A 56,893-nucleotide genomic window follows, 5' to 3' on the forward strand; every position below is an offset into this window, starting at 1 on the left:
GACCAGACGGTCCTCTGGCCCGGTGCCCGGCAGGCGTACTGTCCCAGCTCACCGGTCTTCCGGCAGCACTCGCTGGCGCTGGTGGAGGCGGTCGCCACCCGCTACACCGACCATCCGGCGGTGGTGATGTGGCACGTCGGCAACGAGTTGGGTTGTCACAACGCGCACTGCTACTGCGACGTCAGCGCCGAGGCGTTCCGGGGCTGGCTGCGGGCCCGCTACGGCGACCTGGACTCGCTCAACGACGCCTGGGGCACCGCCTTCTGGAGCCAGCGGTACCACGACTGGGCCGAGATCAACCCGCCGCGTACCGCCCCGACCTTCGTCAACCCCACCCAGCAGCTGGACTTCGCCCGGTTCAGCTCCGACGAGCACCGGGCCCAGCTGCGCGCCGAACGCTCCGTGCTGGACCGCCTGGTCCGCCAGCCGGTCACCACCAACTTCATGATCGGTACCGGCAGCAAGTACCTCGACTACCACTCCTGGGCCGACGACGTGGACCTGGTCGCCAACGACCACTACCTGACCGCCGCCGACCCGGAGTCACACGTCGGGCTGGCGCTCGCCGCCGACCAGACCCGCGGCGTCGCCCGGGGCGCGCCGTGGCTGCTGATGGAACACTCCACGAGCGCGGTCAACTGGCAGCCGCGCAACCTGGCCAAGGCCCCCGGCCAGCTCCGCCGCAACAGCCTGGCGCACCTCGCCCGGGGCGCCGACGGGATCCTGTTCTTCCAGTGGCGGGCCTCGCTGGCCGGTGCGGAGAAGTTCCACTCGGCGATGCTGCCGCACGCCGGACCGGAGACCAAGGTCTTCCGCGAGGTCTGCCGGCTCGGTGCCGACCTGCGCGCGCTGGCCGAGGTACGCGGCAGCCGGGTCGACGCCGAGGTGGCGATCCTGTTCGACTGGGAGGCCTGGTGGGGTGCCGAACTCGACGCCCACCCGAGCGTCGACGTCGACTACGGCGACCGGCTGCGGGCCTGCTACGACGCGCTGTGGCGGGCCGGGGTCACCGCCGACGTGGTGCACCCGTCGACCGATCTCACCGGCTACCGGCTTGTCCTGGTACCCACCCTCTACCTGGTCCGCGACGCCGACGCCGAAGCCCTGCACCGGTACGTCGAGCGGGGCGGCACCACGCTGGTGACGTACTTCAGTGGGATCGTCGACGAGCACGACCACGTCCGACCCGGCGGCTACCCGGGGGCCTTCCGGGACCTGCTCGGGGTCCGCACCGAGGAGTTCTTCCCGCTGGCCGCCGGCGAACGGGTGAACCTCGACGACGGCGGCACGGCCGACGTCTGGACCGAACTGCTGCACCCGCTCGGCGCGGAGGTGCTCGCCGGCTACGCCGACGGACCGCTGCCCGGCGTACCGGCGATCACCCGCCACCAGCTAGGCGACGGTGCCGCCTGGTACGTCGGCACCCGCCTGGACCGCGCCGCCACCACCCGGCTGCTGACCCGCCTGCTCACCGACGCCGGGGTCCGCCCCGCCGCCGACGCCCCGCCCGGCGTGGAGGTGGTCCGCCGTCGCCGCGACGAACAGAGCTGGCTCTTCGTCGTCAACCACACCGACGAGGCAGCCACCCTCGCCGGCACCGGCACCGAACTGCTCACCGGGCACCCCTGCACCGGCGAGCTGACCGTCGCCCCGGGTGAAGTGGCGGTCCTGCGCGAACACCCCTGATGCGGCTCAGGCTCATGCCGTCGACGTTGATCGACTCGGTTGGGCTGATATGGCTGGGTCGAACGGCCGTGGACCCCGCCATATCAGCCCAACCGAGTCGATCACGCCTCGCCCCATCGATGGGGTCAGGTGGGGCGAGGGTCGGCGGCGCACGGGTCGAGGTGGTCTACCCGCAGCAGGCAGCGCTGCCGACCGGAGAGCGGCCGGTCGCAGTACACCCAGTGCTGCACGCTCTGGTCGTCCTCGGCGGAGACCGTGGCACCGGCCGCGTCTACACCCGGTGCTGCGGGCTCTGGTCGTCCTCGGCGGAGACCGTGGCACCGGCCGCGTCTACACCCGGTGCTGCGGGCTCTGGTCGTCCTCGGCGGAGACCGTGGCACGGCCGCGTCGACGCCCGGCACGGACCCCAACGACCGGGTCACCGTGTACGCCAGGCCGAGCGCCTCGGTCAGGTCCGCCACCGCCACCGGCAGGTGGATGACGTGGCGCACCGGCTGCGGGCGTGTGCTGGCGTTGATCGACTCGGTTGGGTTGTTATGGCTGGGTCGAATGGCATTGGACCCCACCATTTCAGCCCAACCGAGTCGATCAAGCCCCGCCCGGCCCGGTCCTGCGGCTGCCCCCCGGCCACCGCTAGCTGGTACCCGGGTGGGGTTCGGGATGTCGAGGTGCGGGTCGTCGGTCAAGGCGGTGATGGCGGCCCGGCCGGCGTCGCTGACGCCACCTGACCTCCCGCCCGGGGAGGTGCTCGCGTTGATCGACTCGGTTGGGCTGAAATGGCGGGGTCCGGGGCCCTCCGACACAGCCATTTCAGCCCAACCGAGTCGATCATGCCCCGGGCCGGGCCGGGCCGGGCCGTGCCGGGCCGCGCCCACCGCCCCCGCACCGCCGCGCCGGCCGGGTCGACGCGGGTCAGGTCGGTCAGCGGTACCAGGGTTGGGGTTGGGTGGGGTCGGCGGGGACGACGTCCAGGTGCGGGTCGTCGGTCAGGGCGGTGATGGCGGCCCGGTCGGCGCCGATGCCGGCCCAGTGCGGGTCGACGTCGCTGACGAAACACCAGCGGCGGTCGGTGGGCCAGACCAGGGCCGGTGGGGCGATCGTCCCGCCGTCGCCGAGGTCGTCCGCCCAGGTGTCGATCGCGGACAGCGGGCCGCGCAGCAACGCGTACCGGCGGTGGGGCAGCTCCACGAGCGGGCCGCGCCGTACCGTCGGTGGTAGCGCAATGTCGGAGTAGCCGTCCCAGACGCAGAAGTAGCACTCCTGCGGCGTGGCGGTGAACCGGGCGAGCAGGTGCAGCGCCCGGCGGGCCTGGTCGAGGTCGAAGGGGTGGTTGTCGGGCAGGTCGGCGTCGGCCTCGTCCTGCCCGGGTGCGGTGGGGTCGGGGATGAACCGGAGCCGCCCGTACGCCTCGAAGCCCGCCGGGCCGAAGGTGATCAACCGCATCGGGGACGCCGCGGAGCGGAGCAGCCAGTCAGCCGCCGTCAGGTCGGTGCAGTAGGTCGACCTCATCGGCACCTCCGTCGCTCGTCGGGCCGACGCTACCTGACGGGTGGGAGGCGACACATCGCTGTCCGTGAACCGGAGGCGGCGGCGTTCGTAATACCGCCACGGTAGGCCGCGGACCGGCTGCGGCCTCGCCCGACGGGAGACGTGATGACCCACTCGAAGAGCGGCAGCCAGCAGACCTACGACGGACCGAGCCACAACTACGGCAACTACGTTCAGCAGGAGGGCGAGGCCGCACCCCTCGGAGGCGACCCGTCCCAGACCCAACTGCCCTCGTATACGGCCAGCCAGCAGGACCTGCAGATGAGCACGCTCTACCAGCAGGCCTTCACCCGGCCGGCTCCGCAGACCCGGACCTCCGAGACCCGGGTACCGAACTACGACCACGTCGAGTTCGAGAAGAAGGAGCTGGAGCGCCGCACCACCGGAAACCTGCACTGGACGGACCCCCGCCGGCAGATCACCGTCGACGTGCCGAGCCGCACCCTGACGGACAGCCCGGCGCCGATGAGCGCGAGCAGTGATCAGAACCCGTACGCCAGCTACGCCGGCATGCGGGTGCCCACCGGCAGCGGCACCCCCACCACCGGTTCGTACGCCTCCGCCCGCAGCAGCGCCAACAGTTTCCACACGGCGTACTCCCACTACTCGGAGGCCTCCCTGCCGTCCCAGTCCTCCCGGGCCGCGCAGCCTCCGCAGAACCCGCAGGGCGGCAACCAGCAACGGCCGGCCGGCCGTCGGTAGCCGTCCGCCCCGCGCCGGAATCCGAGGCACACACTCGTTTCCGGCGCGCCGGGCGTGCTCACAGGCACTTCACAGGGGTTCCGGTTAGGGTGCTGCGGGTCAGCGACCAGCTCCACGATGGAGCCTGGCGTCCGTTCCACAGGAGTTTCGATGGTCTTCAAGAAGATGCTCAGCGCGTTCGGGGTGGGCGGTCCGAGTGTGGACACCGTCCTGACCAACCCGAACACCCGACCCGGGCTCAGCCTCGACGGCCACGTCAACCTGATCGGCGGGGACGCCGCCGCCGACATCGAGCACATCTCCCTCGGCCTGGTCACCCGGGTCGAGGTGGAGAGCGGCGACAGCGAGTACGCCGGCACCATGGAGTTCCACCGGATGCAGGTGAGCGGGCCGCTGCAGCTCGCCCCGAAGCAGCAGCTCAGCATCCCGTTCCGGATGCCGGTGCCGTGGGAGACCCCGATCACCGACGTGTACGGCCAGCGCCTGCACGGCATGACCATGGGGCTGCGTACCGAGCTGGCGATCGCCCGGGCCGTGGACAAGGGCGACCTCGACCAGGTCGCGGTGCATCCGATGCCGGTGCACGAGGGGATCCTCGGTGCCTTCCAGCAGCTCGGCTTCCGGTTCAAGAACGCCGACCTGGAGCGCGGTCACATCCGTGGGGTGAACCAGACGCTGCCGTTCTACCAGGAGATCGAGTTCTTTGCCGCACCGCAGTACGCGCAGAGCATCACCGAGGTCGAGCTGACCTTCGTGACCAACCCGCACGGCGTCGACGTGATCCTGGAGTGCGACAAGCGGGGCGGTTTCCTCAGCTCCGGGCACGACGTTTTCGGCCGGTACTCCGTCGGCCACGCCGACGCCGAGCGGACCAACTGGGTACAGCTGGTCGACGGCTGGCTGCGCGAGACCACCTCGCAGTACGGCAACCTGCGCGCCCAGGGCTTCGGCGCGCCCGGCGGTTACGGCGCACCCGGCTACGGCGCCCCGCAGGGGTACGGCGCCCCCCAGGGGTACGGTGCCCCGCAGGGGTACGGTGCCCCGCAGGGTTACGGCGCGCCGGGCTACGGTGCCCCGTCGCACGGGTACCCGATGCAGCCGTCGCGGGGCCGGGGCGGCGTCGGGATGGGTGGCGTGGTGGCCGGCGCGGCGCTCGGCGCGGTAGGTGGCATGGTCGCCGGCGAGATGATCAGCGACGCCTTCGAGGGCGACGACGACGGCGGCGACGAGGACTTCGGCGGCGACGAGGAGTAGCAACCAGTCGACGGTGACCGCCTCGACGGCGGTCCCGACGGCCCTCGGCACGACGGCGACCCCCCGGGCACGGTCCCCGGCGGTCGCGTGAACGACGGCGGTGGCCCCCGGGGAAGACTCCCCGGGGGCCACCGCTGCTCGGTGCCGACCTGGTGTGGTCAGTGCCGGGCCTTGCGCTCCCGACCGCTGCGGAAGTTGCTGCCGGCCTTGGCCAGACCCCGGCTACCCAGGTAACCGATGGTCAGCAGCGTGATGAAGAACCAGGCCTGCGGGGCGCGGAAGATGTCCACGCCGGCCGCGTTCTGGCCGACCAGCTGCGAGGCGACCAGTACGCCGACCACCGCCGCGACGTAGACCCAGAACTCCGTGGTCGCGAAGGCCTGCTTGGTCTCCGTACCCGGAGAGACCATCGGCTGGCGGTGACCATCGTGCATCGCCGGCATCTGATGGGTCTGGGTCTCCTGCATGGCACGGTTCTGCTGCCCCGTGTCCATCCGGTTCGGCGCGGTCTGCATGGACCGGTTCGACGGCCTCGTGGATGCAGCCTGTGTGCTCATCTTGTCCTCCTCAGGATGCGATGAGTCCTGCGATCCCTCGCCCCGCTGCCGCGTCCCTGCCACGGCACGGTTGACCTGCTCTGGCCAGGGCACCCGGCGTCTACCCGGTGCCCTGGCCGAGGTAACCCCGTAGCCGGGGCGAAAATCTGGCCGCGCCTCCGCTGACCTTCGTGCCGCCCGCTCATTGGACATTCGAAACGAAGGGGTCGTTACGGACGGTACGGTCCCGACGTCACTGGAACTGGGTGAAGAAGTTCCACGCCAGGGCGGGGACCCAGGTCCGGGGCCCGCTGTCGCCGGGGGCGCCGTCCTGCGGAGCCGCGATGTGGCCCCCGTCGAAGGCGGCCCACGCCACCGGGAAGCCGGAGCGGCAGCCCGAGTAGGTGGTGACGACGTGGGTCAGGCTGCCGGCTGCTGGCTCGCGCGGGCTCTGCGCGGTGCAGCCGTTGTTCCGGACGAACCGGTCGCGCATCGCGCGTCCGTTGGCGATCCCGTCGCTGATGCCGTGCACCCCCAGGTACGCCACGGCCTGGGTGCCGCCGCTGCATCCGCTGAGTTCACGCGGGGCGGACTGGACGACGACCGCCCGGAAGACGTCCGGCCGGGCGCAGGCGAGGGCGTAGCTCATCGCGCCGCCGTAGCTGAACCCGATGGAGAAGCGCTGGCGCGGGTTGACACAGAGGGCGGACTGGACCCGGTTGAGTACGTCGTCGATGAAGGTGACGTCCTCACCCCCGGTGTTGGCCCAACCGTTGCCGAGGCCCTGGGGCGCGACGAAGATCGTCGTGTTGTTGGCCAACCGCTGGAGCCCGTAGTAGGACCAGGTGTTGCGGTCCACGGTCTGCCCGGTGTCCACGTCCACCGCGGTGCCACCCAACCAGTGCAGACCGAAGACCAGCCGGTACGGGTTGTTCTGCTGGTAGTTGGCGGGGATCCGCAGGATGAAGTTCCGGCTCTTGCCGTTGCTGGTGATGGTGTGCGTACCACTGGCGATGCCGGGGGCCTTGCCGCACCCCGAGGTGCCGCTGCCCGGCGGCGGCGTGGTCGGCGGGGTTCCGCCGTCGACGCGGACGAGTTGCCACTGTTGGTTGGTGCCGCCCCAGTCGTCGTACTGGACGATGTTGCCGCCGTCGGCGGTGGAGGCGTTCTGTACCTCGATGGCCTTGTTGCTGTTGCGGTTGATCAGGCGGACGTGGCCGCCGTCGGAGTCGGCGAGGCGGAACTGCTGGTTGGTGCCGTTGCCGTCGGTCCACTGGACGATGCTGGCGCCGTTGGCGGTGGAGAAGTTGTAGACGTCGAGGACCTTGTTGGACAGTCGGGACTTGAGTCGGTAGTAGCCGCCGCCGGAGTCGACGAACTGCCACTGTTGTTGGTTGCCGTTGTTGCGGGTCCACTGGGTGATCCGCGCGCCGTCGTTGGTGGCGGAGTTGTAGACGTCCAGGGCCTTGCCGCTGTTGCGGTTGACCAGGACGTACCAGGCGTTGGTGTCGACCGTCGCGGCCGCGGCGGGCGAGGCCTGCACGACGGCGAGCCCGGTGGCCGCCAGCACCGCCGCGACCACCGCGGCCAGCGCCGGCCACCGGCGTCGTCGTGCCACGGAGGCGGGACGGGCCTCCTGCTTGGCTGTCATGGATCCACTCCTTCTGGTGGTACGGGGTGGTGGAGGTGCCGGCTCAGGCCTCAGGCCCGGGACCACTGCATGCTGGTCGCGGAGCCGCAGGTCCGCTGCTCCAGGGCAGCGCCCGCGGCGGTCGAGCCGCCGACCACGTTCAGGCACTTGTTGCTGTTGACGTTGACCAGGTTGTAGTAGTCACCGCCGGCCGACCGCCAGGTGAACACCTGGTTGAGACCGTTGTGGCAGGTGTACTGCACGACCTGCGCCCCGTCGGCGGTGGAACTGTTGAGGATGTCGACGCACTTGCTGCTGTTGACGCTCTGCAGCCGGACGTTGCCGTTGCCGGCGTCGAGGAAGCGCCACTGCTGCCAGGTCGCGCCGTTGCTGCTCCACTGCCCGATCACGGCCAGGTCCTGCAGGTTGGGCTGCTGGACGTCGATGACCTGGCCGCTGTTGCGGTTGGTGATCCGGTACGCCGTCGGGGTGGTGCCGCCGCCGGTGAACTGCCACCAGTCGACGTTGAACAGGAAACCCGATCCGCCGGTGAAGCGCAGGTACAGGTCCCGGGTTCCGGTTGCCCCGCTGACCGCGCAGGTGGTGTTGGTCCAGCTCTGCCAGCCGCCCGTACCGGCCACCCGGCAGGTGCCGACCAGCGGTCCGGTCGCGCTGTCCAGGCGCAGCTCCAGGTTGCCGCCGGAGGCGGCCGAGGCGACCCGGGCGGTGAAGGAACTCGCGCCGGTACCGAACGCGACCCCCCTGACCTTGATCCAGTCCCCGTTCTCCAGTGCCGAGACATTGACGCCGCCGCCGGTGGTGGCCTCGGTCTCGATGCCCGAGCCCCAGGCGATGGTCTCGGCCTCCTGCCGGACGTACGGGTTCAGGGTGCCGACCTGCGGCACACCGGCGGTGGTCATGTTCATCGAGGGGATCGTGCCGTCGCTGCGGTAGGTGAACTTCTCCACCGCCACCGAGCGGGTGAAGCCGCCGCCGCCGGGCAGCGCCCCGTTGTGGTAGAAGAAGTACGACCCGCCGTTGAAGTCGACGATGCCTGGGTGGTTGGTGAAGCTTGAGCCCTGCCGGGGCATGACCGTGCCGCGGTAGGTCCACGGGCCGGTGGGGCCGGGGGCGGTGGAGTAGGCGATGAACTCCCCGCAGCACTCGGCGGCGAAGATCATGTAGTAGGTGCCGTTACGTTTGTAGACCCACGGCCCCTCCTCGTACAGGGTGGGGCGGCTGGGGTTGCCGGTGCGGGTGCCGAAACCGGCGGTGGTCAGCGGGATCTGCGTCGCGGCACCGGAGAAGGAGATCATGTCCGCGTTCAGGCGCACGTACCAGAGGTTGGGGTTGCCCCAGTACAGGTAGGCCTGTCCGGTGTCGTCGATGAAGGCGTGCGGGTCGATCTCGCCGTTCTCCAGCAGCGGGCGCCCGATGGCGTCCCGGAACGGGCCGGTGGGGCTGCTCGACACGCCGACGCCGATGGCCATCCGGCCGGTGGCCCGGTTCTTCACCGGCACGTACCAGTAGAACTGGTTGTTGCGGGCCACGACGTGACCGGCCCAGGCGTCCGCGCTGGCCCAGCTGAAGGTGGCCACGTTCATCGGTACGCCGTGGTCGGTCCAGTTCACCATGTCCGCCGAGGAGAAGACCCGCCACTCCTTCATGGTGAAGTAGGTCGAGCCGTCCTCGTCCCGCCCGGTGTAGAGGTACACCCGACCGTTGTGCACAAGCGGGGCCGGGTCAGCGGTGTAGATGTGTTGCACGACCGGGTTGTCGGCCTTGGCGACGGTGGCCGGCACCACCGCCACGATCGCGCAGATGCCCATCAGCAGGGTGAGCAGCCCGCCGCCGATTCGGCGGCCACTCAGGGTTCGGTTCATGGATGTCGTTTCTCCCTCGTCCGTACCAGGGGGTGGGTGTCCGGGTGGTGCCGGCGGGGTGACCGAACCCCGCCGGCGACGACGGCTACGAGGTGAGACGGAAGGTCGCGTCCTGCCGGTCGTTGGCGCTGGACGACGAGCTGAGCGGGTCGATGCGCAGGACCTGGCCGGCGTGCCGCAGATACCGGTCCGGGAAGTTGTACGACCGCAGCGAGGTCCACGCGGAGTCGGCCAGCCCGGCGGTACGGTAGAACGTCGCGTCGGCGCGGAAGGTCGCGCTCCCGTCGTTCACACCGAGCTGCGCGACGTAACCGCTGTGCCGGATGAAGTAGCCGGGGCGGTTGACCGACTCGAAGGACACCGCCGCCGAGTCGGCGAGACCCGGCACCATCCGCCACAGCTGGTCCTGGTGCGGATCGAACGGGTAGGGGTCGATGCGCACCGCGTTGTTGGAGTGCCGCACGTAGTAGTCGGGCAGGTTGGACGACTTCAGCCGGACCCAGTTCGGCAGACCCCACCGGTTGACCGCGGCGTTGTACTCGGCTTCGGTGATGCCGACCACCGAACCGTGCTTGGAGTTGATCGGCGGGGTGTAGTCGCGCTGGTTCAGCACCGACCACGAGTTGGCACCCACATTGTTGGTGGTCCACATGTACATGTCGTTGTTGATCGGGCCGAACGAGTCGCCCCAGAGCCACCACCCGCCACCGTCGTTGCGCGGGACCAGGTGCGACCCCTCGATCGCGGTGCCCTGCCGCAGCCCGCTGGTGTAGGTGGTGAAGCTGTTCGGGGCGCCGGTGTTGGAGCGGGCACCGTAGATGTTGCCGTTCGCCAGGTTCTTGTAGTACATGTACGTCACCCCGCCACTGACCCGGATGTCGGCGTCGAGGATGGGAAAGCCGGGGCTGAAGTAGGTCTGCGGTGGACCCACGGTGCGGAAGTCGGACGTGTAGTTCACCAGGAACAGGTCCGTGGTGGTGTTGGCGGAGTAGACGATCCCGTACTGACCGCGGCTGGCGTCCCAGAAGACCGTCGGCGCCCAGGTGTGCACGCTGCTGCCGTACGTGTGCATCTGGATCCGCCGGTAACCGGTGAAGCTGGACAGGTCCACCGAGTCCCACACGTGCAGGTACTGGCTGGTCAGCCCGAAGTTGAGACCCTTGAGGTCGGTGGCGACGACCACGAAGGTGCCGTCCTGCTTGCGGTAGATGTACGGATCGCGCAGCCCCAACTGGCCGGCGGTCGGGGTGACGACCGGGTTGTTCTGGTTGAGCGGGCTCCAGTTCAGACCGTCCCGACTCACCGCGAGATGCAGACCGTAGTTGGCCGCCGACTGGTTCGGTGATTCGGTGAAGTAGGTCATCAGGTACGCCGTGTTCGTCGCGGCCAGGGCCGGGCCCTGGCTGAGCCCGAGGCCGGTCATGGTGAACGCGGTGGTGGCGAGCGTACTCAGGGTGAACTGCCGACGGGTCAGTCCCATGGTCGTGACCTTTCTGGCCGCAGGGCTGCGGCCGAGTTCGGGGACGGGTTGGGCGGGAGACTCTTTTCGGATCGGGGTCGGTAGAGTTTCATGCCGGTAAATGTGAACGCTAACATAGTCCACGGTCTACAGCCTCGGCAAGAGGTAAAAGCCGGCCAAGAACGAACCCCGCTGGCGGCGGTTGGCCGGTTCCTCGCCAGCGCGGCGACTCGGCCGGACGTATGGGCGCTCCGGACCGCCGCTCCGTGTGCTCGGGGCGCCCGCTCCGCATGCGCCAGACCGCCGTCCTCGTGCCCCAGGCCGCCGTCGTCGTGGTCCGCGTCGTGCTTTGGACCGCCGTCCGCGTTGCCCAGGTCGCCGTCCGCGTGCGCAGGCTGCCGTCCGCGTGCCGAGGCCGTCGTCCGCGTGCCGAGGCCGTCGTCCGCGTGCCGAGGCCGTCGTCCGCGTGCGCAGGCTGCCGTCCGCGTGCCGAGGCCGTCGTCCGCGTGCGCAGGCTGCCGTCCGCGTGCCGAGGCCGTCGTCCGCGTGCCCAGGCCGTCGTTCGGTGCCTCAGGCCGCCGTCCGGGTGCCCGGATCGCCGGCCGGGCAGACCGCGAACGTGCATGCTTGATCGCCGACGGTCCCGCCTGGGGCGAGGGATACTCGTTTCGCAGTCAGCGCGCCTGACCCTGGGTTACGGTGACGATCACCCGACCGACACGTCAGCGAGGTGATCGCGATGCGCGAGAACGACGCGGACCAGCCCCGGACCCGCCAGGCCGCGGAACGGCTGATCGGGGACGAGTACGGCGACGGGGCGCTCGACGAGGTCACCGAGCCGCCGACCGACGTACAGCGGGTGATTCAGGACGACGACCCCGACGACCCCGCCGACGTACCGGTCGACCCGCAGGTGTTGCGCGACGGCGGCCCGACCCGGGGCCAGGGCGCGGTCACCACCACCGGCGGCACCGCCGGCCCGGCCAGCGCCCGGCGGGTGGCCCGCCAGCCGGAACGGCATCCCGGCAAGGTCGCGCCGACCACCACCGGTGACGCCACCACCGGCGGCATGAGTACGCCCGCCGGCGGCTCGACCAGCGACCAGTCCTCGTCGGCCAGCCAGATCGGCGGCTTCACCGACGACTGATCCACCGGTCCCCGCGCTCGTCGCGTCCCGGCGTGCCTCGCCGCCTCCTACGCGCGCCGCCGTCGTCTCCTGCGTGCGGCCGTCGCCCCTGTGCGCCGTCGTCGTCCCTGCGCGCGTCGCCGTGCCCTGCGTCGCCGCCGTCGTCTCCTGTGCGCCGCCGTCGTCCCTGCGCGCCTTGCCGTCCCTGCGCGCGCCATCACCCCGTGCGTGCCGCGCCTCCCGTGCGGTGGTGTGAGAGGGGTACCCCGCTATACCGAATGCGTTAACAGGGGGCCCTTCCTTACACCTGGAGGGTGGTGAGGCGTTGGGTGGCTCGGGTGAGGGCGACGTAGAGGTCGCTGCGTCCCCGGGGTGACTCGGCGACGATGCCGTCGGGATCGACCACCAGCACCGAGTCGAACTCCAGCCCCTTGGCCTGGGCGACGGTCAGCACCACGACCCGGCTCTCCAGCTCCGGGCGGTCGCCGACGGCGGCCTCGGGCAGCTCCGCGACGAGCGCGGCACCCAGTTCGGTGAGCCGGCCGGCGGGCAGGATGATGCCGAGTCGTCCCTCGTCGAGGTCGGCCGCCGCCCGGGTGGCCGTGGCGACCAGTTCCGCGGCCAACCGGTCGGCGGAGACCCGACGGTCGACCGGTGGGTGGCCGCTCTGCCGAACCGAGCGGGGCGGGCTCAGGTCGGGGTCGATGTCGGCCAGCACCTCGGCCGCCTTCGCCATGATCTCGGCCGGGGTGCGGTAGCTGACGGTCAGCTCCTCCAGCCGCCACCGTTGCGCCACGTACGGCTCCAGCGCGTCGCCCCAGCTCGGCGTACCGGCCAGTGCCCCGGTCTGGGCCACGTCCCCGACGATGGTCATCGACCTGCTCGGGCAGCGGCGCATGAGTAGCCGCCAGGCCATCGGGGACAGTTCCTGGGCCTCGTCGACGATGACGTGCCCGAAGGCCCACTTCCGGTCGGCGGCGGCGCGTTGGGCGGTGGTGAGCCGGTCCTCCTCGGCCTGCCGGTCCAGCAGCCGGTCCGCGTCGATCAGGTCGGTGACGCCGAGGATCTCACCGCCGTCGTCCTCGTCCTCGACGTCGATCGAGCGGGAGCCCTGCCAGATCTCCAGCACCCCTTCGGCGTACTCGCGTTGCAGCACGCGCAGCCGTTCCACCCGGGCGGCGGCGGCCCGTTCGTCCTCGCCGAGCAGTTCGGCCGCCTCGTCGAGCAGCGGTACGTCGGCCGGGGTCCACCCACCGGGCTGCCGGTGCAGCAGGGCGCGTTCGTCCGCGGTGAGCTGGGGCGCGGCGGCGGCGATCCGGTCGGTGTCGGCGTACAGGTCGGCCAGCAGCCGCTGCGGGGTGAGCACCGGCCAGAGCCGATCCAGCGCCGCCTGTACCTCGGGCTCCTCCCGCAGCTCCCGACGGATCTCGGCGACGTCGGCCTCGGCGAGCAGGTTCTCCCCGCCCAGCGGGTCCGCGCCGATCCGTTCGGCCACCTGGGCGGCGAGCGCGTGGACGATCTCCAGGTCGAACAGCGGCCGGGCCAGGTTGTGCGGCCGGCCGGAGCGCCGCGCCCGGTCCCGGGCCTGCCGGCAGGTCTCCGGGTCGAGCCGGATCACCTCCCGCTCCACCTCGATCTCCAGCGGCTCGTCGGGCACCCACTGCCGGTCACGGACGGCGGCGGCGAGCACCTCGGTCATCACCGAGCGGCCCTTGACCGCCGCGGCCCGCGCGGACTCCGCCCGCCGCGCGCTGACTCCGGGAAAAAGGTCCCCCGGGGTACGCAGCAGCACGCCGGTCTCGGCCAGCGCCGGCAGGACCTGCGAGATGTAGCGCAGGAAGGTGGCGTTCGGGCCGACCAGCAACACGCCCCGGGTGGCCAGCTCCCGGCGGTGGGTGTAGAGCAGGTACGCCGCCCGGTGCAGTGCCACGGCGGTCTTGCCGGTGCCCGGACCGCCCTGCACCACCAGCACTCCGGGCAGGTCGGCGCGGATGACCCGGTCCTGTTCGGCCTGGATGGTCTCCACGATGTCGCGCATCCGGCCGGTCCGTCCGGCGTTCAACGCGGCCAGCAGGGAGGCCTCGCCGGTCAGCTCCTCGTGCCCGCCCGGCGTGGCGGTGGCGAGGTCGAGCACCTCGTCGTCGATCCCGGTGACCTTGCGCTGCCGGGTGCGCAGGTGCCGTCGACGCCGTACGCCCTGCGGGTTGGCGGCGGTGGCCAGGTAGAACGGGCGGGCGGCGGGGGCCCGCCAGTCCATCAGCAGCGGGTCGTAGTCGTCGCTGGTATCGAAGATCCCGATCCGGCCGATGTAGTGGCGGGCCGCGTCGTCGGTGTCCAACCGGCCGAACGCGAGGCCGTTCTCCACCGCGGAGAAGCGTTCGACCTGGTCGGCGTACATCCGGACCGAGCTGTCCCGCTGGGAGCGGTCCTGCTGGGTGCCGCCGGTGCTGCGCAGCGCCTCGGTGAGCCGCTCGGCGGCCTGCTCCCGCATCCGGTCCAGCCGGTCGTAGAGCATCGAGACGTACTCCTGCTCGGGGCCGATCTCGTCGGGCAGTTGCGGTTCACCGGGACCACCGGAGTGCCTTGACAAGCTGTCTCCTCGAAAGATAGAATCCCAGCAGGAGCGGCCACTGGTGCCGTTCCTTTTCGCGTTTCAGAGCTGATGCGTGTCTCTGAACTGAGAAACATACCGCGCCCCGCCGCACCGGACCAAGCTTTCCCACCCACCGCACCGACGGGCCAACTTTCCCGCTCGCCGCGCCCAGTCTCGTGGCCCCGGACACTCCGCAGGGCCGCTTCCACCGCGTCCCCGGACGCACCGCGCCCCGGTCTCCGGACGCACCGCCCCCGTCCCCGGACACACCGCGGCCCCGGACACGACGCAGCCCCGGACACGACGCAGCCCCGGACACACCGCGGCCCCGGACACGACGCAGCCCCGGACACACCGCGGGGCCGGACCAGCTCACGCCGGCCCGGCCCCCTGCTGCGATCTGGCTGCGATCGGCCCGCCACGACCTCGTACGAGGTCGGTCAGCCCTTGGCGACCTCGCACGACGAGGTCGGTCAGCCCTTGGCGACCTCGTCGTGCGAGGTCGGTCTAGCCCTTTGCCGCTTGGAAGAGGCGTTCCGGGGTCACCGCGCCGGCCAACATCCGGCCGTCGTCGGTGAACAGCACGTTTACCAGGTTCGTGCTGAACAGGCGGCCCTTGCCCCAGTCCCCGCTGACCTCGGGCAGCACACCGTCCAGGTTCGGCCCGGCCGTCGTACCCGGCTTCGCCTCGGCGTCACCGGCGGCCTTGTCCTTCTCGGTGCCGGTCTGGGTGATCACGACGGTGGTCCAGCCCTCGCCGACCGTACGCGTCTTGTCGTGCTCGGGCCGTTCGCCCGGAGCGACCGCGGCCTTCTCGGCATCCAGGTTCTCGGTGACCGTACCCGGCGGGGGGTTGAAGGTGAACTGGTCGGCGTCGGGCCGCTGGTAGTCGATCTGCGTGAAGGCCATCTCGAAGGCCGGGCGGTCGGCGGCGTCGGCGAACACCTCGAACCGTAGCGGCACGTACTCCTTGGCGTCGATGGCCACCCGTACCTGGTCGATCAGGGACGCCTCGTCCCGCGGACGCAGCACCAGCTCGTACGCGTCGCGCCCGGCGACGGTGGCCGAACGGCCGACGCTCACCTCGGTGCTCGGCTCGACGGCCTGCAACGCCAGCTTCGCCGCCTCCTGCGGGGTCGCCGGCAGGTCGGGCGCGCCCGCCGGCCTGCCCTCCGCCGAACCGCCGGCCGGCAGGGTGCGGTGGGTGGCGGTGTTGGTCCGGCTGTCCCAGGCCCACACGTCCCGACCGTTGCGGATCAGGTTCCGTTCGCCGAGGGTGTCGACCAGGGCGATCCGCTGCTTGTCCGGTCCGGAGTGCCAGACCCGCAGGGTGTGCGTACCGGTGAGCAGGGCGGTCAGGTCGTCGCCCCCGCCGAGCAGGCCGGCAGCCGGCGGCAGCCCCAGGTCGGAGCGCTGGACGACGGTGCCGGACAGCCCGTCCAGCCGGGCGGTCTGCAGATCGACCAGGAGCTGGGCGGCGCTGCGCGGCGGCAGGCTCGGCTCGGCGTCGGCGGCGAACGTGCCGACGGCGGCACCACCGCCGACCACGGTCACTGCGGCGGCCACCGGGACCAGCCAGCGAAGGACGGGACGGCTCTTCAACACGGACATGCGTGACACCTCCTGCGCCCATGGTGCGCCACGGTGGCTGTGAGCAGGCTGAGGATGACCATCTGTCCGCCCCGGCAGGTGGCACCCTTGAGGCTGTGCGGTTGCTGGTGGTGGAGGACGAGGCGCGGTTGGCCGCCGCCCTGCAGCGGGGCCTGCAGGCCGAGGGGTTCGCCGTCGACGTGGCGGCCACCGGGCCGGCCGGCCTCGACGCGGCCCGCCACGGTGGCTACGACGCGATGGTGCTGGACGTGATGCTGCCCGGCCTCTCCGGGTACGAGCTGGTCCGCCGGCTGCGCGCCGAGCAGGTCTGGCTGCCGGTGCTGATGCTCTCGGCCAAGGACGGCGAGTACGACCAGGCCGACGGGCTGGACTGCGGGGCCGACGACTACCTCACCAAACCCTTCTCGTACGTGGTGCTGCTGGCCAGGCTGCGAGCCCTGCTGCGCCGCGGCGCACCCGAACGCCCGACCGTGCTCAGCCTGGGTGACCTGCGCCTGGACCCGGCCCGCCGCCGGGTCACCAGGGCCGACGCCGAGGTGGCGCTGACCGCCCGCGAGTACGCCCTGCTGGACTATTTGATCCGCCGCCCCGGTCAGGTCGTCTCCAAGACCGAGCTGCTCGACCACGTCTGGGACGCCAGCCTGGAGACCGCCCCGAACGCGGTGGAGGTGTACGTCGGCTACCTGCGCCGCAAGATCGGCCGGGAACGCCTGGAGACCGTCCGCGGCGCCGGCTACCGCCTAACCACCCCATGACCCTGCAAGGAAGGGCCCCCTTTTATCGCTTCCGGTATAGGAAGGGTCCCTTCCTAACGCTCGGGCTGCGCGCCCGGCTGATGATCATCGGTGTGCTCGGGCTCACCGCGGGGTTGGCCGCCGGCGGGCTGATCCTCTTCGGCGCGCTCGGGTACACCCTGCAACGCTCCATCGACACGGAGGCGCTGCGTACCGCGGACACCATCGTTCGCCTCGCCGAGCAGGACGCCCTGCCCGACCCGCTGCCGGTCGCCGGGGGCCAGTCCCGGGTCCAGGTGATCGACGACCAGGGCCGGGTGCTCGCCGCCTCGATCGACGCCGACCGCCTCGTCCCGATGCTTCCGCGCGACCAGCTCAACCAGCGCGACCGGGGCGATGACCGGGGCGATGATCAGGGCGATGACCAGGGCGACCAGCGCGACCGGGGCGGGCAGCAGCGCACCTTCGTACCGGGGCAGCGGCTCGGCCTCGACGGACCGGTCCGGGTGGTGGCCGTACCGGCCGGCACGCCTACCGAGCCGCTCACCGTGCTGGTAGGCAAGTCGATGGCGGACGTGAGTCACAGCATGCGGGTGGTCCAGACCATGCTGCTGATCGCCTTTCCGCTGCTGGTCGCCGGGATCGCCGTGGTGGCCTGGCGGGTGCTCGGGGCCACCCTGCGTCCGGTGGAACAGCTGCGGCGCGGCGCGGCCGAGATCACCGGGGGCGCCAGCAGCGGCCGGCTGCCGGTACCGGCGTCGCGGGACGAGATCCACCGGCTGGCGGTCACCCTCAACGACATGCTCGACCGCCTCGCCGACGCCCGGGCCCGGCAACGGGCCTTCGTCGCCGACGCCGCGCACGAGCTCCGTAGCCCGCTGACCAACATGCGTACCGAGTTGGAGGTGGCGCAACGCCTGGCGGACCGGACCGACTGGCCGGCGGTGGCCGGCAACCTGCTGACCGACACCGAACGGCTCAGCCGGCTCGTCGACGACCTGCTGCTGCTGGCCCGCCTCGACGAGACCGGCCCGGCCGGCGGCCCCTTCCCGGCGGCCGGCGGCCCCTTCCCGGCGGCCGGGGGTGCAGGCCCGGTCGGTGGTTCCTTTCCGGCGGGCGGGAGTGCCGGCCCGGTCGGTGGTTCCTTGCCGGCGGCCGGGCGCACCGGCCCGGTCGGTGGTTCCTTTCCGGCGGGCGGGAGTGCCGGCCCGGTCGGTGCCAGCGCCGGCTGGGGACGCGGTGTGGCCGGACCGGTCGAGCTGGGCGCGCTGCTGACGGCCGTCGCCCGTCGCTACCCCACCCCACCGGTACGGGTCGCGCCGGTGCCCGAGCCGCTGTGGACCCTCGGCGACCCCGACGACCTGACCCGGATCCTGGCGAACCTGATCGACAACGCGGTCCGGCACGCGCACCGCGAGGTGGTGCTGGCCGCCGTACCCGCGGACAGCGTCGACGCCAACACCGGTCGGGCGGCCACCGTCGGGTCGGGGGCGTACCACCTGGTGACGGTGACCGACGACGGGCCGGGCATCCCGGAGGCGGACCGGGAACGGGTCTTCGACCGCTTCACCAGGCGTGACGACGCGCGGGCGCGGGATGCGGGTGGCGCCGGGCTGGGGCTGGCCATCGTCCGTGAACTGGTCCGCCGCAGCGGCGGCACGATCGAACTCACCACCGCCGGTCCCACCCGTGCGCCCGCCCCGGACGCCGCCGGTCCGGACGCCGCCGGTCCGGACGCCCCCGGTCCGGACGCCGCCGGTCCGGGGGTGGATGGTCCGGGGGCTGATGGTCCGGGCGGCGTGGGACCGGGGCTGCAGGTCCGACTGTTCGTGCCGGTGCTGCCCGATCCAGACCTCGATGGTTAGACCACCCGCCCACCCGAACACCCCGAGCCAGACCCCCCGTCGCCGCCAAAGCGCTCCCCGAGGTGAATCTTGGACACTTACCGTTCTATTTGGACGGTAAGTGTCCAAGATCTACACCGCATTCGGGTACGGAGAGAGTGAGGTGCCTCGGCTGCGGAGGAGGGTGGGAGCGGGGGGCGTGCAGACGTGAGGAGCGGTGCACGGTGGTTCGGGTTTGCGGTCAGGGCCCTGGGGCGGTCAACCGGGTCGGTGTCCGAGCGGTTGTCGGAGGGCTCCGATCCACACCAGGCGGAGCGGCCCACCCGAGCAGCCCCGTCCAGAAGATCTTGGAGGATTTCGGCCCCTCCGGGGGCTGTTCAGCCCCTCCGGGGGCACAATTCTTCCAAGATCTTTCAGTAGCTGCTCGGGTTGGTCCAGGTGCACCGACGGCGGGGCGGTCGTTGCGGGTCCGGCAGGGGTCAGCCGCGTTCGGTGCAGACCGGGCGGGACCGGCCGATCTTCTCGGTCGACCAGACGACGGCGACGGTGAAGCAGAAGTCGACGTCCCGGTCCAGACCGTAGACCGTGTACGTCTCCGTCCCCGCCGGTAGCTCGGTGAAGGCACGCGGATCCTGCCCGGTCGGGCCACCGGCGACCACCACCGGCCCCTCCGCGCCCGCCGGATAGCGCCACCGCAGCAGTACGTCGTTACGGTTGTCGCGCAGGACCACCGATCCGGGCGGGGTACCGGGGGTCGCCGCCGGTGCCGGGGGAGCGCTGGCGCTGAGGGAGGGGCCGGCGGGCACCGGCTGGTCGTCGCGGGAGTCGTCGACGCGGGACACCCCGGCGATCACCGCCGCCGCGCCGAGCAGCACGACGAGCACCCCCGCCACCACCACCGGTACCAGCCGGTTGGGTCGAGGCGGCGGCGGCCGGTGCACCACGACGGGGAGCAGCCGCGACGGTGGCTCCGGCTCCGGCTCGGGCGGCTGCCGCACCCGGCGTACCCCGGGGCTTTCCTCGCCGCTGCGGGCGAGCGCCATCACCGCCGGCGGCACCGGGCTCTCGGCCGGCGTGCCCCACTCGGACGGGGACGCCGGCCCGAACGGGGTGGCGCGCTGCCCGGCCGCGTCGATGGGCGCTGTCGCGTCGGCCGGCTGGGTCCGGTCGGCCGGCGGCCGGTCGAAGGGGTACGCCGCATCGGCGTGGTGGTCACCCTCCTCCGGGGGCCACCAGTCGGCGTCGGGGTCGTCGGCCGGGAGCCGGGGCGCGGGCACCGCCGACGGAGCCGAGGCCGTCGCGGCGGTGGCCGCGCTGTCCGGGTACGGTGCCGGCGTCCGTTCGGCCGCCGTCGGACCACCCGGCTCCGCCCGCCCCTCGTCGACGGATGGTTCCCGGGCCGCCGGCACGCTGACCCCGCCCGACACCGCTGGACCGCCCGACGTCGCTGGCCCACCCGACCATGCTGGCCCGCCCGACACCGCTGGACCGCCCGACGTCGCTGGCCCACCCGACCAGGCTGGACTGCCCGACGTCGCAGCTCCATGCGCCAGCGCTGGCCCGTCCGATGTCGCTGGCCCGTCCGACAACTCGGGTTCGCCTGACGTTGCCGGTCCGGTCACGGGCTCGGCTGAACTCATCGGCCCGGCTGATGTCGTCGGCCCGGCTGAGCTCGTGGGCTCGGCTGAAGTCGTGGGCTCGGTTGGGGTCGTCGGTTCGGCTGAGGTCGCGGGCTCGGCCGGGGTCGTGGGTTCGGCGTCGGGGCAGACGTGTTGCGGGTTGGCCACCGCCCTGGCCAGCTTTGCCACCTGCGCGGCGAGCGGATCGCCCGGGGGGAGGTGCTGACGGCAGAGCTCGTCGGCGTACGTCAGGTTCTCCTGAGCGTCGGTGAAGCGTCCACAGTCGCGCTGCATCGAACCGAGCCGGGCGAGCATCTTGATCCCGCTGGGATGGCCGTCGCCGTAGACCTCCCGGTGCAGCTCCCAGGCGTCCTGCAGGCGGTCCCGGGCCACCGTGCACTGGCCCCGGGCGTACTCCACGGTGGCCAGATCGGCGTGGGCGGCGAGCACCCGCAGCGACTCGGGGCCGTCGGTGGCGGTCAGTTCGATGATGACGTCGGCGTAGAGCCGGGCGGCCCGCGCATCGCTGCCCACCCGGTGCAGCACCGCGGCGAGGGTGGCCGCCGCGGAGATGGTCTGCGGATCGGAGCGTCCGTACAGGCGGGTGGCCACCGCGTACGCGAAGGCGGCCCAGCCCCGCGCGGAGTGCGGCTCACCGAGCGCGACCAGGACCCGCGCCTGCAGCCCGGCGGCCTCGGCCAGCTCGGGGGAGGCGTACGCCGGGCGGGGGTCGGCATCGGCCAACGCGTCGGCGAGCAGCCGTCGCGCACCGTGCAGGTCACCATCGGACACCATCTGGTGTGCGTGGACAGTCAGTTCAGCCAGCCCCGAAGACACGCCCCATCGTGCTCGCCCCGCGACAATATGTACAACCCCTGGCGCGGGTGTTTGGTCAGGAAACGCCCAGGTGATCCCGTAACGTCTCGCTGATCCGGCGCAACTGTTCCACCTGCTCGGGGCTGAGCGCGTCGAACAGATGGCGACGTACCCCCGCCACGTGGCCGGGGGCGGCGGCCTGGAGGGTCGCGAAACCGGAGTCGGTGAGCACCGCGAGCTGACCCCGACGGTCGGTCGGGCAGTCCTCGCGGCGGATCCAGCCGGCGGCCTCCAACCGCGCCGCCGCATGGGACAACCGGCTGCGCGACGAGGTGGTCAGGGTGGCCAGCTCGCTCATCCGCATCCGCCGCTGCGGGGCCTCGGAGAGCCGGACCAGGATCTCGTAGTACGCGTGCGGCATGCCGGCGTCGCGTTGCAGGTCCCGGTCGAGGGTCTCCATCAAGGCCCGGGAGGCGGCCACGTACGCCCGCCAGGTGCGTTGCTCCTCCGGATCCAGCCAACGGGTCATGGGTCACAGCATACCCAGGTCGTTGAACGCTCAACTAAATCGCGCTACGGTCGGGGTATGGGAATCCACCGCCTGAACCACGCCGTGCTCTACGTGAGCGATCTCCACCGCGGTGTCGCCTTCTACGCCGACGTGCTCGGCTTCCGGCCGGTCCCGATGACCCCGGACGGGTTCCGGGGCGCCGCCTTCCTCCAGGCCCCGGACAGCACCAACGACCACGACCTGGGACTGTTCGAGCTGGGCGCGGGTGCCGGCCGGTCGGCCGCCGGTCGCAGCACCGTCGGCCTGTACCACCTGGCCTGGGAGGTCGACACCCTCGACGAGCTGGCCGCGACCGCCGAGCGGCTCGCCGCCGCCGACGCCCTGGTCGGCACCTCCGACCACGGCACCACCAAGAGTCTGTACGGCCGGGACCCGGACGGGCTGGAGTTCGAGGTGGTCTGGCTGGTCCCCGCCGACCAGCTCGACGACACCGCGCTCGCCGCCCGCAAGCGGATCGGCCGGCTGGACCTGACCCGCGAACGCCAGCGGTACGGCGGGCAGACCCGGGGCGGGGTGGGCATCTCGGTCCCCGCCTGACCGGCCCACTGACCCGGCCCGCCGGTCCAGCCCGCTGGTTCAGCCCGCTGGTCCGGCCCGCCGGATTCTGGTCCGGTGGGCTGGACCGGTGGGTCCGGTGGTGCGGTGGGGGCGTCGGACCGTCGGTGCGGTAGAACGACAGCATGCCGACCGACACCGTTCTCTCCGGGCTGCTCAGCCGACAACTCGACGCCTGGTTGCCGGCCGCACTGCAGCGGTCCCGGCGGGCCACCCTCGCGCTGGCCTGCGGCGCGGGTGACGCCGGGACGCTGACCGGCGCGCTCAGCCAGATCAGCCGGTACGCCGACCGGTTGCGCGGCGCCCGACTGACCGTGCTGGTGCTCGCCGACACCGACACCAGTTCTGGCACCGGGTCTGGGGCCGGCACCAACACCGGTTCTGGCACCGGCACCGGCTCGGACTCGGGCACCGATGCTGGCACCGATCTGGCGGCCCGGCTCGGTGCGGTCGAGGCCAGCCTGCCGGCCGAGGTCGCCGTACACCTGGTCCCCGGCGATGTGACCCGGCTGCCGGTGGCGCTGAAGGCGGCCGGCGCGGCCGGTGCGCCGGTGTTCACCCTGGTCGTACCGCCCGGTCCCGCCGGCACCCCGGCATCGGTGGTGGTGGCCGCGGCAGCGACCGGACGCCCGGCCGAGTTGCTGCTTGTCGCGGACGCCTCGGTCCGCGCCGGGCTGGCGCAGCGGTTTCCGCTGGTCACCGAGGTGGAGTTGACGTCCGCCGAGGCGGGGCTGTCGTCGGCAGCGGCGGGGGTGAGTCGGGTGGTGGCCTTCGCCACCAGCTCCGACCGGGCCCTGGAGGCGTTCAAGACCGCGCTCTGGGCGGTCGGCGCGGAGCAGCCGCTACGCCTGCGTACCCTGCCGGCCCCGGCGGACCCGCGCGATCCGGTGCCGCTGACGGTCTCGACCGAGCCGGAGGTCGGGCCGCTGGGTCGGGAACTCCTGGCCGAGTTGGGTCGCTCCGGCCCGCGTACGGTCACCGAGCTGCGCCGGCACGCTCTCACCGGGACCGTCTACCGGGCCGCCGACGCGGTCCGGGCGTTGACCGAGCTGCTCGCCACCGGGGCGGTACGCCGTGACCCCGAGGCGGGCCGGCTCGGCGGCGACGTGGTCATCCACGCCGTCGGCGACGCGGCGGCCGGATCAACTGCTTGACCACCAGCGATATCCCGGTGGCGATGACCCCGATGCTGAAGACCATCTGCAGGCAGACCGCCACCCGGGCGAACTGGCCGTTGGCGTGCACGTCGCCGTAGCCGATCGTGGTCAGGGTGGCGAGCGCGAAGTAGAGCGCGTCGATCCGGGTCCGCAGGTTGACGAACTGGCCCGGCGCGCTGAGCGCGATGACGTAGTCGGCCAGCGCGAAGGCCAACAGGCCGGCGACCAGGGCCACCGCCAGGTGGATCAACGAGGAGAGCTGCTCCTCGTCGGCCTGCTGCCCGTCGGCGGGTTGACCGTCGGCCTTCTGGTCGGCTGAAGGGCCAGCGGCTGGTTGACCGTCGGCGGTGCGGTCGGCGGCTGGTTGACCGTCGGCTGGAGGGCCAGCGGCTGGAGGGCCGGCGGTGCGGTCGGCGGCGAGTTGCCGGGCGGCGGCCTGGTCGGCGGCGAGCTGTCGGCGGACCTGGCCGGTCACCAGCAGCACGACGATCACCACCATCAGTACCGTGGCCACGATCCGGAACGCGAGCCTGGCCCCGTTCGGGTCGGGCTGCACCGGCACCACGAAGTACGCCACCAGGAGCAGGAGACAGGAGAGGACCGCCTGCCGCTGCTGCCGCTCCCGGCCCATGCGGCAATTGTCGGCCCTGCCGTGCCTTGCTGTCCCTGAAACACCGGGCCGGGCCCGAGCAACGCCGGGCCGGAGCAACGCCGGGCCGGAGCAACGCCGGGCCGGAGCAACGCCGGGCCCGATCAAGGCGGGCCCGAGCGACGCCGGTACCGGGGCCGGGCGTGGAAACGGGGTGCCGGTGGGTACCGGCACCCCGTTCACCCGTCCGAGGTCAGGCCCGGGAGCGGGACTTGTCCTGCTTCCAGGACAGCGGCCCGGGAAGGTCGACGCGGTGCGCCTTGGCCCGCGAGTTCCAGGACCAGCGGCCGATCCTGATGCTCCACGAGGAGAAACCGTTCTCGGTGAAGTTCAGCACGAGCGGTCCGTACTTCTTGCGCTTTCGGAACATCAGGCCCATCGTGGGGCTCCCTTCGTGACCTTCCTGCCCTGCCGGCACGAAGAATGCCCGAAGCTCCGATTCGCGAAACCCGATGATTCGCGAAACCCGATGCCGAGGGTGGATCAGCGGGGCTCCCACGCGTCGGGGATCGCGGTCAGCTTCTTCACGTGGGCGGGGAGCCGGCCACTGAGCAGCTCGGCGAGGCTCACCTCGTCGACCACCCGGCGCACCGCGGCCCGGACCGCCACCCAGAAGCGGGGCAGGTTCTCCGCCGGACCCTCGTATCGGGTCTCCTCGGGACGCAGCCCGCGTACCCCGGCCAGGGGACCGTCCACGGCCCGCAGGATCGCCCCGACGGTGACCTCGGCGGGTGGTCGTACCAGGAGGTAGCCGCCCTCGACGCCGCGTTGGGCGCGGACGATCCCGGCCCGTCGCAGGTCGGCCAGGACCGCCTCCAGGAACTTGCGGGGCAGGTCCTGTTCGGCGGCGATCACCTGGGCGGAGAGCAGGTTGGGGTGGGCGGCGGCGAGGCTGAGCGCCGCTCGTACCGCGTAGTCACCGCGCGCGGAGATGTGCACCCCGCCATCATGCCCGGTCGGGCTCGCCGGTGCGTTCGGCGGGCGGTCGGGGCCGGACGATCCGGGCCGGTCCGCCCTCGGTGGCCGCCGAGCGGGCACCGAGGGCCGGTCGGAGCTGCTCGGCACCGGGCGTACGGCGCTCGCCGCCGGGCGCGCAGCGGTCCCGGACCGGTGTCCACCGCTCGTCCCGGGTGCCCGGCCGGCCCTCGACGCGTGCCCGTCGGTCTCCGTCGGCTGTCCCTCGACCCCCGTCGCCTGCCCCGCCGTCGCCTCCCCGGTCCCGGCTGCTTGCCCCTCGGTCTCGGCCGTCGGTCGCGAGGTCCCGGCTGCTTGCCCCTCGGTCTCGGCCGTCGGTCGCGAGGTCCCGGCTGCCGGCCGCGCGGTCCCGGTTACCTGGCCCGCGGTCCCGGCTGGTGGCGCCCCGGTCGCCGGCGGACGTCCACTGCTCCCGGGCGGCCCGGAACGCCCCCGGGCTGTGCCCGACCTCGCGGGTGAAGAAGCGGCCGAAGTTGGTCGGCTCGGGAAAACCCAGGTGCCGGCCGATCTCGGCGATCGGTTCGTCGGTGGCGGCGAGCAACCGGCTGGCCTGCAGGGCGACCCGCTCGTCGATCACCTGTTTCGCGCTGCGGCCGGTCACCGCCAGACAGGCCCGGGTCAGGGTACGCACCGAGCAGCCCAGCCGGGTCGCGTAGTCCTCGACCCGCCGGCTGTGGCGGTAGCCGCGTTCCAGCTCCCGGCACAACCGCTCGAAGGTGCCCTGTTCCCCGCCGGTGCTCGGCGGCTCGGGGGCGAGTAGGGCCAGCCGCAGCAGCAGCACCGCGAGCTGGTGCCGGAGCAACTCCTCGGCGGGCGAGCCACCGTCACGGCGCGGCCCACCGACGCGTGAATGGGGGCCACCGACGCGTGAATTCGGGCCACCGTCGCGTGACTGCGGGCCACCGGCGGGGTCGACGCGTCGCTGCCGGTCGGCCGGCGGGCGGCCGTACCGGCGCAGGTCGGCGGCGAGCCGGCGGATGCCCTCCCGGATCGCCGCGCCGTCGTCGCCGTCGAGCGGCCAGTACGCCGGGGTACGCCCGGCCGGTGCCGGCTGTCCGGCCGGGGCGCCGTCGCGCCACCGCACCACAAGCGCCTCGAAGGACGGCCCGGTGACGCAGCGCAACGCCTGCCCGGGGCCGACCCGCAGCAGGGTGCCGGGTCGACAGGTGACCGGACGGAAGTCCAGCTCCACGCTGCCGTGCCCGTCGGTGACCAGGACCAGCAGGTCGGCGTCGACCAGGGTGGGGCGACGCCAGTCCGGATGGGTGGCCAGGTCGTCGAGGGTGGGCGTGTCGATGCCCGCGGCGGTGGGCGCATCCTCCGGAGCCAGATCGGGCTGGCCCGGGGCGATGTCCGTAGCCGGAGAGGGCTGACCGGAGGTGACCATCAACTGCGACGGTAACCGGCCCTTGGGCAGGGCGCATCCCGACAGCGGGCCCGGTCCGGGCGGGGCTTGTCGGCGGATCGGCGGCCGGGTTACGTTGCGCAACGACAGGGCCGGGGCGGCAGGGCCCGGCCCGGCGGCGGCCCCACCGGTGACCGTCGCCGACTGGCGAGGGGACGAGCATGACGGAGCTGTTCTCGGTCGACGGCAAGACGGTCCTGGTGACCGGGGGTTCCCGGGGGATCGGCCTGATGATCGCCCAGGGGCTGGTCCGGGCCGGTGCGACCGTGCTGATCTCCTCGCGTAAGGCCGAGGTCTGCCAGCGGGTGGCCGAGGAGCTGTCCCGCGAGGGCAACTGCGTGGCGATCCCCGCCGACCTCAGCCGCGACGCCGGGGTCACGCAGCTCGCCGCCGCCGTACGGGAGCACACCGACCGGCTCGACGTACTTGTCAACAACGCCGGTGCGACCTGGGGCGCGGCCCTGGAGGAGTACCCGGAGAGCGCCTTCGACAAGCTCTGGGCGGTGAACGTCAAGGCCGTCTTCCGGCTCACCACCGCCCTGCTGCCCGTGCTGCGGGCCGCCGCCGCGGCCGACGCCCCGGCCCGGGTGATCAACATCGGCTCGGTGGACGGACTGCGGGTGCCCGAGATGGAGGTGTATGCCTACTCGGCGACAAAGGCCGCGGTGCACATGCTCACCCGCAGCCTGGCGCACCGGCTGGCCGGCGAGCAGATCACCGTCAACGCGATCGCGCCGGGGCCGTTCGAGTCGAAGATGATGGCCTTCGCCCTGGACGATCCGGGCAGCCGGGCCGCCATCGAGCAGCAGATCCCGTTGGGGCGCATCGGCCGCCCCGAGGACATGGTGGGCGCGACGATCTTTCTGGCCTCGCGCGCCGGGGCGTACCTGACGGGTGCGGTCATCCCGGTCGACGGCGGCCTGACCACGCACGGATGACCGGCGACGTGCCGCTGACGACGAGCCGGAGCCGCGCGGACTCGGCAGATCCGCGCGGCACCGAAGGCGTCGGTCAGCGCCCGGCGAGCAGCCGGGTCACCGCCGTGTCGACATCGAGGTGGTCGGCCTCGCGCCCGCGCGGGACCACCACGTACGTGCGGCGCAGGAAGCGCACCAGCACGCTGCGCGGCACCTCGAAGAGGGCGTTGCCGTCCGGTGACGACAGCGCCAACGCGACGAAGTCGCCGCGTGGGGTGGCCCACGGCCAGACCCGGACGTCGCCGATCCCGGCCGGATCGTCGAGGCCGGTGACCAGCAGTTCGCGGGCGAAGGACCAGCTCACCGCCTCGCCCCCGGCCGATTCGGCATGGAACAGGACATGGACCGCATACGGGTCAGCAGGGTCGTACCGCAGACTGGCGCGCACCGGCAGTGCCGTGGCGTCAGGTGCGACGAGCCTTAGTGACGTCTCGACCTCTACGGTCGTCGGTCGGATGACACTCATGAACGTTCTCCCCCCGGCACCGCTGCGGAACGTCCGTGTCCCGCTTTTCCCATACTCAGGTGCTATTCCTGGCTACGCTCCGCCATGCGCTGACTTCACCCAGTGGTGGGAAGTGGGTCGGAAACGCCGTTAGAATGTGAAAATTCTTGTACGATATCCGGTTCTGCCCAGAACGTGATCCCGCCCGGTGTCGGGGTTGGTTCAGACAACGACTTACTCCGGTAACGTCCAGGCGTCGGTTCCAGTGACGGGCCGGGGCACACTAGGGGGTGAAATGACCGCAAATCGATCCTCAGTGGATCCGCCGACACCGGCGAGATCGTCGCAGGCAGCGGCCGGTGCGGGGCGAAAACGAGGGGACGTCGTGCCGACCGATCAGCAGGGTTCCACCGGCGGCACGCGCCCCTCGGGCCGCCCCGCCGACGGCTCCCGTGGCCCCGGCCGCAAGCCCGCCGCCGCCTCCGCTGCTGCCTCCTCCCCGGCTGCGTCGTCGGGGCCTGGTGGGGCGGCCTCGGCCGCGCCTTCGGGGCCTGGTGGGGCGGCTTCGGCGCGGGACGCCCGGCGGGCCAACGGGTCCGCGCCGGACACGGTCCAGGCCGCGCCGCCGACCGGTCGCCTGCGCCACCTCCGCCGACGGGTACGCACCACGCTCGACCTGATCCGCGCCAACCCCACCGGCCGGATCACGCTCAAGATCACCATCGCGATCGTCGGTGCCCTCGTCGTCACCCTCGGCATCGTCATGATCCCGCTTCCCGGGCCGGGCTGGCTGGTGGTCATCGCCGGGCTGGGTATCTGGGCGGTGGAGTTCCACTGGGCCAAACGGCTACTCGGTTTCACCCGTCGGCACGTCCAGGGCTGGACCCGATGGGCGACCACCCGCCCGCTGCCCCTGCGCCTCGCCCTCGGCTCGATCGGCCTGCTCTTCGTCGCCACGGTCGCCTGGCTCTCGCTCAAGTACAGCCTCGGCATCGACGTGGTGGCCAGAGCCCTGCACTACATCGCGACGCACTGACCCCTGATTCGCGGCCGGGGCAGCCGATCGGGTACAGTCATGCGCGCTGAGGGCGATTAGCTCAGTGGGAGAGCGCTTCGTTCACACCGAAGAGGTCGCTGGTTCGATACCAGCATCGCCCACTCTCAGTTCCGCAGGTCAGAGGCCGCTTCCCGAGTACGGGAGGTGGCCTTTCTGCTGCTCGTACCGCAGCGGCGTTCACTCCCTCCGGAAGGCGGTGCACATGGCGGAGACGCTCAGGGTCGAGGAACTTCGTCAGGTGTGCGTGCTGTTGCTGGACGCCGTGCAGGAGCGGTTCGGCTCGGAGATCGATCTATCGATTCTCGATGTCGACCACTACTGGAACGTGGACCTACGTTCCGCCTTCAGCATCCAGGAAGATCCGGCGTCTGGAATCGACGTCGGGCAGAGCAGTGACGACGTGGCGGAGCTTCGTGCGTTGTTGCGTCGTCGGCCGGAGGACGAGCTGCTGCTCTGGCACGACCTGCAACATCTGGCCGGGATGCTGCGGTTGCTGGCCTATCTCGACCTACCGGCCGCCGAGGATCAAGAGTAGCCAGGGTTCTGGCGCGGCCGAGTTTCTCCTGGTGATGGTCGCTTCCGGGGCAGTGTGGGTGCCAATGATGCGGCCCGTGGTGAGTCGGGTGGAGCAGTGGCTGGTGGCTTGGTGGTCTACTTGGCCAGGCAGACCGCCAAGGCGTCAGTCACGTCCCCTTCGCAGGCGCCGATTCGGCGTACGTCGACTTGTTCGCCTCCGACGATCGACCAGCTGGGGCCGGCCGGGATGCGGCGGGGTAGCGAATATGAGCTGCCGGGCGCCGATGTACGGCGGCGTCGAGGTCAGCGACGGGAATCCCGGTCGGGCGGCCGACCAGGTTGTACCGGTCGTCGGGGTCGACACCGTCGAGGCGGAGCAGGACATGGAAGTACACAGCGCACCTCGGCGCTGGATCTCGACCGGCGGTTGGCGCGGAGAGCGTGAAGCCGGGACCGCCGGAAACGGTAGTGCCGAGAGTGGTTGAGCTTCGTTGGCCGGCAGTTCGCCGAGGCGCGGCGGCGTCGCTCCGGCGCACCGTTGGTGACGCATCCCCCGGCTTCGACGCGTCGGACTGCCCTGTCCTGGGACCCGTCAAGGCCGGCTTGACAGCGGAGACGGCAACTGTGATCCGCTATCAGAGCGGCCGGGGGAGGGGGCCGGGATGGTTCCACGCGCATCGTTGACTGCCTGCCGCTCATATCGTTCTAGATAGCCGCAGTCAACTATTCGCACCCTCTTTGGGTGCTTCTTTATTCGGGTAAAGCTGGCAACTCGGCTCTCAGTGCTTGCCTCGTACTCTAACCGGACCAATGCCGGCTTTGGTAAGTTGTTATCTAGTGCTCCCAAGTAGAAGTGGCTCAGGGTCAGCAGCGCGCTCTGTGAGGGGTGTACGACGTGGGGACCTCGCGCAATCCAACCGACCGCCGCCCAGTTCATGCCCCCCAGCGTTGCTGCCCAGTAACTCTGCTCATAGAGGGCGACGATCGTGGTGTCCACGATCGGAAACTTCGAGTCGTTCACGATGTGAACCTCGGTAAGTCCGTCGTCGTCTGTTACCCAAACTCGAACTGCATCCCGGTCAGCACGTCGACGGCGTGAGACCTCGGCTAGGTATACCTGCAGGGCCACCAGAGCGGTCGCGAGGGTGCCGAGCGACGACAAAACGCCCCAGCCGGGCCAGGACCAAAACGATGCGGATAGCACGCGCACAACATAGTGGACGATGCCACTCGACCCGCTTCCAGGTCGAGGACCGACGTCTTTTGTTCAAGATTCGGCTGGGAGTGTGCTTCGTTGATCTTCAAGTGTCCGGTTAGCGACAGAAGCGAAGATCACTCGCGCCTCAGCGGCAGGTGGTGCATAGTGTCCCCGAACGCCGGAAATTTTGATCACCCTTAGTGGAGGACGTATGTCTGGATCGACGCCCAAATACCTTCGCCTGACCCTTGATGTTCAGTTGGGCGAGCGCAACCAGCACGCTAATCGAATCAACCAGGCAGCGGACGCCGCCATTGCGGCCGCGACCGAGGCTCTTGAAGAGAACCTCCTCGAAGGCAGCATCGTGAACGTCGAGCAAGGTGTCGAGTTCTCTTACCGTTGGATTGCGCGGACCTCATGGCTAGGTGGCACTGCGGCGAGCGAGGAAGATGAGCTGTAGCGATCGCCTGAGTGACTAGACGAGTGACCCTCGACGAAGGTTAGTGGGCGGGCGTGGGTGCCTTCCCGCCAAAACCGCGTCGGTCAGCGGACCCCTCAATTTCGATCACAGGCCGGCGTCTGGCCCTGCCGGACGGATTAAGAGCGACCGGCAGTAGGTGCTGCGGCTGGGTGTACGGGGCCCCGTGCCTGCTCGGACCGGACGATCCGCCGCCGGCTGCGGTCGTGGGCCGGGGCCGGTCTCGGCGAGCGACTCCACGAGCTTGCCCCCAGGTCGGCGATGTTCTCCGAGAGCGCTCAGTATTACCAGCGCCCTTCCAGGGTTCGGGGGATTCGTCAGCGGGTTCGGAGGTGTCGGGATGGTCGGTAGCGTTGGCTGCGACGGCGGTCGATGCGGTGGTGCGTCCCGCGCTACGTGAGGAGGTTCCGGGTGGATTCCTTGCCGGAGTTGACGTTCGGGCAGCGGTTGAAGGTCTACCGGGAGCGGTCCGGGAAGTCCCGTACGGTGCTGGGTGGGTTGGTGGGCCGCAGCGCCGAGTGGGTCAAGGCGGTGGAGACGGACCGGATTCTGCCGCCGCGTATCCACATGCTGGACCGGATCGCTCGTGCGCTGAAGATTGACGTGTCCGCCCTGGCGGCGGAGTTGGGGGAGCGGTCCGCTGTGGTCAACGGGCCGGAGCATCCGGCGCTGGTGTCGGTCCGGGCGGCCCTGAACCATGTCGCGCTTCCCGGTGACGCCCCGCCGGAGTCGTTGTCGGGTCTGCGGGAGCGGCTCGCGGTGGCGTGGGCGGCGCGTCACCAGGCGGCGGATCACCGTACGGTGCTGGGTGGGTTGTTGCCGGGGTTGTTGCGGGACGGGCAGCGGGCCGTGTTGGCGTACGAGGGTGACCAGCGACGGCGGGCGCAGGCCTTGTGGGCGGAGACGCTCGGGTTGGCGCAGATGTTCATCGCCTACCAGCCTGCCGCCGAGTTGCTGTGGCGGGTGACGGACCGGGCGATGGTGGCGGCGCAGGAGTCCGGTGATCCGGAGGCGATCGCCCGTGCGGGATGGTTCCTGTGCCAGGTGCATCGGGAGGCCGGCGACTGGGACACCGCGATGAGGGTGACGCTGGAGGTGCTGTCGGCGTTGGAGCCGCGCACGGCCGACGGGAGCACGAATCTGCTGGCGTTGTGGGGTGCGCTGAACTTCGAGGCCGCGTACACCGCTGCTCGCGCTGGTGAGGAAGGTCGTGCCTGGCGGTACTGGGACCGCGCCGACCAGGTGGCGCAGCGCCTGCCGGCGGACTTCTACCAGCCGCAGACGTCGTTCTCCCGGGTCATCATGGGTGCTCACGCGGTGACCGTGGCGGTGGAGTTGCAGAAGTCGGGCGAGGCGGTACGGCAGGCCCGGCGCCATGACGCGGCGGCGATTCCGTCGAGGCCGCGCCGGGCCCGTCATCTCATCGAGGTCGCCCGGGCGCACTACGGCAGGGACGACAAGGAGACTGCCGTGGCGGTGCTGCGGAAGGCGTACGAGTCGGCTCCGGAGACGATCCGCTTCAACGGCTACGCCCGGCAGATCACCGTGGACCTGCTCGACGGTCCACGTTCCACCCGGGATGACGCGCGTGACCTGGCGATGAGGGTCGGACTCGTCTCCTGAACCGGGGGTAGGAATCTGTCCTCTTCCGACTCGCCGTCGAACCTGGCCTCAAGTCGTGCGAGCTACAGGCCTGCTCGGGAGAAGCGACGTGCCGAGAGCGGTACGAAGATCACCAACAGCAGCCCGATCCACAGCAGGGTCGCGGTCACCGGGTGGGTCAGCGGCCACGCGGCGTCCGGCCCCGGAGCACCGGGATTGCCGAACAGGGACCGGATCGCCGTCGCCAGCGCGCTGAGCGGGTTCCACTCGCAGATCGCTCGTAGCCAGACCGGCATCCCGTCGGTGGGCACGAACGCGTTGGACACCATGGTGAGCGGCAGCGTCAAGGGTGCCAGGTTGGCCGCGGTGGACGCCGAACGGATCGCCAGTCCGAGGTAGGTGCCGACCCAGGCCAGCGTGTATCGGAACAGCAGGAGCAGGCCGATGGCGGCCAGCGTCTGCGTGACGCCGTGGTGCGGCCTCCAGCCGACGATCAGCCCGTAGGCCATCAGGACCACCAGTCCGTACGCACCGATGAGTCCCTCCGCGCCGCTCTGGCCGAGGGGTACGGCCACCCGACTGGTCGGTAGTGAGCGGAGCCGGTTCATCACGCCACGCGACTGGTCCATCGCGATGTCCACCATCGCTGAGGAGAGCGCGGTCCCGGTGCCCAGCACGAACATGCCCGGCATCATGTATTCGCGGTAGTTCGAGGAGCCCGGTACGCCGATGGCACTACCGAACACGAAGCCGAACAGCACGACGAACACGGTCGGCATCAGCATGATGGTGAGCAGGGTTCCGGGTTCGTGGCGCAACCGCAGGATGTTCCGCTGGGTCAGGACCCAGCCGTCGACCAGGACGCTCATGCTCCCACCACCTCCGCCGCGACCGGTTCGGGCGTGATGGACGTGCCGGTCAGCGAGAGAAAGACGTCATCGAGACTCGGCTCGCGGATCCCGACGTCGCGGATCACGGCACCGGAGGCGTCGAGTTCACGCACGATCTGTGGCAGGGTCGGCACCGGATCCGTCGCGGCGACGGCGATGTGCGTTCCGTCGGCCTTCGGGCGGTGGCCGGTGAGCCTTTCCAGCAACGCCATCACCGTCAGGAGTTGGTCCGTCGATTCCACCACGACGTCGATGTGGCTGCCGATCCGCGACTTGAGCTGAGCCGGGCTGCCTTCGGCGATGAGGCGGCCGTGGTCGATCACGCCGACGGCGGTGGCGAGCTGGTCCACCTCCTCCAGGTACTGACTGGTGAGCAGCACCGTGGTGCCGTCGGCGACCAGGTCGCGGACGGTGTCCCAGATTTCCATGCGACTCCGGACGTCGAGCCCTGTGGTCGGCTCGTCGAGGAAGAGCACGGCGGGTGCGCGCAGCAGGCTGGCGATCAGGTCCAGCCGGCGGCGCATACCGCCGGAATAGGTGCCGACCAGCCGATCGCCGGCGTGGGCGAGGCCGAACCGTTCCAGCAGTTCATCCGCCCGCTGCCGGGCTCCACGCTTCCCCAGCCGCGACAGGCGGCCGAAGATCCGCAGGTTCTCCCGGGCCGTCAGCTTGTCGTCGAGCGTGGCGTCCTGACCGGTCAGCCCGATGATCTTGCGAACCTCCTCCGGTTCCCGGGCCACGTCGAATCCGCCGACCGAGGCCTGCCCGCCGCTGGGGCGGGTCAGCGTGCTCAGGATGCGCACCGTGGTGCTCTTCCCCGCGCCGTTCGGGCCGAGCAGGCCATAGACCAGGTTCGGCGGGACGGCCAGGTCCAGGCCGGTCAGCGCTGCGACGTCCCCGTACTGCTTTCGTAGATTCCGGGTGTACATGATCGCTTCATTCATGATCAAACCCCCAACTGGGTACGGTGTACGCTAATGCAAGGTAGTCACTGGGTACGGTGTACGCAAGTGCTTCCCAGGTTCGAGTACTGGCTCGCGTACCCTGGTCGTCGTGTCGGAGCCCAAGCCCGTCGTCTGGATGCGCCCGGAGAAACCGCCGCGCGGTCCGACGCCGGCACACACCCGCGAAGAGATCGCTGCGGTGGCAATCACGATCGCGGACGCCGAAGGCCTCGAAGCCGCCTCGGCGCGAAACATCGCCCGGAACCTCGGCGCGGGGGCGATGACTCTCTACCGTTACCTGCCCACCAAGGAAGACCTCTGGGCGGTGATGATCGACGAGGCGAGCGTCTTCGAGCCTCAGGAGCCGACCGGTGATCTCCGCGCCGACCTGGCCGTCATCGCCCGCCGCAGGCGACAGAACTTCCTGCGACACCCCTGGCTGGCTCCGCTCCTCGCCACCCGCCCGATCCTCGGTCCCAACTACCTACGCGGCATGGAACGCGATCTCGCCGTGCTCGGTGGCGATGGTCTGAGTATCGACGACGCGATCGACGTGTTGCACCTGATCTACTCCTGGGTGAGCGGAGCCGTGCAGGCCGAGCTGACCGAAAAGGCGAACGTCGACCGGTCCGGCGTGGATCGGCACAGCTGGCGGATGCGCATGAAGCCCTATCTGGTGTCCCTGCTCGCGACCGGTGAGTTCCCCTATCTGAGCAGGATGACCGAGGCGGCCGAAATCGCTGACGCCGACGAACAGTTCGAGACCGGGCTGTCGATCATCCTTGAAGGAATCGACAGCCGATACTCCACTTCCTGACGCGGGTCACTCTGGCAGCCGTCAGTCACCGACAAGATTCTTGTCGGTGATCCGAATCATCCGGCGTTCAGCCCTGCCAGCGCTGCTGTTGTTGTTGCTCTGCGATGGCCAGGACCCGGGCGTGGAGAGGCGTGGTGGTGCTGATCTTCCACATCTGGAGGTAGACGAGTAGCTGGTTGATCACGGTGTCGAACTCGACCAGGACGCCGCTGTTCGCGATCAGGGCGTCGACGCCGACCAGGCGGTCGCGGGTGGCGGCGTCGATTTTGCCGAAGGAGTAATACCGTTCGGCGTAGACACCGACCGTTGCCTGTTCCTGGACGTACTGCAACTTGCTGGCAAAGAGCGAGCGCTGTGCGGCGGTGAGCTGCTTGTCGGCGGTGAGCAGGGCTCGTAGGTCCGCGATGGCGGCGACCCGGCAGGCGGCGAGCTCCTTGAGCTTGGGGCCGTTGCCGAGTAGCCCCGGGCTGCACAGCAGGAGCAGCGCGGTGTTGCCGTACGCCTCGCCGGCGTCGACGTGGGTCAGCTCGTGGACGAACGCGCCGAGTCGTTCCTGCTTGCCCATCGGCGGGAAGAGCGCGTTCTTCAGCGTGTACTTACGGGCTGCGGGTGGGGGCGTCAGTGTGGTGCCTGGGGTGAACACGTCGAAGATCGTGATGTCGGCGCGGTTCACCAGTTGTTCCAGGATGATGCGGGTGGTCACGTGGGTTCCCGGCTCGCTGGCGATGACGCTCAGCGCTAGCACGTCGGCGCGCACGGCCTCGTCCTTCTGCGCGCCGGTCATCCGGCCGACCAGCTGGTTCCCCTCGGCCGTGATCGCGGTCTTGATGCGGGCGGCGTCGTTGTCGTCCTCGTCGCGCATCCCCATCTGCGCGGCCTTGTCGTGGGCCTCCACCAGGTCGCCGATGGCGGCAACCTCCGCACCGGCTGCACGTCCGGCTGCTGCCACAGCGCCGGTGTATGCGTTGCGGGCCAGGACGACGTCGATCCTCAGGTCGTTGACGGCAGCCTGGTGAGTCGTGGAACCGGCGAGATAGGTGTCGATTTTGGTAAGGAGCGAATTCGTCACGGCGAGGCGGGCGGCGAACTGGGCGGCATCGACGGCGTAGTAGGCGCGCAGCGCGTTCTCGACCGCGACGATCTCGTCGCTACGGCTAAGTCCTTTGGTACGGGCGGCGAATGCTTCGGTGGTCATCATGTGACATCCCCTGTCTGCTCCGGCCTCCCAGGAAATCGCCTGCCGTCGCGGCGTGTGCGATTGCGACGGATGGCCGACAGGGGGTCCGCCCGTTCAGCCCGCCGTCCGCACAATGATCGGCCACCACCGTCACACCTTTATGGACGGTCACCCGACCGGTTCACGGGTCGGTGGGCCTGAGCGCCTTATGGCGCGTACCGTGGGGTACACGATGTACCCAACCCCGGGCGAGGTGCCGTCATGACCGCCGAGCAACCCACCACACCAGGCCAGCGCGTCGAGCGACTCCGCCGAGCAGCCGGGCTCTCCCGCGAGCGCCTCGCCGGACTGAGTTCGCTCAGCCCGACCACCGTGAAGTTCATCGAGAACGGCCGGAGGGGCTTGACCCTCCGTGCGGCGCAGCAGTTGGCCCCGCACCTCGGCGTCCGGGACCTCGGTGAGCTGTTCGGTCCCACCGTCGCGCTGTCGCTCGACGTCCGGCCCAGCCACCCCGCCGTTGACGATGTGCGTCGGGCCCTGACCGCCTGGCACATCAAAATCGACGGTGACCCGGAGAGCCCCGCCTACCTGGGCGGTGCCATCGACGCCGCCTGGCAGACGTGGCACACCTCCCGGCACCAGCGCACCGAGGCCGGCCTGGTCCTGCCCGGCCTGCTCGACTCCACCCAGCGCGCCGCGCGGCTGCACGAGGGCGACGACCGGCGGACCAGCCTCGCCCTGCTTGCCCAGGCGTACCACCTTGCCCAGGCGTACCTGGCCTGGCACGGCGACCGCGAAATGGTGTGGCTCACTGTGGACCGGGGCCTGTCCGCCGCGCTGGACTCCGACGACCCGCTGGCCATCGCCCAGTCCATCTGGTACGCCGCGCACCTGCTGCGCTCCGTCGGGCGCGCCGACGAGGCAGTGGAACGGCTGCGGGAAGCACGCGGCCTCGTCGAGCCGCGAGTCGCCGACGGCGGGCCCGAGTGGGCGGAGATGCTCGCCGACCTGCATCTGTGCTCGGCGCTGACCCGTGCCCGGTCTGGTGACCAGGGTGCCTGGTCGGATTGGGATGCCGCGCGACGAGTCGTCGAGCGGGCGCTGCCAGAGGGCTACGTCGGACGGCGTACCCGCGTCTCCCGGCCGCTCGTCGACGTCTACGCGGTGATGTGCGCCGTCGACCTCGGCGACCCCGACGAAGCCCAACGCCGGGCTCACGCCTTGGACCCGGCGTCGATTCCGTCGACGGAGCGGCGTGGCCGTCACTTCGTGGAACTGGCGCGGTCGGCGGATCTGGAGGGTGCCCGGGAGGCGACACTGCATCTGCTCGCGCGGGCTGAGGCGACATCGCCGGAGACGGTCCGGTACTCGCCGCCGGCACGGGACATCGCGGCGCGGCTGGCACGGGAGGCGCCAGCGGCGATCCGGGCTGAGGCAGTCGAGCTGTCTCGGCGAATCGGTGCTTCCGAGCTGTAGGTACGCCCTGTTACCGGGTACGTGGTGTACCCCCATCGCCCGGTACTGCTGCTTAGCGTGATCGCACGGTAGCGGCAGGGAGTCGCCGACGTGCGGCGAGTTGCTCTCCCTGCCCACCAGGCGGCGGCGGAGGTCCTTCCAGCCCCGATCCTCCGTGCGGGGCACGAACTCCGCCGCCGCCTCCCACCGAGCGAGGGAGACGGCCGTGACGGTCCGGTCCGAGTTGTGCACCGAGGTACGCGCGTTCATCCGCTGGGTGCTGCGGCGGCCCGAGCCGCCCCCACCGCCGGGCACCGGCCAGGCCATCCAGGCCGCCGAGCAGGCCGCCGCCCGGGGGCGGATCCTGGCTCAGGCCGAGGCCGAGCGGACGCCGCTCGACGACACCACCCAGGTCGGCCCGGTGCCCCGGGGCGGTGAATCCCGGTGAGCGTCGACGAGCCGACCGATCCGCTCTCGATAGCCGTGGTTGCCCGTCGGGTCCTGGCCGAGCACGAGGCTGGTCACCCCTGTTGGCGGTGCACCGTCGACACGGTCGCCACCTGCCGCGAGGTGGACTGGTGGCGGGCTCAACTCGCCAGGGTGGCGTCGTGACCAACGATCTGCCGGTCGGTCGGCGGGTGGCGTACTGGCGGGCGCGGCGCAACATGTCACAGCAGGTGTTCGCCGACCGGCTCGGTAAGTCGAAGTCGTGGGTGGACAAGGTCGAACGTGGGGTACGCCGCCTCGACAAGTGGTCGGTCCTCCAGGAGGTCGCCGACACCCTCGGCGTGACGGCGGACGTCCTCGTCGACGACACCAACCCACCCGCACCCACCCCACCCACCAGCCGCAGCCCGGACGTCGAGGTCGACACCGTCCGGGCCGCACTCACCCGCCACCCGGGGATCCTGCGGCCACCCGCCGATCACGTGCCGGTTGACCCGTACAAGTATCGGGCGCGGATCGTGCACGCCGACGCCATGTACCAGCACGCCCAGTACCCGGCACTGCTCCGACTGCTGCCTGGTCTGCTCGATGACGGCCATGATCTGGCCGCTCCCGCACGGCCAGGGTTGCAGGTGCGCACGTACCGGCTCACCGCTTCGGTGCTGGTCAAGCTGGGCGCCCACGAGTTGGCCTGGCTGGCCGCCGACCGGGGCCTGTCCGTAGCCACCACCACCGACGAACCACTCCTGGAAGCAGCAGCGGCCCTGCCCCTCGGCACCGCACTACGGGTCGCCGGCCGGCACCGGGCCGCGTTCGAAACGACGATCACCGCCGCCCACCAGATCGCCCCGTTAACCCCTGATGCGGGTACGCCATCCGAACGGTCAGCCTGCGCGGCGCTGCTCGTCCAGGCCGCGCTTGCCGCCGCCGAACACGACGACCCACCGACAGTGATCGAGCTGCTCGACGGGGCGGCGACGCTGACCGGGCCGGACACTCCGGAGCGGGCCGCAGTGGACGCCGCCCGGATCACCGCGACGACCACGCTGGGCGATCACCGTACCGCCGTCGAGCTGCACGCCGCGCTGGCCGTACGGGATCGATGGTGGAGTTTGCCCGTCGAGCACCGGGCGGCGTACCTGATCGACATGGCACCGGCACACCTGTCCACCGGCGATCCGACGGCGGCGGGGCGGGCACTGCTGGACGCCGACCGACTCGCACCCGCCGAGGTACGGGTACGCCCGGCCGGGCGAGCGGTCCTGGCCGAGGTCCTGACCGGGTCGCCCCGGCCGAGCCCACACCTGCTGGCCGTGGCGCAGGCCGCCGGCATGCGGGGTGCGTGGTGAGGGTGCCGGCCGGTACGCGGCTGTCGCTCGCCGCCGGTGACTGGGCGTCGCACCTGGGGCTGCCCGGGACCGTGCCGTTGGAGGTGCGGACGGTGGCCGTGGCGATCGCGTCTGCCGGCGACGCACCGGTGGGAACGATGTGGGTACGCGGCCACCTACTGGAATGCGCCGGCCCGGCGGCGTGCGCCCGATCATGGTGCCTGCGCGTCGCCGTCCGCGTCGAGCGGCTCTACGACGCGGTGGCCGACCGTACGTGATCAGGGGTTTCGTGGGTTGGTGGGGGCTGGCCTGATGTCGTAGTCGGCGAGCCAGGAGAGCAGGTCGTCGCGGTGGGCGTGGACGAGTGAGCCGCCGGTGAAGCGGATGTCGTCGGTGACCTCTGCGACGACCTGCGGGGGTGGGAGGAAGGTGCGCGCCGCCTCGTCGGTGGTGAACTCGGCCTCAGCCAGGATCAGACCGTGCAACGGCGGGTCGAAGACGTCGATGCCCAGCGGTGGGACGCTCAGGCGGGTCTTGGACAGCGTTGCGGCGGGCAGGCCGGCGAGCAGGTCGTACTCGGCGGGGGACAGGTAGATGTTCGTGATCAGTCCCTGGAGGTGGCCTGTCCGCTGGGCGGGCACCTTCTGGGTGAGCTTGAACTCGCAGGCTCCGCCGGGGAGGCTTTCCGCGCGTCTCAGGCGCAGCCGCGTGCCCGCCAGGTACCGGTCGGTGATGCGGCGGCTGACGGTAACCGCAGCCGGCAGCGGCGGTCTGGCCAGCAGGAACCGCCTCTCCCGCTCGACCCGCGCGTACTTCCCATCGCGGACGGGCTCGTCCGGCATCGAGTTCTTCTGCGGCGTCATGCCGCTGCCACCGTGGGCCGCTCAACCATACGGAGATCTCATCACTGTCGAGGATGGCGTGCAGAGATCGGACGCTGTCGAGGAGGTGACCTGTACGGCGGAGACGGTGCGCGACACGATGTCGGGATGAAATTTCGGCAACGGCCTCGGTGGTACGGCGACTGCCCCGAGTGCGGGCACGACTGGCGAGAGCACGAGCCGCCGGAGCCGTGCAGCGAGTGCCGGTACGAGATCGACCACGGAGAGTCGGGCGCTCGCGCCATGGCCTGCACCGCCGTGGCCCCGCCGCTAGCGGGCACCTCGGTAGTAACCGGTTCTGCTCCACCCAGGTGCCGGTGACCACGGCACCGTCCACGATCAGGTCCAGGGACAGCGACGATGCCGCCGAGCCGTGATCGTTAGACCGGGTACGGCCGTCCGCAGACTTCAACCTGTCAGAGGTGGACCGCCTCAGTTGTGGCTGAACCGCTGCCGATGCCGCTCGCGGGGAGCCGCCGGTGGCAGGGTCGCAGAGGAAGCCGGCTGGTATCCGAGGCCAGCGACGCCACCCTGCCAGGGCAAGGGTTGCTGACCCGACGGTGCCGGTGGGACGCCGAGTTGAGCGATGGCGGCCACCGACTGATTCGGTGTCGCACCGACTGCGGAGGACTGGGCGACATCGACCGGCGGCACCTCGGCGATCGCCGCCGTCGCACCCGAACTGGTTCTCACGATCCGATGGGAGCCTGGCCTGAGATTGTTCCACCCCTCAAATTCTCGCAGGTCCTTCGCGGTGACTTGGCTGGGTTTGTGATATTTCTTCCCTGAACTGTGCAGCCAGTCGCTGACCACGTGCTGGGTGACGGGAGTGCCGGGAACACTGTAACCGCCTTGAACAATCCGCAAATTCTGCATGAAGGCTGAATATTCATCCCCCAACAGTGGCAATTGAGTGATCCCCGCGACGCCCCCTCCGGACCTGACGAACTCGTAGATCGGGAGCAGCCGATGACTCGACACGAAAGCCGCCAGGTGTTCGTTGCGCAGCCGGCGCGGCTTGCACGCCGGCTGCCCGGATTCATCGAGCCACTGGCTGACGATTTCCGGGGTGGGTGCGATCTCGGGGACCGCGTGTCCGCCACCTTGCTCCGGACTACTCAGCCCTCGCAGAAACTGATAGTATTCCGCCCGAGGATCCGGCGTCTCCTCGACGCCCACCGTATCACCGCGCCCATTTCGTAAAAACCGATATTTCCCTTCCCGCACCCCAACGGATTCTTCGTACTCTCGGAGTTTCTTGTTGGTGAGCCGATAGGGCAGATGTCGTTTCCCATCGATCAGGGACAAATGCTGACTGATCGACTGGAGCGTAGGCAGGGGATCCCGCGCCGGAGCACCGGCGGCAGGGGTCAGGTCAGCTGGTGTGCCAGCCCTGGAGAATCCCAAATCGGGAAACCAACTTGACGCCGGCGTACTCAGGTCCAGCGCGTCCAGATCGTCATACGAGAAGTCGGGTGAATTCAGGTAACCCTGATCAGCCATCCTGATGCACTCCTGTGGGGGCCGCTGACGCCGGACCACCTCTCAACGGAGCATCTCCCCTGGCCGTTCAAAGCTACCGAGAGGTAATGTCGTTCCGTCGCAGTTGCCGTGCTCAGGGACCCTCGCAGCTACTCGGCGGCTAACCTCGGCCCTTCGTCAAGGGCTGTCCCAAAGAAGGTTTAGTTCGCCGGGCTCGGTGAAGGTGTGAGCCAGGCGAGGGGTCGCAGCAAGAACAACTCTGGTCCATGGATCGACCAGCCCCACCGTTGCTCGGCGCGGCAACCCGAGCGCGGAGACCTAGACCGGCAGCCGGACCGGAGTACGCAGACGCGCTCCCCTACGCTTGGTGCTGATAGCGTCGCTGAGGTGACGTCCACCCTCGACACGCTGCCGAACATCGGCGCACCGGCGACCCGGGCCCTGCACGCCGCCGGCTACCGTACGCTGCGTGATCTCGCCGGGGTGCCGCGCGCCGAGCTGGCCGCGCTGCACGGCATGGGTCCGAAGGCGCTCGGCATCATCCAAACTGCCCTGGAGCAGCACGACCTGAGCCTGGGCTAGGCACCGGACTGCCGGCGACCGGCACCGGCCTCGGCCGGCCGAGGCCGGAGCGGTCCGGACTCAGGCGGGCTGGTCCGAATCAGGCAGCGGGATGACGTACGAGTCGACCCGGGCGATGAGCCCCTCGCGGAACGTGAACAGGTCGTTGAAGGCGAAGCGGAACGGGCCGTGGTCGACAGTGGCACCACGTCCCTCGCCGGTGGTGACGACGACCGGTCCGTACGAGGTCTCGTTGGGTGGTGTCGGCCATGTCGTGCTCCGTTCGGTCCGGTAGGTCAGCGTCGTAGGTAGGTGGCGAGGGCGTCGAGGATCGACGCCAGTCCGTTGGCGGCCTGGTCGGTCCGCAGCTCGGAAGGCAGCCGCCGTTGGTGGACGGTGAGGTCCGTGCCGGTGCCGGCTGCCCGGATGGTGACGGTCGTACGCAGCCCGGTGACCGGCTCGTCGAAGGACGCGGTCCACACCCGCTCCACGTCGGCCGGCAGGTGTCGGGCGGCGATCAACTCGTCGCCGTGCAGGTGCGCGCGGGCCAACGCCCGTCTCCCTCGTGCCGCGGGTCGGCTCCTGTCCCGGTCAGGGTTCACCGGTCAGCACGGCCCCGTTGCGGTACGCCCAGACCACGATGTTCACCCGGTCCCGTACCCCGAGTTTGGCCAGCACCCGGCCCACGTGCGTCTTCACCGTCACCTCGGCCAGGTGCAGCCGCTGGGCGATCTCGGTGTTGCTCGCCCCGGCCACGATCAGGTCGAACACGGCGCGTTCCCGGGCGGTGAGGGTGGCCAACGTCGGTGCCGCCGGCGCCGGCTCGGTACGGGCGGTGCCGGTCTGGGCCACCAGGCGGCGGGTGGTCGACGGGGCGAGCACCGACCCGCCCTGGTGGACGGTGCGGATCGCGGCGGTGAGGCCCTCGGCGGTGGCGTCCTTCAGCAGGTACCCGTGTGCCCCGGCGTTCAGGATGCGGGTGGCGTAGTCGTCGCTGTCGTACGTGGTCAGGGCGACGATCTTCGGCGGGTGCGCGGTGGCGAGAATGGCCCGGGTGGCGGTGATGCCGTCGGTGCGCGGCATCCGGATGTCCATCAGGACGACGTCCGGCCGGTGCCGGGCGGTGAGCGCGACCGCCTCCGCCCCGTCGGCGGCGGTGGCGACCACCCGCATGTCGTCGGCGGCGTCGACGACCATGGCGAAACCGGTACGGACGAGGTCCTGGTCGTCGGCGATGAGCACGGTGATCGGTGCCTGCGTCATGGTGCTGCTCCCTGCGGCGGCAGTGGCCAGGTGGTCGTGACGGTGAGCGCGGAACCGGTGCTGACCGCACAGTCGCCGTGGAACAGCGAACAGCGTTGCCGGATGCCGGACAGCCCCCGCCCCTCCACCATCGGGTGCGGGTCCGCCGGGTCCAGCGGACTGGTGACACTGACCGTGAGCAGCGCGGGGGACCAGCCCAGCCACAGTCGCGCCTGCGGACGCGGGGAGTGTTTGAGCACGTTGGTGAGGCACTCCTGGATCACCCGGTACACGGCCAGGTCCATCCCCGGTGCCAGGGACTGCGGCGGGCCCTCGGTCGACAGCCGTACGTCGAGGCCGGCGTCGGCGACGTTGGCCAGCAGCTCGGGCAACTCGCGCAGGCCCTTGGCGGGCCGGTCGTGGTCGTCGGAGTCGACGACCGTGAGCAGCCGCTTGACGTCGGTGAGGGTTTCCCGGCCGATGCCCGCGATCCGGTCGAACAACGGCCCGGCCACCAGCGCGTCGGCCCGGGCGGCCACCCGTCCGCCCTCGGCCTGGGCGATGATCGAGGCGAGCGAGTGAGCGATGATGTCGTGCATCTCCTGGCTGATCCGGGTGCGCTCCTCGTGGACGGCCAGCTGGGCGCGCATCGCGCTGTCCTGCTCGGCCAGCCGTCGCCGACGGTGGGCCGCGACGTTGTACACCGCGACGAGGCTGACCAGGTCGCCCGGGAACATGAAACTGTGCGAGGCCAGCACGTGCACCCCGGAGACGAGACCCACCAGGCCGAGCATCACCACCGGCGCGGTGCGACGGATCGCGAGCAGCGTGGCTATCGCCGCCGACCAGTACCACTCCTGCAGGCCGGCGAGTCCGAGCAGGAGACAGCCGGCGACAACGACAAGCGCGGTGAGGGAATCGGCTGTCAGTATTCGTCGCGTCTCCACCGGCACGGTTCCAGGATAGGCAGCGTCACCCGATCGGGGAACGCGATGTCGACACCCCTGGCCCGGTCGTACCCGAGGCGATACCACGGTATCGGCCGAATGCGTCGAGTCGATGCCCTGGACGGATGTGGCCTGCGGTTCCTCTGCATATTTTGGGTGCGGTGAGGATACCGACGAAACGCGCCGAGATGGTCACCTGCCAGGGCGTCCGGAAGACCTACGGCGGCGGTGCGGCCACGGTGGTCGCGGTCGACGGGGTCTCCGCTGACTTCGCCGCCGGCGAGTTCACCGCGATCATGGGGCCCTCCGGCTCGGGCAAGACGACCCTGATGCACCTGCTGGCGGGCCTGGACACGCCGACGGAGGGCACCGTCAGCATCGCCGGGACACCCCTGGCTGGCCTGGACGACCGCGCGCTGACCGATCTGCGCCGGGACCGGGTGGGCTTCATCTTCCAGGCGTTCAACCTGCTGCCCGCGCTGACCGCGGAGCAGAACATCGTGCTGCCGCTGCGGCTGGCAGGGCGGCGCGTCGACCGGGCGCGGCTGGCGGCGCTCACCGAGCAGTTGCAGATCGCCGACCGGCTCCGGCACCGTCCCGCCGAGCTCTCCGGTGGTCAGCAACAGCGGGTGGCGGTGGCCCGGGCGCTGCTGGCCGAGCCCGCCGTCGTCTTCGCCGACGAACCGACCGGGGCCCTGGACATCGCGACCGGGCGTAGCCTGCTGACGGGTCTGCGGGACGCGGCCCGGCAGGCCGGGCAGACCGTCGTCATGGTCACCCACGATCCGGGTGCGGCGACGTACGCCGACCGGGTCCTGGTGATGGCCGACGGCAGGATCCGGGACGAGCTGTCCGCGCCCTCCCGCGAGGCGATCGTGGCGTCGATGGCGTCAGTGGCGGTCTGACCATGATCTTCTCCCTGGCCTGGGCGCAGGTCCGTACCTATCCCGGCAGGCTGCTGGCGATCCTCGTCGCGGTGGCACTGGCGACGGGCTTCCTCGCCGCCACCGCCACCTTCGCCGCCACCTCCAGCGAGGGGCTCCGGCTCACCGCCGCGGCACCGCTCACCACCGCCGACATCGTCGTCGAGGCCCCGGACTCTGTCCACGACCGCAACTGGTACGAGGCGGCGAAGGTGCCGAACGTGCGTACCGTGGACCCGCAGTACGTCCGTACCGTCAGCGTCTTCGGCGGCTCCCGGCGCGGGTCGGCGAACGTGCAGAGCGTCGCCACCACCCCGGAGGTCCGCTGGTTCCAACTCGACCGGGGGAGCTGGCCGACCAGGGCCGACCAGGTCGTGGCGGACCGCCGCACGCTCGACGACCTCGGGGTCGACGTGGGCGACAATCTCACTTTCCGGCACGACGACGCCGAGCCGGTCCCGGTCACGGTCACCGGCTCCGCGGATCTCGGGTTCCGGCCGCTGACCGGCTCGTCGTTCCGGTTCTACGCCGCACCCTCCTTCTTCGCCGGTGACGTCCCGCCCGCGGCGTTGCTGACCGTCGACGACCGCAGCCGCCTCGCCGCCACCGTGACCGCTGTCGACCGGGCCGTCGCGCCCGGGATCTCGGTCATGGACGCGTCCGCCGCCGCCGACGAGGCGGCCTCCCGGTTCGCCGGCGGCAACACCCAGCTGGTGATCCTGATGCTGGCCTTCGCGGCGGTGGCGCTGCTGGCCTCGGTGCTGGTCATCGCGAACACCTTCCACGTGGTGATCGCCCAGCGGATCCGGCAGATCGCGTTGCTGCGCCTGGTCGGCGGGCACCGGTCCCAGGTCAGCCGGACGGTGCTCGGCGAGGCCGCCATCGTGGGCACCGTCGGGGCGCTCCTGGGCATGCTGGCCGGCGTGGCGATCGGCTACCTCGGTGCCGGCCTGCTCGACATCAGCGGAGGTGGGTTGCGGGTCAGTCCGCTGCTGCTCGCCCTCTGCGTCCTCGCGGGGGTGCTGGCCACGGTGGTCGCCGCCTGGTTGCCGGCCCGGCGGGCCACCCGGGTGCCGCCGGTGGCCGCCCTGCGGGAGGCATCCGAGCCGCCCGCCACCGCGGTTCGCGGTGGTCGTCGTCTCGTGGTGGGCCTGGTGGTCACCGCCGTCGGCGCGGTGCTGCTGGGGCTGGCCGGTGTCGGCGCCTCGCTGCCGCTGGCGTTGGTCGGCGGGGTGGTGCTCGCGGTCGGTCTGCTGGTCGCACTGCCCCGGGTGATCGCCCTGCTGCTGACGCCGACGGCCCGGCTGCTGGAGCGGCTCGGCGTCGCCGCCGGCCTGGCCGGCGGCAGCCTGAGTCAGCATGCCCGCCGGACGGCGGCGGCGGCCATGTCGGTGGTCGTCGGTGCCGCCCTGATCACCGCGTTGGCCGTGGCCGCCACGACCGGGCAGGCCACCGTGGACGCCGACCTGGAGGACCGTTATCCGGTCGCGGTGAGTGCCCGGACCGACGGCACGCCGATCGACCAACGGACCGTCGCCGCACTGGCCGCCGTGCCACAGCTGTCGGACACGACCACCGTCGACACGGTGGCGGCCCGCTTCCCCGACGGCGGCAAGGCGACCCCCGGGACGCTCGCGGCGTTGCCCGCGGGAGCCGCTGCCGAGCTGGCACCCGAACTCGCCGCCCCCGCCGCCGCGCCGGTCCTGCTGGCACCCGGGACCTACCTGGCCGAGCGTGGTCTGGTCGACGGCGACCCGCTCGACGTCGCCGCCGCCGGCACGACCGTCCGCTTCACCGTCCGGGCCTCCCGGCTGGCCGACACGACCGGGCAGCTGCTCGGCGTCACCTCCGCCGAGGCGCTCGCCACCCGGGGGGTCCCGACCGTGCCGACCACCGTCTGGGGTGTCGCGCCCGCAGGGTTCGACCGGGCCGTGCTGGCCGACCGGGTGAACGCCGTCGCCGCCGGTGACCCGGAGATCGAGATCGGCGGTGGTGTCACCGAGGGCAGCGACATCGCCCAGGTGCTGGCCATCCTGCTCGGCCTGTCGCTCGGGATGCTGGCGGTCACCGTGCTCATCGCCATGCTCGGCATCGCCAACCTGCTCGGCCTGTCGGTCCTCGAACGGACCCGGGAGATCGCGTTGCTGCGGGCCCTGGGCACCCGTCGGGGCCGGTTGTGGGCGATGCTCGGGGTGGAGGCGGTGACCATCACCGTCGTCGGTGTCGCGGCCGGCATCGCCGTCGGGGTCCCGGTCGGGCTGGCCGGTGTGACGGCGGCGGTCGGCCAGACGGCCGAGCCGGTGGTCCGGCTGCCCTGGGGGCAACTCGTGCTCCTGCCGGTTGCCGCAGTCGTCGTCGGCCTGCTGGCCAGCCTGGGGCCGGCCCGGCGGGCGACGCGAATCCCACCGGCGCAGGGGCTGACCCGCTGACCCGTACCGGGCGACGTGGGCGAGTTAACTTGATTAACTCCAGAAGAGCGGGCTAGGGTCGGTCCATGACGGCCGAGCTGGAGGCGCAGCTACGGGCGGTCTCGCTGCGGGTGACCCGGCCCCGGCTGGCCGTCCTCGCCGCGCTGCGTGACCATCCGCACGTCGACACCGACCGGGTGATCGCGCTGGTGCGGGCCGACCATCCCACGGTCTCCCACCAGGCGGTCTACGACGTGCTCCGGGCCCTCACCGAGGTCGGCCTGGTCCGGCGCATCCAGCCGGCCCGGGCCACCGCCCGGTACGAGGTGCGGGTGGGCGACAACCACCACCACGTGGTCTGCCGCTCCTGCGGTGCGATCGCCGACGTCGACTGCGCGGTCGGCCACGCTCCCTGTCTCACCGCCGCCGACGACCACGGTTTCGTGGTCGACGAGGCGGAGGTCGTCTACTGGGGCACCTGCCCCGACTGCGCGACCGACGGTACCTCCCCAAGATCCGCCAGTCCGGAAGGAAACGAATGAGCGACACCCAGGACAACGCCCCCGCCAGCGCCCAGGGCGTGGACCAGAAGGCCGCCGCCGGCTGCCCGGTCGCGCACGACTCGGTGACCGCGCAGGGCAGCGAGAGCGAGAACCCGGCGATCGACTCGCCCACGCCGAAGACCGGTGGACGGCCGCGCACCAACCGGGACTGGTGGCCCAACCAGCTCGACCTGTCGGTGTTACACGCGCACTCGGCCAAGGGCAACCCGCTGGGCGCCGAGTTCAGCTACGCCCGGGAGTTCGCCAAGCTCGACGTCGAGGCCCTCAAGCGGGACATCACCACGGTCCTCACCACCAGCCAGGACTGGTGGCCGGCCGACTTCGGCCACTACGGCGGCCTGATGATCCGGATGAGCTGGCACGCCGCCGGCACGTACCGGATCGAGGACGGCCGGGGCGGGGCCGGCGACGGCGGTCAGCGGTTCGCGCCGCTGAACAGCTGGCCGGACAACGCCAACCTGGACAAGGCCCGCCGGCTGCTCTGGCCGGTCAAGCAGAAGTACGGCCAGCAGATCTCCTGGGCCGACCTGCTGGTGCTCGCCGGCAACGTGGCCCTGGAGTCGATGGGCTTCAAGACCTTCGGCTTCGGCTTCGGCCGGCAGGACGTCTGGGAGCCCGAGGAGATCTTCTGGGGCCCGGAGGACACCTGGCTCGGCGACGAGCGCTACGCCTCCGAGCAGGAGATGGCCGCCGGCGTCGGTGCCACCGAGATGGGGCTCATCTACGTCAACCCGGAGGGGCCGCGCGGCAACGCCGACCCGCTCGCGGCGGCGCACTTCATCCGGGAGACCTTCCGCCGGATGGCGATGAACGACGAGGAGACCGTCGCCCTGATCGCCGGCGGCCACACCTTCGGCAAGACCCACGGCGCCGGTGTCGCCGACAACCACGTAGGCCCCGAGCCCGAGGGCGCGCCGCTGGAGGCGCAGGGCCTGGGCTGGCTGAGCACCCACGGCAGCGGCAAGGGTGCCGACACGATCACCAGCGGTCTCGAGGTCACCTGGACCGACCGGCCGACCGAGTGGAGCAACCGCTTCTTCGAGATCCTCTTCGGCTACGAGTGGGAGCTGACCACCAGCCCCGGCGGCGCGAAGCAGTGGGTCGCCAAGGACGCCGAGGCGATCATCCCGGACGCCCACGACCCGGCGAAGAAGCACAAGCCGACGATGCTCACCACCGACCTGTCGCTGCGGGTCGACCCGGCGTACGAGAAGATCTCGCGCCGCTTCCTGGAGAACCCGGACGAGTTCGCCCTGGCCTTCGCCAAGGCCTGGTACAAGCTGCTGCACCGGGACATGGGTCCGGTCAGCCGCTTCCTGGGTCCGTGGGTCGCCGAGCCCCAGCTGTGGCAGGACCCGCTGCCGGCCGTCGACCACGAGCTGGTCTCCGACGCCGACATCGCCGCGCTCAAGGCCAAGGTCCTGGACGCCGGCCTCAGCACCGCCCAGCTGGTCTCCACCGCCTGGGCCTCGGCCGCCAGCTTCCGGCACACCGACAAGCGCGGTGGCGCCAACGGTGCCCGGATCCGGCTGGAGCCGCAGCGCAGCTGGGAGGTCAACCAGCCCGAGCAGCTCGCCACGGTGCTGACCGCCCTGGAGGGCATCCAGCAGGAGTTCAACTCCGCCGGCGGCGCGCGGATCTCGCTCGCCGACCTGATCGTGCTGGCCGGCTCGGCCGCGGTGGAGAAGGCGGCCCGGGACGCCGGGGTCGAGGTCACCGTGCCGTTCCGGCCGGGGCGTACCGACGCCACGGCGGAGCAGACCGACGTCGAGTCCTTCAAGGTCATGGAGCCGCGTGCCGACGGGTTCCGCAACTACCTGCGGCCGGGCGAGAAGACCCAGCCGGAGGTGCTGCTCGTCGACCGGGCGTACATGCTCAACCTGACCGCGCCGGAGATGACCGTCCTGGTCGGCGGCCTGCGCTCGCTCGGGGCCAACGTCGGTGGCTCGCGCCACGGCGTGCTCACCGACCGGCCCGGTGTGCTCCACAACGACTTCTTCGCCAACCTGCTCTCCCCGGGCACCCGGTGGAAGGCGTCGGAGTCCGAGGAGCACGTCTACGAGATCCGGGACGTGGCCACCGACGAGGTGAAGTGGACCGCCACCGCGGTCGACCTGGTCTTCGGCTCGAACTCGCAGCTGCGGGCCCTCGCCGAGGTCTACGCCAGCCAGGACGCGCGGGACAAGTTCGTCACCGACTTCGTCGCGGCCTGGACCAAGGTCATGGAGCTGGACCGCTTCGACCTCTCCTGATCCCGCCGCACCCGGCGAGCCCCGGTCGATCCACCGTGATCGGCCGGGGCTCGCCGGCTTCCGCTGCCCCTCCGGCCGGATCCACGTGGGCGGTAGGGGCACGGTTGCGGGCCGCAGGGGCAGCCGACGTACCGTTTCGGCCGTCCGCCGGCGGCCCGTTGTCGGGCATGGTGGTCGGATGCGGCAGCACGGGCACGAGCGCGATACGGCCGACCGGTCAGCGGAGACCCACCCGCGACGCGACACGGCGGTACCCACCTCCGCCGGTGGCCGGCCGGTCGTGCGGGAGCCCGCCCTCGACCGGGGCCGTCCCGCCGAGCCGGGCCGCGCCCTCGACGGGCACCGGGTCGACGATGCCGCGCAGGTGTTGGCGCTGCAACGCGCGGTGGGCAACCGTGGCGTCGGCGCTTTTCTTGCCGTGCAGCGGATGATGCCGGCGCCGGCCCAGGGCCAGGCCGCCGGGCAGGCACCGGCGGCGGTGGTCAACCCCGTCGAGATCCAACAGCTGCAGGCCTACCACGCTTCCGTCAGGAACGCGCAGGTCCGGAGTCTGCTCGACGAGTTGATCCCGCATCTGCAGCGGGTCACTACCTGGAACCAGACCCCGGGTCGCGGTGGCGGGAACACCCGCAACCTCGGCCCGCCCCCGACGGGTGGGCCCAACCAGTACCAGATCAACTACGCGGCTGGCGGTACGGACTCGGAACGGATCGCCATTCTGGTACACGAGTTGACCCACGTCGCCGTCAACGAGGCGTACCACTCGGACATGCTCAACTATCCGGTGGCACCGCTGCCGGCGACCTCGACCGCGACCACCGAAGGGCAGCGGCAGACCGAGCGCATCGGCGCCACCAACCGCAACGACCTCGACAGCTTCCGGGCGCAGGTCGTCGGCAACGCCGCCACCCTCCTGGAACTGCTGCCGCAGGCGGGATTCACCCAGGCCAGGAAGAAGGAGGCGGCCGACAAGCTCAGCGCCCACACCGCGCAGAACCCACTGCACGAGTACGACGCGGTCCTCAGCCACCTGCTGGTCTGGGCCGACCACGACGGGGTCTCCCGAACGACGCCGTTCTACGAGAAGCTGACCGAGATGGTGACCGAGGCCGCCGGGTGGCGCGAGGCCGGCATCATCACCCCGACCGCCGACGCCGGCAGCCTCCCCGCCGAGCAGGCCCGGGCCCTGACGGCGCGACGCGCGATGAACGCCCCGACCCCGGCACCCGCGGCGGGTCCGTCGAACCACCGCACGATCCGCGGCCGGGCGATGAACATCCTCAACCGGCTGGCCGAGCGGCTCTCCAGGGACGACCGGAGCTGACACCCGACCGGGCGGGACCTGTCCGATCTCGACAGGTCCCGCCCGGTGCCGGGTCGTGGGACTGGTTCGCGGCCGGCGCCGCGAACTCCCTCGCTAGCCGGCGTACGTCTCGAACTCGGCGATCCGCGGCGTGCCGTTCGCGCCGGTGATGTCGAAGGTGACCTTCTTCAGCGAGGTCGCCGGGAAGGTGATCACCCCGGCCGAGGTGCCGGAGGCCAGCACGGCGCCGTTGTCGGCGTTGAGCACCCGCCAGGCACGGACGGTACCGGCCGAGCCGGCGGCCTCCCGGATGTTGATCGAGCCGATCCGGGTGGCGGTGCCCCACTTGACGGAGATCTGACCGGTCGATCCGCTCGGCGACCAGACGGTGCTCAGGTTGCCGTCGATCACGTTGCCGTAGCTGGTGCCGCTGGCCTTGCTGGAGCCGTCGGCACCGGCACCGAGGCTCAGGTTGGTGCCGCCCGGGTTGGTGGGCGGGGGGGTGGTCGGCCCCGGGGTGGGGTTGGTCGGGCCGGGCGTGGGGTTGGTCGGGCCCGGGGTGGGGTTGGTGGGCGAGCAGCCGCCGTTGGACTCCAGCAGACCCTTGTTGGCGCCGGCGGTCTGGCGGACGATGTCCGGCACGCAGCTGGCCCCGTCGAGACGGTAGGAGTACGGAATGCTGACGGTGGTGTTGGACTGCGGGTTGGGGCCGGCGGGGTTGTTGTCACCGCTGCGGGCCGACCAGGTCACGTTGTCGAAGATGTTGCCGCTGACCTGCCAGTAGCCGGCCTCGCTGGTGTAGAAGGTGCCCAGCACGTCCTTGGAGTTGCGGAAGTGGTTGTTGTCCACCTTGGCGCGCGCCCCGGCCCGGGAGTTGATGCCGGACTCGTAGAGGTTGACGTAGGAGTTGTTGTACATGTGCGCGATGCCGCCGCGCAGCAGCGGCGTACGGGAGTCGATGTTCTCGTACAGGTTGTGGTGGTACGTGATGAAGCCGTTGGAGCGGTCGCTCTCGCTGGAGCCGACCAGGCCGCCCCTGCCGGAGTTGCGCAGCACGCTGTAGGAGAGCGTGACGTACTGGACGTTGTCCTTGAGGTCGAAGAGACCGTCGTAGCCCTCCGACTCGCCGCCGGAGGCCTCCAGGGTGACGTGGTCGACCCAGACGTTGCGGACGGTGCTCTCCATGCCGATGGCGTCCCCACCGTTGGAGGTGGGCGAGCCCGACTTCTTGACGTTGCGCACCGTCACGTTGCGGATGATGATGTTGCTGGAGTCGCGGATGTGGATGCCCAGCTGGTCGAAGACCGCGCCGGAGCCGACCCCGATGATCGTCACGTTGCTGATCTGCTTCAGCTCGATCACCCCGTCGGCGGTGTTGCAACTGTTGCCGGAGACCTTGCTGGTGTTGCCGTGGTTGATGGTCCCCTGCACCTCGATGGTGATCGGGGTGCTGCTGCTGGCCCGGGTGCACAGGGCGGTGTGGATCGCGGTGCCGGTGGTGGCCCGTACCGTCTGGCCGCCGGCGCCGCCGGTGGTCCCACCGTTCTGGGTGGCGTAGCCGGAGGCGCTGCCGGGCGCCGCCGAGGCCTGGGAGGTCGGCAGGGCCACGCAGATCGCGGCGCCGACGGCCGCGGTGGCCAGCGTCGCCTGAAGTCGTCGTGCGACTGGTCGTCTCATTGCACGTCTCACCTTCGTCTGGGGAGAACTGGGTAGTGGTGGGCTGTCTGAGGTGCCGACCGGTGCGCGGCAGCCTGTGAAGCGCGCCGAACCCACCGGGGCCGCGCGGGAGGTGCGAGATCCGGGTCCATGGCGACGCGGTGCGGGGAGCCGCCACGCCGCCCGTCACCGCCGGTGGCCTCGCCCGTCAGGCCACTACCCGAACTCAGGATGAAACATCGATGAAACAGAGTGTAGGAAAGCGTTTTCCGTGAATGCAAGGGCTGCCGCTTGCAGGTTTGTTGCAGTGCCCGATGGCCCGGGGGCGGTCACCAGGCGCAGGGGGCGTAGTCCTTGAGGAAGCAGCCGTACAGGTCCTCGCCCTGCTCACCCCGGACGATCGGGTCGTAGACCCGGGCCGCGCCGTCGACCAGGTCCAGCGGAGCGTGGAAGCCGGCGTCGGCCAGCCGCATCTTCGTCGGGTGGGGCCGCTCGTCGGTGATCCAACCGGTGTCGACGCTGGTCATCAAGATGCCGTCGGTGAGCATCTCCTGGGCGCTGGTGCGGGTCAGCATGTTCAGCGCGGCCTTGGCCATGTTGGTGTGCGGATGCCCCGGCCCCTTGTAGCCCCGGCCGAACTGGCCCTCCATCGCCGACACGTTCACCACGTACTTGCGCCGGGCCGGCGCCGCCGCCATCGCCGGACGAAGCCGACTGACCAGCACGAACGGCGCGGTCACGTTGCACAGCTGCACTTCGAGCAGCTCCACCGGATCCACCTCCTGGACCCGCTGCACCCAGCTGTTGACCGGGTCGAGGTCCGGCACCAGGCCACCGGCGTCGATGGCGGTCGCCGCCGCGATCCGCTCCGGTGAGGCGGAGCCATTGGTCAGCGCCAGCGCGGTGAGCGCCTGCGGGGTGATCGCGGCCGGGGACGCCGCGGCGGTCAGGCCGGCCACCGGCTCACCGGCGCCGGCCGGCTTGCCGAAGGTGACCAGCTCCGGCAGCGGACCGTCCGGCAGGGCCGCGGCCTCCGCGGCGACCAGCTGCGCGTACGCGCCGGGGCTGCGCCGCACGGTCTGCGCCGCGTTGTTGATCAGAATGTCCAGCGGTCCCTGCCCGGCCACCGAGTCGGCCAGGGCGATCACCTGGGCGGGGTCGCGCAGGTCGATCCCGACCACGCGCAGCCGGTGCAGCCAGTCCCCGCTGTCCGGCATCGCGGCGAACCGGCGGACCGCGTCGTGCGGGAACCGCGTGGTGATCGTGGTGTGCGCGCCGTCCCGAAGCAGCCGCAGCGCGATGTACATGCCGATCTTCGCCCGGCCGCCGGTGAGCAGCGCACGCCGCCCGGTCAGGTCGCAACGGGCGTCCCGGCGCTCCCGGTTCAGGGTGGCGCAGGACGGACAGAGCTGGTGGTAGAAGGCGTCCACCTGGTGGTAGCGCTGCTTGCAGACGTAGCAGCCGCGCGGGTTGTGCAGGAAGCCGGCGGTGGCGCCGGTGGTGGGGGAGGCCAGCGGGATGCCCTGGGTCTCGTCGTCGATCCGGCCCGGGGCGCCGGTGGCGGTGGCCGCCGTCACGGCCCGGTCGGCCGCCGCGACGGTCTCCCGCCGCTGCTCCCGCCGCCGTTGCTTGATCATCTTGTAGAGCCGCGCGGTGGCCCGCTGCACCCGCACCACGTCCGGGTGGTCAGGCGGCAGCTCCTCCAGCGCCGCGAAGACGCTGAGACAGGTTTCGAGCTGGCCGTGGTCGATCCCACCCGGACCGGTTCGCGTGCTGTCGTCCGCCGTCATCCCGTTGCCGTCTCGTCCCGTTCCTGCACCAAGCCGGCCCGCGCCGGAGCCGTCGCCCGGCCCCGCCCCGTCCGGCGGCCCGTCCGGGCCGGCAGCCAGCGTACCCGGGCTGCCGGCCCGGCCGAGGTGGTGCCGTGGGTCGACCGCTCAGGGGGCCATGACCTGCCACGGGCTCTGCCCGTCCATCCATGCCCCAGCCAGGATCTCTGCCGACTTGCGACCAGGACACGGGTAGATCTTCGACCGGCCGGTGCCGCCACCGGCTCGGGCCTCGACCTCCCATGACTCTCCGTCAGTTCGAATGAACACATCGCGACGACCTCGCACGGTGCGGTCGCCGTTCCACCAGTGACGTTCGATTCTCACCTACCGACCGTATAGCGACAGGTCGGCATACGGAAAGTTGGCGACCCTGATTTGTTCGTCCGACCGGCCCGGGTACGCCCTCGCGGGTCAGCTGGAGGCCGTGTTGGACGAGGTCAGCAGCGGCGGACAGAATGGGGGCATGGGGACGGGTGCGAGCGGTGTGGCGACGGCGGGCGGACCGGCCCCGCGGGCGCTGCCCGCCCAGATCTTCGACCCGCTGCGGCTGGCCGCGGTGCACCGTACCGGGCTGCTGGACACCGGCGCGGAGGAGCCGTTCGACCGGCTGGCCCAGCTCGCCGCGACGCTGCTGGGCACCCCGTTCGCCTTCGTCACCGTGGTCGACGACCGGCGTTCGTTCTGGAAGAGCTGCATCGGGGTCGACACCACCGACCCGCAGGACCGGCAGAACCCGGTGCAGGAGTCGTTCTGCCAGTACGTCATCGGCACCGACGCGGAGCTGATCGTCGCCGACGCCCGGGTCGACCCGCGTACCCGCGACAACCCGTCGATCGAGCTGATGGGCGTCGTCGCCTGGGCCGGCTGCCCGGTCCGCTCGCCCGACGGGCACGTGCTGGGCACCTTCTGCGTGGTGGACACGGTGCGCCGGGACTGGACCGCCTGCGACGTCGAGGTGCTGCGTACCCTCTCGCACGCCGCGGCGGGGGAGATCGCCCTGCGGGTCGCGGTGGAGGACGCCCAGGCGGCGACCCGCCGGGCCGAGCAGGCCACCGTGCAGGCGGTGACCCTGGCGCACACCCTGCAGGAGAGCCTGCTGCCGACCAGGGTGCCGCAGATCCCCGGCGTCGAGGTCGCCGCCCGCTACCGGCGGGGCGCC

Annotated in this window: 50 protein-coding genes, 1 tRNA gene and 2 pseudogenes (2 of these 53 only partly in view); 27 read left to right on the forward strand and 26 right to left on the reverse strand. The window is 71.1% G+C overall.

Translation table 11 applies throughout. The annotated features are described in order from the left end of the window. Window positions 1–1,686: the 3' portion of a beta-galactosidase gene (locus GA0070617_RS10205; RefSeq protein WP_091435820.1), read on the forward strand. It extends 381 nt beyond the left edge of the window; 1,686 of the gene's 2,067 nt are visible here — the last part of the coding sequence; its start codon lies off the left edge, out of view; its stop codon occupies window positions 1,684–1,686. A 125-nt stretch (window positions 1,687–1,811) separates the two neighbouring features. Here GA0070617_RS10205 and GA0070617_RS10210 read toward each other — a convergent pair whose 3' ends face one another. Together GA0070617_RS10210 and GA0070617_RS10215 are read right to left on the reverse strand one after the other, a co-directional pair. Beyond that, window positions 1,812–2,177, reverse strand: a complete 366-nt coding sequence (locus tag GA0070617_RS10210; protein ID WP_091435821.1) for a hypothetical protein — start codon at window positions 2,175–2,177, stop codon at window positions 1,812–1,814. 430 nt (window positions 2,178–2,607) lie between these two features. After that, a complete protein-coding gene (locus tag GA0070617_RS10215) occupies window positions 2,608–3,195 on the reverse strand; it encodes a hypothetical protein (protein WP_091435823.1) in 588 nt (195 codons plus the stop codon). A gap of 144 nt (window positions 3,196–3,339) precedes the next feature. Between GA0070617_RS10215 and GA0070617_RS10220 the strand changes: the two genes are divergently transcribed. Next, a complete protein-coding gene (locus GA0070617_RS10220; RefSeq protein ID WP_091435826.1) occupies window positions 3,340–3,936 on the forward strand; it encodes a hypothetical protein in 597 nt (198 codons plus the stop codon). Between the two features lie 150 nt (window positions 3,937–4,086). Further along, window positions 4,087–5,190 carry a sporulation protein gene (locus GA0070617_RS10225; RefSeq protein WP_091435828.1) on the forward strand — a complete coding sequence of 368 codons (1,104 nt, stop codon included), beginning with the start codon at window positions 4,087–4,089 and terminating at the stop codon, window positions 5,188–5,190. Window positions 5,191–5,348: 158 nt separating this feature from the next. Here GA0070617_RS10225 and GA0070617_RS10230 read toward each other — a convergent pair whose 3' ends face one another. From GA0070617_RS10230 to GA0070617_RS10245, 4 genes are all read right to left on the reverse strand, one after another. After that, window positions 5,349–5,747 (reverse strand): hypothetical protein, encoded by a 399-nt coding sequence (locus GA0070617_RS10230; RefSeq protein WP_091435830.1) that lies wholly within the window; start codon window positions 5,745–5,747, stop codon window positions 5,349–5,351. A gap of 232 nt (window positions 5,748–5,979) precedes the next feature. Further along, entirely contained in the window at window positions 5,980–7,377 is a 1,398-nt protein-coding gene (locus GA0070617_RS10235; protein ID WP_091435832.1) for an RICIN domain-containing protein, read from the reverse strand. A 50-nt stretch (window positions 7,378–7,427) separates the two neighbouring features. Beyond that, window positions 7,428–9,239, reverse strand: a complete 1,812-nt coding sequence (locus tag GA0070617_RS10240) for a family 43 glycosylhydrolase (RefSeq protein WP_217628782.1) — start codon at window positions 9,237–9,239, stop codon at window positions 7,428–7,430. A gap of 85 nt (window positions 9,240–9,324) precedes the next feature. Beyond that, window positions 9,325–10,719 (reverse strand): glycoside hydrolase family 43 protein, encoded by a 1,395-nt coding sequence (locus GA0070617_RS10245; protein ID WP_091435835.1) that lies wholly within the window; start codon window positions 10,717–10,719, stop codon window positions 9,325–9,327. A 718-nt stretch (window positions 10,720–11,437) separates the two neighbouring features. On the opposite strand from GA0070617_RS10245, the gene GA0070617_RS10250 reads away from it, so the two are divergent. After that, window positions 11,438–11,845: a hypothetical protein gene (locus GA0070617_RS10250; RefSeq protein WP_091446199.1), complete on the forward strand. Its 408-nt coding sequence runs from the start codon at window positions 11,438–11,440 to the stop codon at window positions 11,843–11,845. A gap of 280 nt (window positions 11,846–12,125) precedes the next feature. Here GA0070617_RS10250 and GA0070617_RS10255 read toward each other — a convergent pair whose 3' ends face one another. After that, window positions 12,126–14,339 (reverse strand): HelD family protein, encoded by a 2,214-nt coding sequence (locus GA0070617_RS10255; protein WP_091446201.1) that lies wholly within the window; start codon window positions 14,337–14,339, stop codon window positions 12,126–12,128. A gap of 585 nt (window positions 14,340–14,924) precedes the next feature. Next, window positions 14,925–16,028, reverse strand: a complete 1,104-nt coding sequence (locus GA0070617_RS10260; protein WP_091435837.1) for a LolA family protein — start codon at window positions 16,026–16,028, stop codon at window positions 14,925–14,927. Window positions 16,029–16,123: 95 nt separating this feature from the next. Between GA0070617_RS10260 and GA0070617_RS10265 the strand changes: the two genes are divergently transcribed. Together GA0070617_RS10265 and GA0070617_RS31420 are read left to right on the forward strand one after the other, a co-directional pair. Next, entirely contained in the window at window positions 16,124–16,783 is a 660-nt protein-coding gene (locus GA0070617_RS10265) for a response regulator transcription factor (RefSeq protein WP_091435839.1), read from the forward strand. A gap of 80 nt (window positions 16,784–16,863) precedes the next feature. Beyond that, window positions 16,864–18,627, forward strand: coding sequence for an ATP-binding protein (locus GA0070617_RS31420; RefSeq protein WP_229688324.1), 1,764 nt, complete (start codon window positions 16,864–16,866; stop codon window positions 18,625–18,627). A gap of 458 nt (window positions 18,628–19,085) precedes the next feature. On the opposite strand, the gene GA0070617_RS10280 is transcribed toward GA0070617_RS31420, so the two are convergent. After that, a complete protein-coding gene (locus GA0070617_RS10280; RefSeq protein ID WP_229688323.1) occupies window positions 19,086–21,020 on the reverse strand; it encodes a tetratricopeptide repeat protein in 1,935 nt (644 codons plus the stop codon). Between the two features lie 97 nt (window positions 21,021–21,117). Further along, entirely contained in the window at window positions 21,118–21,570 is a 453-nt protein-coding gene (locus GA0070617_RS10285) for a MarR family winged helix-turn-helix transcriptional regulator (RefSeq protein WP_091435842.1), read from the reverse strand. Between the two features lie 57 nt (window positions 21,571–21,627). Here GA0070617_RS10285 and GA0070617_RS10290 point away from each other — a divergent pair, with 57 nt between their 5' ends. Both GA0070617_RS10290 and GA0070617_RS10295 read left to right on the forward strand, forming a co-directional pair. Beyond that, window positions 21,628–22,149: a VOC family protein gene (locus tag GA0070617_RS10290; RefSeq protein WP_091435844.1), complete on the forward strand. Its 522-nt coding sequence runs from the start codon at window positions 21,628–21,630 to the stop codon at window positions 22,147–22,149. Between the two features lie 143 nt (window positions 22,150–22,292). Further along, the gene (locus GA0070617_RS10295) at window positions 22,293–23,321 is read left to right on the forward strand and encodes a hypothetical protein (protein WP_091435845.1); all 1,029 of its coding nucleotides are present in this window, start codon (window positions 22,293–22,295) and stop codon (window positions 23,319–23,321) included. Here the strand turns inward: GA0070617_RS10295 and GA0070617_RS31425 are convergent. From GA0070617_RS31425 to GA0070617_RS10315, 4 genes and pseudogenes are all read right to left on the reverse strand, one after another. Continuing rightward, window positions 23,278–23,955, reverse strand: a complete 678-nt coding sequence (locus tag GA0070617_RS31425; protein ID WP_229688322.1) for a potassium channel family protein — start codon at window positions 23,953–23,955, stop codon at window positions 23,278–23,280. The genes GA0070617_RS10295 and GA0070617_RS31425 overlap by 44 nt on opposite strands. A gap of 211 nt (window positions 23,956–24,166) precedes the next feature. Then, on the reverse strand, window positions 24,167–24,352 hold the full coding sequence (locus GA0070617_RS10305) for a DUF4236 domain-containing protein (RefSeq protein ID WP_091435848.1): 186 nt from the start codon (window positions 24,350–24,352) through the stop codon (window positions 24,167–24,169). Window positions 24,353–24,456: 104 nt separating this feature from the next. Further along, window positions 24,457–24,912: an RrF2 family transcriptional regulator gene (locus tag GA0070617_RS10310; RefSeq protein WP_091435850.1), complete on the reverse strand. Its 456-nt coding sequence runs from the start codon at window positions 24,910–24,912 to the stop codon at window positions 24,457–24,459. A gap of 424 nt (window positions 24,913–25,336) precedes the next feature. After that, a pseudogene (locus GA0070617_RS10315) lies at window positions 25,337–26,278 on the reverse strand (helix-turn-helix domain-containing protein); the annotation flags it as partial. A 236-nt stretch (window positions 26,279–26,514) separates the two neighbouring features. Between GA0070617_RS10315 and GA0070617_RS10320 the strand changes: the two are divergent. Continuing rightward, window positions 26,515–27,291: a glucose 1-dehydrogenase gene (locus GA0070617_RS10320; protein WP_091435852.1), complete on the forward strand. Its 777-nt coding sequence runs from the start codon at window positions 26,515–26,517 to the stop codon at window positions 27,289–27,291. Window positions 27,292–27,364: 73 nt separating this feature from the next. On the opposite strand, the gene GA0070617_RS10325 is transcribed toward GA0070617_RS10320, so the two are convergent. Next, window positions 27,365–27,796: an SsgA family sporulation/cell division regulator gene (locus GA0070617_RS10325; protein ID WP_091435854.1), complete on the reverse strand. Its 432-nt coding sequence runs from the start codon at window positions 27,794–27,796 to the stop codon at window positions 27,365–27,367. Window positions 27,797–28,160: 364 nt separating this feature from the next. On the opposite strand from GA0070617_RS10325, the gene GA0070617_RS32380 reads away from it, so the two are divergent. The 5 genes from GA0070617_RS32380 (at window position 28,161) to GA0070617_RS10355 (ending at window position 32,647) form a co-directional block, all read left to right on the forward strand. Next, entirely contained in the window at window positions 28,161–28,811 is a 651-nt protein-coding gene (locus GA0070617_RS32380; protein ID WP_373868343.1) for a TIGR02611 family protein, read from the forward strand. Between the two features lie 50 nt (window positions 28,812–28,861). After that, a tRNA-Val gene (locus tag GA0070617_RS10335) sits at window positions 28,862–28,933 on the forward strand. A gap of 101 nt (window positions 28,934–29,034) precedes the next feature. Continuing rightward, a complete protein-coding gene (locus GA0070617_RS10340; protein ID WP_139135631.1) occupies window positions 29,035–29,367 on the forward strand; it encodes a hypothetical protein in 333 nt (110 codons plus the stop codon). Window positions 29,368–30,757: 1,390 nt separating this feature from the next. After that, window positions 30,758–31,006: a hypothetical protein gene (locus GA0070617_RS10350; protein WP_091435863.1), complete on the forward strand. Its 249-nt coding sequence runs from the start codon at window positions 30,758–30,760 to the stop codon at window positions 31,004–31,006. 429 nt (window positions 31,007–31,435) lie between these two features. Beyond that, a complete protein-coding gene (locus GA0070617_RS10355) occupies window positions 31,436–32,647 on the forward strand; it encodes a helix-turn-helix domain-containing protein (RefSeq protein WP_091446205.1) in 1,212 nt (403 codons plus the stop codon). Window positions 32,648–32,709: 62 nt separating this feature from the next. On the opposite strand, the gene GA0070617_RS10360 is transcribed toward GA0070617_RS10355, so the two are convergent. Beyond that, window positions 32,710–33,495 (reverse strand): ABC transporter permease, encoded by a 786-nt coding sequence (locus GA0070617_RS10360; protein WP_091435865.1) that lies wholly within the window; start codon window positions 33,493–33,495, stop codon window positions 32,710–32,712. Continuing rightward, a complete protein-coding gene (locus tag GA0070617_RS10365) occupies window positions 33,492–34,460 on the reverse strand; it encodes an ATP-binding cassette domain-containing protein (RefSeq protein WP_091435867.1) in 969 nt (322 codons plus the stop codon). The genes GA0070617_RS10360 and GA0070617_RS10365 overlap by 4 nt, the downstream gene beginning before the upstream one ends. A 109-nt stretch (window positions 34,461–34,569) precedes the next feature. On the opposite strand from GA0070617_RS10365, the gene GA0070617_RS10370 reads away from it, so the two are divergent. After that, on the forward strand, window positions 34,570–35,277 hold the full coding sequence (locus tag GA0070617_RS10370; RefSeq protein WP_217628783.1) for a TetR/AcrR family transcriptional regulator C-terminal domain-containing protein: 708 nt from the start codon (window positions 34,570–34,572) through the stop codon (window positions 35,275–35,277). Window positions 35,278–35,344: 67 nt separating this feature from the next. Here the strand turns inward: GA0070617_RS10370 and GA0070617_RS10375 are convergent, their stop codons facing one another. Further along, on the reverse strand, window positions 35,345–36,475 hold the full coding sequence (locus GA0070617_RS10375) for a hypothetical protein (RefSeq protein WP_091435869.1): 1,131 nt from the start codon (window positions 36,473–36,475) through the stop codon (window positions 35,345–35,347). 240 nt (window positions 36,476–36,715) lie between these two features. Here GA0070617_RS10375 and GA0070617_RS10380 point away from each other — a divergent pair, with 240 nt between their 5' ends. The 5 genes from GA0070617_RS10380 (at window position 36,716) to GA0070617_RS10395 (ending at window position 39,962) form a co-directional block, all read left to right on the forward strand. Further along, a complete protein-coding gene (locus GA0070617_RS10380; protein ID WP_091435871.1) occupies window positions 36,716–37,930 on the forward strand; it encodes a helix-turn-helix domain-containing protein in 1,215 nt (404 codons plus the stop codon). 205 nt (window positions 37,931–38,135) lie between these two features. Then, on the forward strand, window positions 38,136–38,357 hold the full coding sequence (locus GA0070617_RS10385; protein WP_091435874.1) for a hypothetical protein: 222 nt from the start codon (window positions 38,136–38,138) through the stop codon (window positions 38,355–38,357). Continuing rightward, entirely contained in the window at window positions 38,354–38,521 is a 168-nt protein-coding gene (locus tag GA0070617_RS30490) for a hypothetical protein (protein ID WP_175440487.1), read from the forward strand. The genes GA0070617_RS10385 and GA0070617_RS30490 overlap by 4 nt, the downstream gene beginning before the upstream one ends. Then, window positions 38,518–39,705: a helix-turn-helix domain-containing protein gene (locus GA0070617_RS10390; protein WP_091435876.1), complete on the forward strand. Its 1,188-nt coding sequence runs from the start codon at window positions 38,518–38,520 to the stop codon at window positions 39,703–39,705. Before GA0070617_RS30490 ends, GA0070617_RS10390 begins: the two co-directional genes overlap by 4 nt. A gap of 2 nt (window positions 39,706–39,707) precedes the next feature. After that, window positions 39,708–39,962, forward strand: coding sequence for a hypothetical protein (locus GA0070617_RS10395; RefSeq protein ID WP_091435878.1), 255 nt, complete (start codon window positions 39,708–39,710; stop codon window positions 39,960–39,962). On the opposite strand, the gene GA0070617_RS10400 is transcribed toward GA0070617_RS10395, so the two are convergent. The 3 genes and pseudogenes from GA0070617_RS10400 to GA0070617_RS29850 form a co-directional block, all read right to left on the reverse strand. Continuing rightward, window positions 39,963–40,547 carry a CYTH domain-containing protein gene (locus GA0070617_RS10400; RefSeq protein WP_091435881.1) on the reverse strand — a complete coding sequence of 195 codons (585 nt, stop codon included), beginning with the start codon at window positions 40,545–40,547 and terminating at the stop codon, window positions 39,963–39,965. 291 nt (window positions 40,548–40,838) lie between these two features. After that, window positions 40,839–40,938 (reverse strand): annotated as a pseudogene (locus GA0070617_RS31435) (XRE family transcriptional regulator); the annotation flags it as partial. 59 nt (window positions 40,939–40,997) lie between these two features. Continuing rightward, window positions 40,998–42,068, reverse strand: coding sequence for a hypothetical protein (locus GA0070617_RS29850; protein ID WP_139135632.1), 1,071 nt, complete (start codon window positions 42,066–42,068; stop codon window positions 40,998–41,000). Between the two features lie 366 nt (window positions 42,069–42,434). On the opposite strand from GA0070617_RS29850, the gene GA0070617_RS10410 reads away from it, so the two are divergent. Continuing rightward, window positions 42,435–42,629: a helix-hairpin-helix domain-containing protein gene (locus tag GA0070617_RS10410; protein WP_091435886.1), complete on the forward strand. Its 195-nt coding sequence runs from the start codon at window positions 42,435–42,437 to the stop codon at window positions 42,627–42,629. Window positions 42,630–42,904: 275 nt separating this feature from the next. Here the strand turns inward: GA0070617_RS10410 and GA0070617_RS10415 are convergent, their stop codons facing one another. The 3 genes from GA0070617_RS10415 to GA0070617_RS10425 are packed head-to-tail and all read right to left on the reverse strand — an operon-like array spanning window position 42,905 to window position 44,803. Then, a complete protein-coding gene (locus tag GA0070617_RS10415; RefSeq protein WP_091435888.1) occupies window positions 42,905–43,159 on the reverse strand; it encodes an SRPBCC domain-containing protein in 255 nt (84 codons plus the stop codon). Between the two features lie 40 nt (window positions 43,160–43,199). Beyond that, complete coding sequence (locus GA0070617_RS10420; protein WP_091435891.1) at window positions 43,200–43,871, reverse strand: response regulator; 672 nt, start codon at window positions 43,869–43,871, stop codon at window positions 43,200–43,202. Continuing rightward, window positions 43,868–44,803 (reverse strand): sensor histidine kinase, encoded by a 936-nt coding sequence (locus GA0070617_RS10425; protein WP_091435893.1) that lies wholly within the window; start codon window positions 44,801–44,803, stop codon window positions 43,868–43,870. Before GA0070617_RS10425 ends, GA0070617_RS10420 begins: the two co-directional genes overlap by 4 nt. 119 nt (window positions 44,804–44,922) lie before the next feature. On the opposite strand from GA0070617_RS10425, the gene GA0070617_RS10430 reads away from it, so the two are divergent. From GA0070617_RS10430 to GA0070617_RS10450, 5 genes are all read left to right on the forward strand, one after another. Continuing rightward, a complete protein-coding gene (locus GA0070617_RS10430) occupies window positions 44,923–45,702 on the forward strand; it encodes an ABC transporter ATP-binding protein (RefSeq protein ID WP_091435895.1) in 780 nt (259 codons plus the stop codon). After that, window positions 45,699–48,149, forward strand: a complete 2,451-nt coding sequence (locus tag GA0070617_RS10435; protein WP_091435898.1) for an FtsX-like permease family protein — start codon at window positions 45,699–45,701, stop codon at window positions 48,147–48,149. Before GA0070617_RS10430 ends, GA0070617_RS10435 begins: the two co-directional genes overlap by 4 nt. Before the next feature lie 65 nt (window positions 48,150–48,214). Then, on the forward strand, window positions 48,215–48,670 hold the full coding sequence (locus GA0070617_RS10440; protein WP_091435900.1) for a Fur family transcriptional regulator: 456 nt from the start codon (window positions 48,215–48,217) through the stop codon (window positions 48,668–48,670). Then, complete coding sequence (gene katG / locus GA0070617_RS10445; RefSeq protein ID WP_091435903.1) at window positions 48,667–50,943, forward strand: catalase/peroxidase HPI; 2,277 nt, start codon at window positions 48,667–48,669, stop codon at window positions 50,941–50,943. Before GA0070617_RS10440 ends, katG begins: the two co-directional genes overlap by 4 nt. A 178-nt stretch (window positions 50,944–51,121) precedes the next feature. Further along, entirely contained in the window at window positions 51,122–52,267 is a 1,146-nt protein-coding gene (locus GA0070617_RS10450) for a hypothetical protein (protein WP_091435906.1), read from the forward strand. 93 nt (window positions 52,268–52,360) lie between these two features. Here the strand turns inward: GA0070617_RS10450 and GA0070617_RS10455 are convergent, their stop codons facing one another. Next, window positions 52,361–53,923: a pectate lyase family protein gene (locus tag GA0070617_RS10455; RefSeq protein WP_091435908.1), complete on the reverse strand. Its 1,563-nt coding sequence runs from the start codon at window positions 53,921–53,923 to the stop codon at window positions 52,361–52,363. 308 nt (window positions 53,924–54,231) lie between these two features. Continuing rightward, window positions 54,232–55,692, reverse strand: a complete 1,461-nt coding sequence (locus GA0070617_RS10460) for an SDR family NAD(P)-dependent oxidoreductase (RefSeq protein WP_091435910.1) — start codon at window positions 55,690–55,692, stop codon at window positions 54,232–54,234. Window positions 55,693–56,197: 505 nt separating this feature from the next. Here GA0070617_RS10460 and GA0070617_RS10470 point away from each other — a divergent pair. Then, window positions 56,198–56,893: the 5' portion of a PP2C family protein-serine/threonine phosphatase gene (locus GA0070617_RS10470; protein ID WP_091446209.1), read on the forward strand. It continues 636 nt past the right edge of the window; only the first 696 of its 1,332 coding nucleotides appear in the window; the start codon lies at window positions 56,198–56,200; the stop codon falls past the right edge of the window.

This window comes from Micromonospora yangpuensis (assembly GCF_900091615.1).
Taxonomy (GTDB): domain Bacteria; phylum Actinomycetota; class Actinomycetes; order Mycobacteriales; family Micromonosporaceae; genus Micromonospora; species Micromonospora yangpuensis.

Bases quoted from the DNA above. Each gene is read 5' to 3' on its own strand.
- GA0070617_RS10235 (WP_091435832.1), bottom strand. From the start codon at position 7,377: ATGACAGCCAAGCAGGAGGCCCGTCCCGCCTCCGTGGCACGACGACGC.
- GA0070617_RS10450 (WP_091435906.1), top strand. From the start codon at position 51,122: ATGCGGCAGCACGGGCACGAGCGCGATACGGCCGACCGGTCAGCGGAG.
- GA0070617_RS10225 (WP_091435828.1), top strand. From the start codon at position 4,087: ATGGTCTTCAAGAAGATGCTCAGCGCGTTCGGGGTGGGCGGTCCGAGT.
- GA0070617_RS10215 (WP_091435823.1), bottom strand. From the start codon at position 3,195: ATGAGGTCGACCTACTGCACCGACCTGACGGCGGCTGACTGGCTGCTC.
- GA0070617_RS10250 (WP_091446199.1), top strand. From the start codon at position 11,438: ATGCGCGAGAACGACGCGGACCAGCCCCGGACCCGCCAGGCCGCGGAA.
- GA0070617_RS10360 (WP_091435865.1), bottom strand. From the start codon at position 33,495: ATGAGCGTCCTGGTCGACGGCTGGGTCCTGACCCAGCGGAACATCCTG.
- GA0070617_RS10280 (WP_229688323.1), bottom strand. From the start codon at position 21,020: ATGGTGTCCGATGGTGACCTGCACGGTGCGCGACGGCTGCTCGCCGAC.
- GA0070617_RS10255 (WP_091446201.1), bottom strand. From the start codon at position 14,339: ATGCTCTACGACCGGCTGGACCGGATGCGGGAGCAGGCCGCCGAGCGG.
- GA0070617_RS10430 (WP_091435895.1), top strand. From the start codon at position 44,923: ATGTGGCCTGCGGTTCCTCTGCATATTTTGGGTGCGGTGAGGATACCG.
- GA0070617_RS10305 (WP_091435848.1), bottom strand. From the start codon at position 24,352: ATGGGCCTGATGTTCCGAAAGCGCAAGAAGTACGGACCGCTCGTGCTG.
- GA0070617_RS10460 (WP_091435910.1), bottom strand. From the start codon at position 55,692: ATGACGGCGGACGACAGCACGCGAACCGGTCCGGGTGGGATCGACCAC.
- GA0070617_RS10420 (WP_091435891.1), bottom strand. From the start codon at position 43,871: ATGACGCAGGCACCGATCACCGTGCTCATCGCCGACGACCAGGACCTC.
- GA0070617_RS10240 (WP_217628782.1), bottom strand. From the start codon at position 9,239: ATGAACCGAACCCTGAGTGGCCGCCGAATCGGCGGCGGGCTGCTCACC.
- GA0070617_RS10375 (WP_091435869.1), bottom strand. From the start codon at position 36,475: ATGATGACCACCGAAGCATTCGCCGCCCGTACCAAAGGACTTAGCCGT.
- katG (WP_091435903.1), top strand. From the start codon at position 48,667: ATGAGCGACACCCAGGACAACGCCCCCGCCAGCGCCCAGGGCGTGGAC.
- GA0070617_RS10440 (WP_091435900.1), top strand. From the start codon at position 48,215: ATGACGGCCGAGCTGGAGGCGCAGCTACGGGCGGTCTCGCTGCGGGTG.
- GA0070617_RS10400 (WP_091435881.1), bottom strand. From the start codon at position 40,547: ATGACGCCGCAGAAGAACTCGATGCCGGACGAGCCCGTCCGCGATGGG.
- GA0070617_RS31425 (WP_229688322.1), bottom strand. From the start codon at position 23,955: ATGGGCCGGGAGCGGCAGCAGCGGCAGGCGGTCCTCTCCTGTCTCCTG.
- GA0070617_RS10285 (WP_091435842.1), bottom strand. From the start codon at position 21,570: ATGACCCGTTGGCTGGATCCGGAGGAGCAACGCACCTGGCGGGCGTAC.
- GA0070617_RS10230 (WP_091435830.1), bottom strand. From the start codon at position 5,747: ATGAGCACACAGGCTGCATCCACGAGGCCGTCGAACCGGTCCATGCAG.
- GA0070617_RS10455 (WP_091435908.1), bottom strand. From the start codon at position 53,923: ATGAGACGACCAGTCGCACGACGACTTCAGGCGACGCTGGCCACCGCG.
- GA0070617_RS10290 (WP_091435844.1), top strand. From the start codon at position 21,628: ATGGGAATCCACCGCCTGAACCACGCCGTGCTCTACGTGAGCGATCTC.
- GA0070617_RS10295 (WP_091435845.1), top strand. From the start codon at position 22,293: ATGCCGACCGACACCGTTCTCTCCGGGCTGCTCAGCCGACAACTCGAC.
- GA0070617_RS10350 (WP_091435863.1), top strand. From the start codon at position 30,758: ATGTCTGGATCGACGCCCAAATACCTTCGCCTGACCCTTGATGTTCAG.
- GA0070617_RS10220 (WP_091435826.1), top strand. From the start codon at position 3,340: ATGACCCACTCGAAGAGCGGCAGCCAGCAGACCTACGACGGACCGAGC.
- GA0070617_RS10380 (WP_091435871.1), top strand. From the start codon at position 36,716: ATGACCGCCGAGCAACCCACCACACCAGGCCAGCGCGTCGAGCGACTC.
- GA0070617_RS31420 (WP_229688324.1), top strand. From the start codon at position 16,864: ATGATCATCGGTGTGCTCGGGCTCACCGCGGGGTTGGCCGCCGGCGGG.
- GA0070617_RS10320 (WP_091435852.1), top strand. From the start codon at position 26,515: ATGACGGAGCTGTTCTCGGTCGACGGCAAGACGGTCCTGGTGACCGGG.
- GA0070617_RS10340 (WP_139135631.1), top strand. From the start codon at position 29,035: ATGGCGGAGACGCTCAGGGTCGAGGAACTTCGTCAGGTGTGCGTGCTG.
- GA0070617_RS10245 (WP_091435835.1), bottom strand. From the start codon at position 10,719: ATGGGACTGACCCGTCGGCAGTTCACCCTGAGTACGCTCGCCACCACC.
- GA0070617_RS10325 (WP_091435854.1), bottom strand. From the start codon at position 27,796: ATGAGTGTCATCCGACCGACGACCGTAGAGGTCGAGACGTCACTAAGG.
- GA0070617_RS10260 (WP_091435837.1), bottom strand. From the start codon at position 16,028: ATGTCCGTGTTGAAGAGCCGTCCCGTCCTTCGCTGGCTGGTCCCGGTG.
- GA0070617_RS29850 (WP_139135632.1), bottom strand. From the start codon at position 42,068: ATGGCTGATCAGGGTTACCTGAATTCACCCGACTTCTCGTATGACGAT.
- GA0070617_RS10365 (WP_091435867.1), bottom strand. From the start codon at position 34,460: ATGAATGAAGCGATCATGTACACCCGGAATCTACGAAAGCAGTACGGG.